The following is a 57,671-nucleotide window of genomic DNA, read 5'->3' as shown; positions in this document are numbered from 1 at the left end:
GGGTACTTCCCCTGATCACAGCTGTGGGATAGACATAAAAAAAGGCGCTGTTGCCAGCGCCTCGTCTCTTTGATGTTAGGGTAGATCTGCAAATACTATTGCAGGAATACGTCTGCTTCTTCAAGGAAGTTGGGTTCGAGAGCCCGCATTTCACCGACCGCGTCAGCGAGAGCAACGGGTACAACTTGCGTTCCCCGTAAGGCGACCATGTATCCGAAGTGATGCTTCAGCGCTAACCAACCGGCGTGAACACCGCAGCGTGTTCCCAGTACACGGTCATAGGCACTGGGTGAGCCACCACGTTGCAGGTGCCCCAGTGTTACATGTCGAGTTTCGAAGCCAGTCCGTTCTTCGATCATCTTGGCAACGGTTTCGCCGATGCCTCCCAGCTTCACGTGGCCGAAATCATCAACTTCACCATCTTGAGTCATTACGCCCTCTTTCTCACTGAAATGAGCGCCTTCACTGACAATCACGATGCCATACTTTTTGCCATTTTTACGGCGTTTTTTCAAGACTTCGACCATCCGGTCCATATCGATTTCGATTTCCGGGACCAGCGTGTAATCGGCGGCTGTTGCCAGGCCAGAGAACAAAGCAATCCAACCAGCATGTCGACCCATTGTTTCCACAACCATGACACGGCGGTGTGATTCTGCTGTCGTACGCAAACGGTCAACAGCTTCCATGACAATATTGATAGAAGTATCAAAACCAAACGTCACGTCTGTTGAACTGAGGTCGTTATCAATGGTTTTGGGACAGCCAATGACGGGCAGCTTGTGATCATTCCAGAGTTTGTTGGCAACGCCCAATGTATCATCGCCGCCGATGGCAATCAGACAATCGAGTCCCAGTTCCTTAATCGTGGCGATGACCTTAGGAACGTCCACTTCCTCATTCTTATAAGGATTTGTACGCGAAGATCCTAGAATCGTTCCCCCTTTGAAAATGATGTCGTCTGTGTTCTCGGAATCCAGCTTGATATAGTTTCCTTCGATGGCACCGCGCCAGCCTTCGAGCAAACCAAATACTTCGCCACCTGCATTGCAGATCACGCGTACTGCACCACGGATCACCGGATTCAGACCGGGACAATCACCACCACCTGTTAAAATACCGACTTTCATTATTCTTCCTGTACCTGTTTCGTAAAAGTAAAGCCTCTAGCGTTGAACCGAGACTTGAAAATGTACCATACAACAAATTGAAGTGAGCGAACCTTCGCCTCAGAAACCGATTCGTTTTGCCGACAAGGGACTCTGTCCAGAAGTGCGAGCGCACGATCTGATGAGTCTGTTACAATACAAAACGATCGATTTTCACATCGTTATAATCGTTCGGTGTTTTATTACCAGGTACGTTCGATAAATGTGGTATCGACTTTACCTTCGATAAATGCCGAGTGATTAAAGATTTTTTTCGCCAGGGGAATTGTGGTTTTAATCCCTTCGATGACGAATTCATCCAGACAACGTCTCATACACGCCAGCGACTCTTCACGAGTAGGGCGATGCACGATGAGTTTGCCAATCAGGGAATCATAGTAAGGGCCCACTGTGTAGCCCTCGTAAATATGCGAATCAAAGCGAACACCCGGTCCGGCAGGGACGCGCAACTTTGTAATTTTTCCAGGTGATCCACGAAAATCGTTTTCGGGGTCTTCCGCATTGATCCGTAATTCAATCGCGGAACCGTTGCAGGGAATATTCTTCTGTTTGAAGTCCAGTTTTTCCCCGGCGGCAACCTTGATTTGCTGTTGGATCAAATCGATGCCAGTCACCAATTCACTTACCGGGTGCTCAACCTGAATTCGCGCGTTGACTTCGATAAAATAGAACTGATTATCAGGGCCTACCAGGAACTCAACTGTTCCCGCGTTGGTATACCCGGAAGTTTTAATTAAGCGGCAGGCGGCCTTGCAGATATCTTCACGGACGGAGTGGGGTAAATTCGGAGCGGGGCTCTCTTCGACCAACTTTTGATGTCGCCGCTGCAGACTGCAATCGCGTTCCCAAAGATGAACCACATTTCCATGGTTATCGGCTAGAATCTGGACTTCGACGTGCCTGGGATTTTCAATGTATTTTTCGATGTAAACACCGGAGTTTTTGAAAGCCGCTTCTGCTTCCGCCGCCGCTGATTTCAGACCGGCTTTCAGTGAGATATCATTACGGGCAACCCGCATCCCTTTGCCGCCACCGCCGGCAGTTGCTTTGATCAGAACCGGATAACCAATTTCCTTCGCCACCCTTAATCCTTCTGCCTCATCGGTCACCAGACCTTCGGTTCCCGGTGATAAATGCACATTGGCTGCTTTGGCAATTTCGCGAGCGGAGACCTTGTCTCCCAGCTTTGCCATCGCTTCGTGTGGCGGGCCAATGAATTCAATATTGCAGCTACGGCAAACTTCCGCAAAGTGCGCGTTTTCTGCCAGGAAACCGTAACCGGGATGAATGGCCTGGACGTTACCGATTTCTGCGGCGCTGATAATACGATTGATCATCAGATAGCTATCCGTTGCGGCTGGTGGTCCGATACAAATGGCTTCATCGGCTAATGAGAGATAGTGTGCGCCCCGATCTGCCTCACTGAAAACCGCAACGGTTTCGATTCCCATTTCACGACAGGCACGAATCACCCGCAGTGCGATCTCTCCTCGGTTGGCTACCAGTATTCTTTGAAACATGTGTTTTTGACTTGGTAAAAGGACCTACATCTGAAATTCTGATCGCAGCCGTTTCACGTATAAGATTGCGAACATTCAACAAAAAGGCATTAGCCTTGCGTGATTCTGAACAGCGGCTGGCCAAATTCGACCGCTTCGCCATCCTTCACCAAAATCTCGGAAATCGTCCCGTTTATCTCAGCAGGAATCTGATTAAAGACTTTCATCGCTTCCACAGTACAGACAATCGTATCGGCGCCGACTTTTGAACCAACACTCACAAATGGGGGATCGTCAGGGCTGGGAGCAGCATAGAATGTGCCAACCGTTGGGCTCTTGATCACAGGACCTGATTCCACTGCCGGAGCCGCCGCTTGCTGAGGAGCTGCGGGGGGCGCTGGTGCTACAGGATGCTGAGCAGGATGAGGCATTGTCGAGGGAACCATCGAAACGGTCTCCTGTGGACCACGCCTTAATTTCCAGGTCTCATCACCACGCTTCAGATTGACTTCCGTCAGCCCGTGCTTCTCCATCATTTCAAACAGCGTTTGAAGTTTTTCCAAATCGAACGGTTCACCTTTCGGCACCTCGTTTTTTGCCATTGACCTACCTTATTTCATATTCTCAAGCTGCATTCGCATTGCTTGCTATTCTGAGGGAATATCAACGTAAACTATCGTCAGCAACGCATTTTTGTTTCAAACTCAAAGTACCTGATTCTGTCTGGAAAGGGATCGCACACAAATTGCGCGCACGCTCTACCCTGCCCGACTTGCTAAGGTAGAGATTCTAAGCCAAATCACCTTTGAAAACCAAGCGAAACAGGGGAGTTTCTCTAATAAAATCATGCACAACGCGCGTTGGGCTCATGGTAATCGGAATATCACTTAAGCCTAACCCTGTAAACCTTTAACGATTTTATGGCCCCACTTAGTCAAAAAATACCCCTCACAAAATACCGATAAACATTTGGATAGAACGGTAATAATTTCTACTTAGAATCATAACTTGTTAGATTCAAAGTCCTTGGGAACATTTGTGAGAACTTCATGTCCGGTACGAGTGACTAACACATCATCTTCAATACGAACTCCACCCCATCCTGGCAGATAGATGCCGGGTTCGACCGTCACGATCATGCCCGGCTTTAGTTCAGTGGAAATATTGCCTCCCAACCGCGGCCCTTCATGGATATCAAGGCCGATCCCATGCCCCAGACTATGCGTGAAGTGTTTTCCGAAACCTGCTTTCTGGATCACGTCGCGTGCGGTCTGATCGACTTCCGAACACAACACTCCCGGACGAATTGCCTTGATGGCAGCCACCTGAGCCTTCAGAACAGTCTGGTAGACCTTTTCGAATTTGGCAGGAGTACGACCATGAACAATCATGCGAGTTAAATCGCTTCGGTAACCATTCTGTGTCATGGCCCCCCAGTCAACCAGCAGAAAGGGGGCTTCCCCGATCCGTTTCTCAGTGGGCATGGCGTGGGGCAGCGCCGCGCGCGCTCCGACGGCGACAATCGGATCAAAGGCAGCCTGGCGTGCCCCGAAACGGCGCATAGCATGCTCCAATTCATGAGCTGCCTGCAGTTCGGTCATCTCTTCCGTCAATATGGCACGGAGCACTTCATAGCCCCGCTGTGCCTGCGAAACGGCTTCGCGGATTTCCTGAATTTCGGAAGCGTCTTTGATCATCCGCAGTTCTTCTATGAGTCCGGAAACGGGGATCCACTGGACTGCAGGCGTGAGACTGCTTAACGCATCGAGTAAGTCGCAGGTTACGACGTGGCTTTCAAATCCCAATTTGGGAAGATGCGATTTTTTGAGTACTTTTTCGAGAGCCACTGTCATCGACTCGGTCGCTTTACGGATGTAAACATCCAGTCCAGGGCATTCTTCTTCAAGTTGTGTGCTATAGCGACCATCGCTGATTAAAACAGTCAGACCTTTACCGATGAGCAAATAACTCGAATCACCGCTGAAGCCAGTCAGATAGGTCACATTCGTTTCGCTGGTTACCAGCAGCGCCTCTGCGCCGATCCGCTTTAGTTGTGAAATCAATTTCTTTTGCCGGGCAGCGAGATAATCCTTACTCATTTTGTTCCTTAGATCGGAGAGTTCTGTCAGTCATACTTGCTGTTACTAATCTGATTGTTGGCAAACACACTTTCCATTCGCCACATCGATCAAATCGGTTATAAACGTTATTCCACTTAAAACGATCGATGCCGAATCTTAAACCTTTTATCAGAAATTTGCGAAGAAAAAAAACCGAAGTTTCTGTTTCTTCCGTCAAGGTGCTATGATTTTGGCAGTCTGCCGCATTTACTTAAGTACTGTCTCTGCTCAATTTTTTCTGAATATTGAATTTTCATGGAACAGAAACCGACCGAACTGATCTTCAAGATTCAGGATATGGATTGTGTCGAAGAAGTCTCGATTCTAAAACGGGAGCTTTCCCCGCTGGTAGGCGGCGAGGAGCACTTGTTTTTCGACGTTCTCAACAGGCGTATGACAGTCAATCCCCAAACCGATGAAGTCTCAGCCGAAGTCATCATCGATGCCATCAGCCAGACAGGCATGCGCGCGGAAATCTGGGATGACAAGAAAAAACAAGATACAACCGCCTCATTCTGGTCCCGACAGGGAAGAACGCTGCTGACGAGCCTGAGTGGTTTCATAATGGGAACAGCATTTCTGACGCACGTCTATTTAACAGGCAGCTTTAGTGCTGCTCTGGGTGCAGAAGAAGCGACGAATGGTTTTATGCCGCTTCCCGTGCGTGTGCAGTACCTGATCGCAATCGTAGCGGGCATCTGGTTTGTGCTTCCCAAATGCTGGTATGCTTTGAAGCGTATGCGTCCTGATATGAACCTGCTGATGTGCATCGCCGTGATCGGCGCACTCTGTATCGATGAGTGGTTCGAAGCAGCAGCCGTCGCATTCCTGTTTGCTTTCTCACAACTGCTGGAAGCCTGGAGTGTCGGCCGCGCCCGCAAGGCCGTTGCCGCACTGATGGATCTGACACATCCGATTGCCCGAATTCGTGATGAAAGCGGAGACGAAACAGTTGTCGCACCAGAGGAAGTCATCATTGGAGCCACTTTTATTATTCGCCCGGGGGAAAAGATTCCACTGGATGGCCGCATCATCAAAGGCCAAAGCGAAGTCAATCAGGCACCGATTACTGGAGAATCGATACCAGTTCTCAAACAGGAAGACGATGAAATTTTCGCCGGTACAATTAACGGTGATGGGCTGCTGGAAGCGAACTGTACCAAGTTAGCCGAAAATACAATCCTCGCACAGATCATTCGCATGGTCGGCGAGGCACAAACCCGACGTGCCCCATCTGAATTGTGGGTCGAAAAATTCGCCAAAATTTATACGCCAATCGTGATGGCTGTCGCGATATTAATTCTGTTGACACTGCCAACTTTGTTACAGATTTCCTGGCATGATTCACTGTATCGCGCGCTGGTGCTGCTCGTCATCGCCTGCCCTTGTGCTCTGGTAATTTCAACACCGGTCAGCATCGTGGCAGCTTTAGCAGCGGCCGCCCGGAATGGGGTTTTGATTAAGGGGGGCGTATTTATTGAAATCCCTTCAAAACTGAAAGCACTGGCGTTAGACAAAACAGGTACACTGACTCGTGGCAAACCTGTTGTCACTAAAATCATTCCTCTGAATGACCATACGGAATCAGAACTCCTGGAACGGGCGGCAGCACTGGAAGCACACAGTAATCATCCCCTGGCGGTCGCCATTCTGGATGCGGCGAAGGAACGTCAGATTGATTATCAACCAGCAGACTCGTATCAAATTATTCAAGGAAAAGGCGCCACCGCGCTGATCAGAGGGCGGGAGTTCTGGCTGGGTTCGCACCGCTATCTGGAAGAACGCAAAGAAGAAACCGCCGAAGTCCATGAACAACTGGAAGCACTCTCCAACGCCGGGCAAACCGTGGTCGTGATTGGCAATGAAACTCACGTTTGCGGGTTTATTGCACTGGCAGACCGCGTGCGTGAAACAGCGGCAGAAGTCATTCGAGAACTACACTCAGCCGGCATTGAACAACTGGTAATGCTGACGGGCGACAATGCGGGCACCGCGCAGGCTGTGGCTGAGGAAGTTGGCATGGACCGGGTTCATTCCGAATTACTGCCGGAGGATAAAGTTTCTGTCATTGAATCACTGGTAGACGAATACGAGTTTGTCGCGATGGTCGGGGACGGCGTGAATGATGCGCCAGCCATGAGTCGTTCCAGCCTGGGGATTGCCATGGGGGCTGCCGGCAGTGATGTAGCCATTGAATCGGCTGACATCGCTTTAATGACCGATGATCTGATGAAACTCCCGTGGCTGATCAGGCACTCACATCGCACACTGAAAATCATCCGCCAGAACATCATCTTTGCCTTAAGCATCAAAGTCTTATTTATGGTACTGATGGTATTGAACCATGCATCTTTGTGGGCAGCGATTGCGGCCGACATGGGAGCTTCTCTGCTGGTGATTTTCAATGGTCTGCGTCTACTGCAGGCACAAACGATTGCCCGATTGAAAGGCGTCTGATCGCTCCGTTTGTCAGCGAGTGTACTCGCTACGGTTTGCAAAGACGGCTTCCGGAATTTCCTGCCCTGTAATTGCTTTGAAAATCTGATTCAACTGCTTGCGATAGATTTCGTCGACACACACAACTTCGCATCCCCTGCTCTTTGCTTCCCGGATCAAATCGGTTTCTTCAGGTAATTGGCTGAGATCCATCACCGTCATTCTCTCCCGAAGATAGGCCGGGTTGAAATCGCCCTTGCCATGTCCTAGTTTGAGATCAGGGTCCGTCTGAATCACCACATCGCTCAACGTATCATACAAATTGGCAAACGGAACGTATCGAATATCAAACTTACGCGCAATGCCCTGCGCGGCCCGGTCATTACCTGAAGCCACACTGACGACGGCCCCCTGTTGTGACAGACTATAAACGATGGCTTTCGTCAGACCACTTTGACCGAGGACCAGAATATTTTTGCGTTGGAAGATATTGTCCGTTCTCGTCGTGTTTCCTTCGAATTTTGCTTCCAGACTTTTGATAGCGCTCCGCCGCACGGTATCGTACGCGTGCCATCCATCTGATTGCTTTAACTGCAAATCACCATAGCCGGTCTGTTCGGATGACTCTTCCAAGTGTTCAGCCAATGGTAAAATAAATTCCCCCAGTCGTGGGCTCACCACCAACGAGCGAATTTTCAAAATCCCCAACATTTTATGTACCTGTTTGAAGTCGTTGATGACCAGCGGCAGACAAGTGTAGTCCAGCCCCAACTGTTCAGAAGCATTATTAAAAATCTCTATTGTGCGCCGCTCAGCAACTCCCAATCCGGCAACCCCGATAAAACGAGTTTTGGCAGAGATGCTTCGGTGGTGGTACACTTCATCCAATTCTGCCAGCGTGGGTTGCCCTTCAAAGGCTTCCATCCCTTTTTCCAGAGCGGCATAAATCCAGGGAGAGCCATATTTAATGCCGAGCAGTGAAAACGTAATGCCGGCTGCCCCCAGTCCCAGGCCGACCACCGGGATCTCGCGTTTTTGGCTAATCGCCGCCAAAAGTGGCCAAGCGGTTTGCAAGGTGGGAGTCGGCCAGGTGAATTTGATGATGTCGGCTTTTGCTTCGGCCATTTCATCGAAAATATCATCCACCTGCGAGAGTGGTTTCTTTAGACTCGTATAACTGATGACGCGTTTGGTTTTGCCAAATCGCGGGATCTGCTTTGCTGTTTCCAAATCAAATTCGATGTACGCCGGCTCTGCAATAATCGCCTGCTTCAATAGCTGAATCCGCTCGGAGTCTGTCCCTTTAAACTGGCCCCCCTCCTCGGGGCGTCGGCAGGAAACCAGAATCGGTGTCTCAAATCCGGAAATCAAATCTTCAATATCCGGGGTTTTGATCAATCGATCCAGACAGAGTTCTACCAGGTCCGATTGAGAGGCCGCGTTCAGAATGTCAACCTTGGCAAAATTACGAGACTCGGGAGTCACGGAGATACAAATCATGAGGCCACACAATCAATTGGAAAGGGAAGAAAACCAGCAAAGCCCATTAATTATGGCAGATTTATCGCGTATTAAAAGTGGCAATGCCCATCTTCGCTTAATTTCTTTCGCTGTTAATTTCGCTACGACATCATAAATGAAAAACACCCCCGCTATAAAATAGAGGAGGTGTTTGGAGAAGGTTCATTTGAGGTAAATTCACAACAGCATTTCTGCTTCAGCAGTCAGGTTGGTTTACCTTTTTCTGATTGATGTCGCAGGAGCCAAAGGAGGTTGAGCATTGGCAGAGTGAACCGGTGGTTGAGTGGTTGGCACGCAATTACCTGAAGCACAGGCACCACAATTGCATTCGACAGTCCACTTATAGCCACATTTTTCACAGGTATAATTGTGTTTTTTCAGAACACGAACCGTTTTAATTTTTCCACATTTCAATTCGCAGCATTTTTGCCAGGGGAAACGCACGGGAGGAATACAGATATCCTTACATTCAATATTGTAGCAATGCTTTTTGACTTTTAATGTTTCCATGTGCAATCGACAGGACTTACAGCCCTGTGAACAGTAATTGCTGTTTCGACATGCACCGTTGGCTTTATCACAACAGGGAGCACCAGGATTGGCAAAGTTCTGATTGCCTCCCATGATGGTGGCTGTGACTGCCAGTAAAACAATTCCAAAATATTTCATATGACAAACTCCTGAGAGATTCTTTTTTATGGATCCTATAATTAAGTCGAATTCAGCCTACTGTTAGAAGTCGACCATGAACCGTGTACCAAAGATGTCTGACTTACCACCGGTATAGCCGTCGATCGGACCGCGGTCATCAATTTCAGCATGGATATAGTTAAACTGCATACGGGCATGCGAATTCCACCACCAGACCAATCCCAGCGTCCAGTTACGTTCGTCACCGCCCGTAACATTACCGTTACTTAAGTTGAGGTAGGAGTAACGTGCAGCAACCTGCCAGGCTCCCCAACCGCTAGCGGTATCTCCATCGCAGGTATTCACCATGAAGAAGTTTTCCAGAGGTTTGACACGAGCAATCGTTCCCGATTTCCGATCGATGGGTTGATATTCGCCTGTCAGGAAGTAACCCGCCTGCACATAGGCACCTTCAAAGGTCAGGTCGGAACCAGTACTACCCCGACCGACATTCGTGACCTGGTATTCACTGACAACTGAAAAGGATCCCACGTTTAACATGGCTTCAAATCCAAGAGTATTAAACCAGGTTGCACCAGCAATTCGACCAGTATCCAACCAACGGGTACCTCCCGAACGTGCTTCCGGACGTGTGCGAAAACGAGCTTCGTTATTGTTAGTAGCAGAAGCGGTGACGTCCCCATCAGGATTCGCCCACATGTCGGCAATACCCAGATGCAGATAACCTCGACCACCTGAGGTTTCATCGTACCAGGGAGTTCCTGCCAAACGCCCGTTGACGCTCATTTGACCTGCATCACCTACGTAATTTCCATCTCCGGCAATGTTTTCCAGATTAAAGATACCGTAACGCCAGTTCCAGGTTTCATCTTCTGAAACACCATAGGCACAGATACCCAGACGTCGTGCATCTTCATTGAATGCTTCAATCACCAATGGACGTTCCATGAATGTGTTGTAACGACTACTGTTAAGGTGATCCATCCCCAAAGGACGTTTCTGATTACCAACCAAGAGTGTCTGAAACACGGGAAGATCTTTCCATCCCATATAAACATCTTTGAAGGCAGGATTACCGGGATTTCCGAAGTCATACTCAAATTTGTAGATCATGTTATCTTTAATGTCACCGGAAACACCAATCCGCAGACGGCGAAACTCAAACCGGTTTTCCGGATCCATAGGGTTGGCAGGATTATTGAAGGCAGCTATGCCGGGAGTGCTATCAGAAAAATTCCAACTATCCAGGTGAATTCGACCAAAGACTTTCAAAGTAGTTGCTTTGGAAGCATCTTTGGCTTGCTTTGCCTGTTCGGAATCACTGAACTTTTTCCAGTCTTCTTCGAGAGAAGAAAGACGGTTTGCCAGATTTTCATTCCCAGCAGCAAAGTTATTGATCAACAGTTGCTCGGAATCATCCAGACCACCACCCACATTTTTCAAATGAGGAGGCAGGGCGGGTGCTGGTGGAGGAGTTTGTACCTGCTCCTCTTGTTTTTGCTGCTTTGGCTGCTCCAGTTCCTGGATTCGCTTTTCGGCTGTTTCTAACCGTTCCAGCAGACGTTCCAGTTGATCAGAATTGATTTTTGTGTCTTCAGCAAAGACACTTGGTGAGGGTACAATGGCCCCCGTGAGGAGTAAAACTCCCGTCAATTTAATGATTGTGCGCATCTTCATCCCTGATGATCATCGCCCGGATTCCGTTTCGGGCAAGGTTGTACTGATTTCACTATTTGATGTGCGACTGCACAGAAATAGTCCGATCCTTAAACAGACTTATCGGCGATTCTTTTTTTAAGAAGATATTAAGAAACGATGAAGACGCCCGGCATTCAGTGTCCCATTACGCACACGCCAAACAGAACCCCCAATCAGGACAGCTTAACACGATAAACCTCACTCTCATCTGAACTTATCACTACCTGCTGAGTGATTTTCCTGAGGAGGCCCTGCACGAAACACTTCCCTTTTCGTGAGTCAATGCACCGTATTTCAAGGGTTTTACCGTGCTTCCCTATCAAGAAACGCGCCTGATTTGAGCAGAAGTTCAGAAACTTGACTGAGAAGGACCGAGAAGGCTCTTGCCTTGATCTCATATAAAAGCTAAATTCAATCGCAATTTGTTTGCTATTACAATACATGAGTGCCGATGGTGAGAGTATTCCGGCTATCTCACGTGATAAATTTGGATCTCAGGCGACTGTTTAACTCAATGAAACCTCTTTCACATTTTAAGAATGACGTTAAATTAACGCTGTTCCTGCTGATGATCCCTCTGATTCTGTTTCTGGTCGCACCCGGATTTTTCATTACGCGCACAACCATGGCCGCAGAGCAGACTCAGCCGCATGCGGAAGCTGAAAAAGCTGCCGCCCCAGCAATAGATGCTGCCGAGGCATCTCCACAGAAAACGGACAAAACGTGGGCGTATACACTACTGGGCATCTATTGCAGCGTGATCGTCTTTTCTTCCCTACTGGGAGGATGGTTACCTTCATTGGTTCGATTAACCCACACGCGTATGGAAACATTAATCAGTTTTGTGGGTGGTCTTATGCTGGGCATTGGCGTGTTCCATCTGCTGCCGCACGCAATCGCGGAAATGGGATCCGTCGATCGTGCCGTCTGGTGGATGATGGCAGGGATCATGACGCTCTTCTTTTTGCTGCGAACGTTCCACTTTCACCAACATGGAACCGTGGAACTTGAAGCGGAAGAAAAGCACGAACACGATGATGATCATGACTGTGATCATCATCATGCACACGCCCCTGTGCACTCGCATAACCATTCACATGAACTGAGCTGGATTGGAATTACTTTTGGGCTGGCACTCCATACGCTGATTGATGGTCTGGCATTGGGTGCCAGTATCATCGCCGAACAACATCATGAAGTCTTTCTGTCGCTGTTCGGGCTGGGAACGTTTCTGGCAATTACACTACACAAACCTTTGGATGCGGTTTCGATCACCTCTCTAATGGCCGCGGGAGGCTGGTCTGCTGGCTGGCGAAATGCCGTGAATATTGGTTTCGCCATGATGTGCCCGCTCGGTGCGCTCCTGTTTTTCCTGGGAGTTCAGCAGTTTTCCGGTAGCCAACACGTCATCATCGGATGTGCCCTCGCGTTTTCTGCCGGGGTCTTTATCTGTATCTCTCTCGGTGATTTACTGCCGGAAATGGAATTTCATTCTCATAACCGGTTCCGACTCTCTTTTGTATTGCTGCTGGGAATCGCACTGGCTTATGGGATTGGTTTTATTGAACCGGGTCATGTGCATGATCATGGCAGTCATTCAGAACATTCACACGATCACGAGCATTAAATTAACACCCGCCGCTCAAGTTCCCTCGCACTCGTTGCAGATTCCTTTCAAGAGAATTTCCGTGACTGTGCCAACCTGAGCCCATTGTTTATTTTTGGGCGTCTTGAACTCGACATCGTGCAGACAGGAAACGCTGCCACATTCAGTGCAGACAAAATGGGGGTGTTCTGCATCTTCTGGTTCATCCGGGTTTCGCAGCTCAAACCGCCACGCATGGTCCCCCAGTTCAGTCCGTTTGACAAGCCCCGCTTCGGCAAGATCGATCAGATTGCGATACACGGTTGCCTTATCAAATCCCATCGGAGTCAAGTCCTCTGCGATTTCGGCATGGGTGAGAGGTGAAGTCGCCTGGCGCAAAAATTGAATCACGGTGATCCGAGCTGAAGTGCTGCGTAAACCACTATTGCGCACTAGTGTGCGAATTTCGTCAATCTCTTCTGCTTGGGACTGATTTTTCATTATGTTATATCCGGGCACCCCACAGTGCCATTGAGTAAATAAACCACTTCGCTCGAAGCATATTAACGATTATATACCAGGATTACGAGATACTGGAAATTATTTGTCGTTTCCCTCCAGTTGCTGCGTTACCAGTTTATCAGGTAAATATCCTCTCCAGCAGGGAATCCAGCACCGAATCGTACGTCGATAAGCGTCATAATCTCCTTCAAATCGCTGCAGGAGGTCCTGTTCCTCAATGGGCCGCACGTAATAATTCCAGAGAAAAAAACCAACAATGATATAAGCCAATATCAGCCAGGAACCGAAAAACAGCCAGACAGCGGCGCCTTGTGTTAAACCGGCGATGGCCATGGGATTCCGCACAAAACGATAAGGACCGACAATCATGAGATGGCGTGCCGTATCAAAAGGAAGGGGAGTTCCCCGTCCGTAGATTCCCATCATTGTGCCGCTGGTCAGCCCCAGACTCCCCCCCAATACAAAGAATAGTATGCCCCACATCCGTTGACCTGAAACATGAAATCGGTCCCAGCTGAGCATTGATTCCAACCACATCAGCCCACCGGGAATCACCAGCAGAAACAGAGTCCAGAAGACGATCGTCTGCAAAAAGATTTTCAACAGAATCCACCAGAGAGGAGACTCTTGAGCGGCTGGGATAAACAACATTTTCATTAGGACCGATTTCCTCAAACTTCAATGTGCTTACCACTGAGTATAACAAAACAGATTAAAAACATCGCGCTCATACAACACAACATAATCAATGTGCCCAGCCAGCTACCATGTGTCGAAAGACTGAGGGCAAGAGAGTAGAGTCTGGCATAACTAATCCCACCGGTCAAAAAATAAATCACAGGCAGAGCCCAGACTCGTTTTTTTACCGAATCCATACGCGGCAACCAGTGAGCCCGCAATAAAGATTAGGAAATCGGGTAGCCAAAATGAAATCAATACGCGTTCTGAAAGTGCGTCTGACAGAAATAATGAGCGGCTCTCAGGCCTTTGAAGCAACAGACACTACCAGAAAATGCCTCCGACTCCCTAACCAAGCAAATACAGAATGACCCCGTTTTTCGAGCATAATGTTGATTTCATATTGCCAATCGTACCGGAAACCGACACGATTTTAGAATAGAGATTTGAATTCTCTGACTGTATTATGATAGTTTGAATGGTTCCCAGTGACAGAAACAGACAACAGATAGAAGAATATCCCACCAGAACGAAGGCCTAGAATAGTATGAAACGACTGCTCCTTACCGCCGCTCTTGTTTTCAACATCTTCCTGATTTGCAGTCAAACGAGCCAGGCACAACGTCCAAAACCCAACTATGACGAAGCAAAAATCCCGAAGTTCAGTTTGCCTGATCCGCTAGTGACTGCGGACGGAAAAAAAGTAGATTCTCCGGAGCTCTGGTGGAAAGTCAGACGGCCCGAAATTTTGCGTCTATTCGAAAGTGAAGTCTACGGAAAAAGCCCTGCTCCACCCAAAGACCTTCTGTTTGAAGTCACCTCACAAAAAAATGATGCACTGAATGGCAAGGCAATCCGCAAAGAGGTTTCCGTTTATTTTTCCGGTAAAAAAGAAGAACCACGGATGGACCTGTTAATCTATCTGCCCGCCAAAGCAACGAAGCAGGTGCCCGTCTTCATGGCTCTGAATTTTTATGGTAACCACACCATTGCCAATGATCCGGAAATCACGCTCTCGACAAAATGGATGCGAGCCAACAAAGACAAAGGGATTGTAGATCACCGCGCTACCGAAAAATCACGAGGGGCCTCAGCTTCGCGGTGGGCCATTGATCAGATCCTCGATCGCGGCTACGGGCTGGTGGCCATTTACTGTGGCGATATTGATCCAGATTTTGATGATGGCTTTCAGAATGGGGTTCATCCTTTATTTAATAAACCGGGACAGACCAAGCCAGCGGCTGACGAATGGGGCACGATTGCCGCCTGGTCCTGGGGATTAAGCCGCGCGATGGATTACCTGGAAACTGATAATCAGATCGACCACAAACAGGTCGCCGTGATGGGACACTCGCGTCTTGGAAAAACTTCACTCTGGGCTGGTGCGCAGGATCCGCGGTTTGCGCTGGTGATTTCCAATGACTCTGGGTGTGGGGGAGCAGCTCTCAGTCGACGCCGTATCGGCGAAACACTGAATGTCATCAACAATGCGTTTCCACACTGGTTCTGTGATAATTTCAATAAATACATCGATAAAGAAGATGAGTTGCCCGTCGATCAGCACATGTTGATCTCTCTGATCGCCCCACGGCCCGTGTATGTTGCCAGTGCCGAGGATGATCGATGGGCAGATCCCAAGGGAGAATTCTTATCGGTAAAGTACGCGGAGCCAGTCTACAAACTATTGGGAACATCAGGATTCGGCGCCAAAGAGATGCCGAAAGTCAATCAGCCGATCCAGCAGCAGATGGGATATCATATTCGGACCGGAAAACATGATGTTACCGATTTTGACTGGCAGCAATACCTCGATTTTGCAGATCAACACTTTAAAGGCAGCTAATTTTCTGAGATGTTCTCCCGAAGCGATAATCTGATCACCCGTTTGAATCAATATCCTTCAGACAGGTGCCTTACAGAGTTCGTATCGAGACCGAAAATACCAGATCGACCAGGTTTTCACTTCTGCAAGAGGAGAATTCGGCAACGCCGCTTGCCTCTGCCTGAAAACCCACGATAATATCAGGAACTGTTGCTTTACTATTTTAGATCGATCTGACGACTCCAATATGATGATATACCGTATCCAGCTCCCGTGCTTTTCTGACTTGCGTTCGAACAGACTCTGTCTGATTGTTCTGACATTGGTCTTACTTCCTGCCTCGTTCGCGCGGGCAGATAAAGCTTCCGATGAATTCCAACTGGCTATCGGCCTCTATAAACAAAACCGCTGGGGGCTGGCAACGGAGACATTTCAGAAATACCTGAAAAACTACCCGACGCATGCGAATGTTCCGCTGGCGAATTTTTATCTCGGCCTGACGCTCGTCAATCAACAGAAATATCGGGAAGCCCGAGAGGTTCTGCGGGACTACGCCAAAAAGTATCCCAAAAACAAGAATCTGCCCGATGCGTTGTACCGCATCGCAGAATGCAGTTATCTGTTGGATGATCTGGAAGCGGCGGAAAAGGAATTCACTGAATTTCTCAAACTGTATCCCAACCATACATTGGAAGAATGGGCCTATCCCTATTTCGGCGATGTGATGCTGCGACGTGGCAAAGCTGAACTGGCAGTAAAAAGTTTTCAGAGATCTCTGGAGCGGCATCCCAAAGGGGCGATGTCCGAAGACGCCCAGTTCGGTCTCGCTTCAGCATATCTGCGGAACAAACAGCCTGACGAAGCAGAAAAACGATTCAAGGAAATCGCTGGCAAAAAGAATCATTCCCGCTCCAGCGACGCGCAGATGTCTTTAGCGACATCTCTATTTGATCGTGGACAATTTCAGGAAGCAGCAAAGGCGTTTCTGGAATTGCCAGCGAAGTTTCCGGAGAGTCCGCTGGGGATCACTGCCCGACTGAATGCCGGATATGCCTTTTACGATTTACGCGAATACACGAAAGCAATCGAACAGTTTGAGATCGTTGCGAAAGATCCAAAGCAGGCCGCGAATGCTCTGTATTGGAAAGCGGTCAGCCTGAAAGGAGCCAATCAACTCTCGGATGCGATTGCCGCGTTCGAACTGGCGCTCAAAGCAAATCCCACCCCCAAACAAAAAGAATTAACTAACTACCAGCTGGCCGATGCATTGCTGCGTTCCGGGAAACCGGTCGCTGCGAAAACATTATTTCTTGCCCTGGTCAAGCAATCTCCCGACAGCGATCTCGCCGACGACTGTCTGCATTTTGCCGTTGAAGCTGCGATGCTGACAGATCAACTGGCAGAAGCCGAACAACTGGCGGCACAGTTTGAAAAGGCGTATCCACAAAGCGGCCTGCGATTACACCAGGAACTTCTGAAAGGCCGTATCCGTGATGCCAAAGGCAAACCAGAAGATTTGAAAGCAGCGCTGAATCATTTCCAGACGGTGTTAGATCAAACCAAACTGGAGAACACCCGGCTACTTGCTCGGCTTTATCTGGCACGCACGTATCAGAAATTAAAAGAGTATGACAAATCGATCGAAGCCTTGGAGTCGTATTTAAAAGATCCCAAGACGGACAAAACGTCGAGCGAATATGCTGACGCATTGAGTCTGCAGAGCAACAGCTTCAATTCGCTCCAGAAGTACGCTGAAGCAGAAGCACTTTCGAAAGAATATCTGAAGCAGTTTCCCAATGAAGTCAGATATAATCAAATCCTGGCGAACCTGATCATCATCACGGACAAAAATGAGAAACCCAAAGAGGTCGATCAGTATCTCGATCAATTGCAGTCGCGAAAGCCGAGCGCCGATCTGTTAATTCAGACGTATCGCCAGTTAGCCGAACGAAACTACGAGAATAAACAGTGGGAACGGTCCAAAATATCCTTCGCGGAAATCGTCAAAATCGGTGCGGATTCACCGGAATATCCGGCTGGCCTCTCCGGTCTGGCGTGGAGTGAATTTCAACTGAGTGAAAATCAGCAGGCGGCTGCACACTTCGAGCAGTTTGTCAAAGAATTTCCGAAAAGCCCGTTAGCCGCAGAGGCTGCTTATATGCAGGGACGCAGTCTGGAAAACAATAAACAACTGGAAGCAGCGGTTGCCATTTATCAAAATACGTTATCGCAATTTGCTCCTTCACGCTACGCCATGCTTGCCGGCTTACAGGCAGCACGAACCTTGTTTCAATTAAAAAAAATCGATGAAGTTAATAAAGCCTACGAAACACTGCTGGAGAATTTTCCAAAGGCAGACAATCTGGACAAAATCCTGGATGAATGGGCGTTGATTAATTACGAAGCAGAGCAGTTTGAACAGTCAGATACGATTTTTCGACGTCTGGTGAATGAAACCCCGGAAAGTGATCTGGCCGACAACGCCCGGTTGAGCCTGGCGGAAAGTGATTTAATTGCCGGTAAATTGGAAGCGGCAGCGAAAGCGTTTGATGAGTTGCAGGCTTCACCCAAGTCCGATGAAAAAGTACAACAGGTCTCCCTGTATCGGTTGATCGAAATCAATCTGGATCTACAAAAGTGGGATCAGGTTGAAAAATTTTCGAAAGCATTACTCAAGCGTTTTCCCAAGAACGAATATGCCGCGTTTGCTCAGTTTCATCAGGCAGAGGCAGCCTTGTATCAAAATCAGGTTGATGCCGCACAAACGGAATTATTGAAACTGGTTGATGACAAGAAAACAGAGGAACTCGGCCAGGAAACCTGGTACCCGCGCGTCTGGGTGCTTCTGGCAGAAACGTATTTCCGTCAGAAAAAATATGATGAGGTCCAACAAACAGTCGATCGGTTCCGTAGCTGGGATTCGAAAAGCCCCTTTCTGTATCAGGCAAACGAAGTGCTCGGACGTAGCTTGAAAAATCAAGCGAAATTTGCCGATGCCCGCAAAGTCTTTCAGCAGATTATCGACTCCGAAAACGGCAGACGCACCGAAACCGCAGCCAAGTGCCAGTTTCTGCTGGCGGAAACTCTGATGATTCAGGAAAAGTTCAAAGAAGCACTGCTGGCGTATTTGCAGGTTGATATCCAGTATAAGTTCCCTGAATGGCAGGCACCGGCACTGTTCCAGGCGGGGATGTGCCACGAAGCGCTGAACGAATGGGCCCAGGCTTTAAAAACGTATCAGGACTTCCTGAAGCGTTTCCCTGAACATGAACTCGTTTCTCGCGCAAAAGAACGCGTAAAAGCAGTTCAGGCCCAGATCAGTAAGAATTAAGAGTCCCCTACCCACCCTTGAAGACTTTGGACACATCCGCTTCCGTCTGGGAATTCTGATTCCAGACTCGACGGGAAAACCAATCTGACGTAAACTAGACCTCATCCTGTAACAGGATCATGATTTTGTCTCAGGCTTTATCAGTTCCAACAGCGCGGCATTAGACCTGAATCAGGCCAGCATCAGAAACCGATGGCCATCTCCGTTCATTATAGAGTGACTTTCATTGCTCATGATCAATTTTATCAGCAGTCAAAAACAGCCCTCCGCTGACCATTCCGATCAGAAAAAACGTGCGTACTTCGCTTACGGACGGTTTTCTCAATTACTGCTGCAGATCATCATGATTCCTGCGATCTCGTTACTACTGCTTGCCGGTTCTACGGAAGCACAAGAGCGATTGCCCAAAGTCGTTAAATCGGTCAATGGAAGTCTGGTTGGGGTCACTGATCCCAATGGACCGCTGCCGGAAGATGGCCAACCGGTCAAACGCAGCTCAGTGATTCCATCCACGCCGGAAGAAATCATTCAGGAAATGGGCTATTTTCTTCTGCCGTTTGTGATTGCCTCGATTATCTCCATGTGGTTTATCATCGAGCGACTGGTGATCCTCAGATCGGGACGTGTGATCCCTCGACATTTCGTGAGTCGATTCCTGAAACTACTCAAAGATAGCAAACTCAATGCGCGGTCAGCGCTGAAACTCTGCGAAGAAAATCCGAGTCCGATTGCGTCGGTCTTCGCACACGGTGTTCGCAAATGGGGTAAACCAAGTGTTGAAGTCGAACAGGCCATCATTGATGGTGGCGAGCGACAACTCTCGCAACTTCGTAAACACCTGCGTGTGATCAACGGAGTCGCCACCGTGGCTCCCCTGATGGGACTTTTGGGAACCGTCATCGGCATGATTCAGGCATTCAATGAAATTGCTAACAGCAGTGCGATGGGCAAAGCTGAAGAGCTGGCGGTCGGCATTGCGATGGCGTTATTAACAACCGCCTTCGGTCTGGGAATCGCGATTCCCTCGCTGATCATGTACATGTACCTGGCAGGTCGTGTGGATGGACTCGTCATGGAAATGGATCAAAACGCACAGGACTTAGTGCATCTCATTTCGGCAGAAGGCCTGGCGGCTACTGCAGCCAGCCGCAAAACGGCGACGGCCTCAACACCTAAAACCAAAACGGATAAAACGACGAGTAAGACGTAAGAATTCCAATCGTTTCAACTGCGTGGTTATTTCCCATTCCCGTTCTGAGCCCCATCTGCGCTCGACTCCACACTCATCACGGCAATCTTCCGTTTCTCAAACTTCTGGAGATATCAGAAGACGGCCAAAATAATGAGATCACACCGTTCTAAGTTGTTCCGGGACGGAGCCCTATTTACAATAAACAAAAGGTCTCTGTCATGGGATTGGCTGTCAGAGCGTGATATCTCATGATGGATTGGTATTTTCATCTTAAAGGACATAGAGACCCACCATGGCTGAATCGAAAGAATTCCAGGCAGTCCCTCAGGAAGAAGATTTGTCTCAAATCGAACGTGATCTGAAATTCTATCCTTCCACAACCACTGATCCCCAGATTTTAACCGTTGATCAGGTCGAACAATTCAATCAGGACGGTTATCTGCGGAATCTTCGCATTTTCGATGACCGGGAAGTGCTGGAGAATCGGGAGTACGTTGACCGCCTGCTGGAAACGGTGATCGCAGCCGGCGGAGACAGCTATTCCATCAGCACCGCTCATATGAAATACGGCACAGCCTACGACCTGCTGACGCATCCCAAAATTGTAGCGTATGTAAAAGATCTGCTGGGAGAAAATGTAATCGCCTGGGGGTCGCATTTCTTTTGCAAAATGCCCCACGATGGTAAGTCGGTCGCATGGCATCAGGATGCCAGCTATTGGCCTTTGTCCCCCTCCAAGGCGGTCACAGTCTGGCTGGCCATTGACGATGCCGACCCGGAAAATGCCAACATGCGATTTATTGCCGGCAGCCACAATTATGGTCACATGACCTATCGCCCGAGCGGCTCACATGAAGACAACGTGCTCAACCAGACCATTGAAAATGCAGAACAATATGGTTCGCCCGTTGACGATTCGCTGAAAGCGGGGGAAATTTCCATCCATTCCGATTTGTTACTGCACGGTTCAGAGGCAAACGAGTCAGACCGCAGACGCTGCGGATTGACGCTCCGCTATTGTGCTGCCGACGTCCGCGCCGGCATGGACTGGAACGCCAAAGGGGTGATTGTGTCCGGTTCTGATCCATCCGGACACTGGCTCAACCCCGCCCGTCCTGAAAATGATTAAACATTGATCCCACAGCCTGGAATCGACCACCGATGCAGAAATACTACGCGGAAATTTTTGGCACCTTCATCCTGCTGTTTTCAGGCGCGGGTGCCATCGTTACGAATCAGGTCTCTGAAGGAACAGTCACCCATGTCGGCATTGCACTTGTCTTTGGGATGGTCGTCACTTCGGTGATTTATGCGATTGGCGAAATCTCCGGCGCTCACATCAACCCAGCGGTCACGATCGCTTTCTGGGTCGCTCGGCGTTTTCCGGGAAAAGAAGTCATTCCTTATATTATCTGTCAGGTAATTGGTGCGATGGCAGCGTGCCTGCTGTTAAAGCTGACTTTTCCTGGTTTGGATAATTATGGGATGACGCTTCCCGCTGGCAGTGAAATGCAGTCTCTGATCCTAGAAGGGGTTTTGACCTGGATGCTGATGTTTGTGGTCTTGTGCGTGAGTACGGGCGCCAAAGAAACCGGGATTCTGGCGGGAGTCGCCATCGGCTCGGTGATCGCGCTGGAAGCCATGTTTGCCGGGCCGATCTGCGGTGCGTCCATGAACCCGGCCCGTTCATTAGCCCCGGCGCTAGTCAGTGGAAACCTGAACTCGCTCTGGCTCTATTTCGTCGGCCCCATTGCCGGTGCGATTCTGGCGGTGCCTTCACTTTGGCTGGTCCGCAATAATAACAATCAGACTGCTGTGGAACAAACTCCAGACGCATTGGAAAGTTAAATTCAACTTACGAATCAGAAAACAGACGTGACGCCTTCACAATAAACCGGAAATCGATCGTATTGCACATCGCAACGACAGAGAGGAACAGACCATGATTCACTGGCAACAGATCTTTGTTTGGGGAGTGGCTTTTTCAGGGTTCGCAGGTTCCATGGTCTACGCAGCGGCGCCTGCCCCCTCGGGGGATGCGTCCATTGTCTCGCCGCAATCGAAAGTGGAAGAACTCTGGGTCGATAAAGGCTTCACTGAAGGCGCCTGTGTTGACGTGGATGGCATCATCTATTTCAGTGATATCAATTTCGAAGGTGGTCTTGGTAAGATTATGGCCTTTGATCCTGCGACGGGAAAAACCACCGTTTTCAGTGCCGACAGCGGACAAAGTAACGGCCTGATGATCGATCAGAAAGGTAACATGCTGGCGGCCTGCGGCGCAAATAATGGAAAACAATGTCTGGCTCGAATCACAAAGCAGGGAAAAGTGAAATGCCTCGTTGACAATTATGAGGGTAAGAAATTCAATGCCCCCAATGACTTGGTGGTACACCCCAAAGGCTGGGTCTATTTCACCGATCCCCGTTATGTCGGCACCGAACCTCTGGAACTCGATCATATGAGCGTCTTTCGCTATGACCCTAAAACCAAAACGGTCCACCGTGCTACAACGGATATCACCAAACCCAACGGGACTGTCGTTTCGCCTGATGGAAAAATACTCTATGTTGCGGAAACGGACAATGGTGCCACCGGCCTTGAAACAGAACCACCCCAAAACCTCAAAAAGCGAATGACTCTGAATGCGTTTCCGATTAAAAAAGACGGATCACTGGGCAAGAAAACAGTACTGGCTGACTTCGGTGGAAAAGAGACCGGCATTGACGGCATGACCGTTGACCAGCAAGGCAACATCTACGCCGCCTTCCGGGCCGAGAGCCGGTTTGGAATCGTCGTCTTTTCTCCCGAAGGAAAAGAACTGGCTTACATCCCGACTCCGACACTGCCGACCAATTGTACGTTCGGAATCGGCGACGATGCATCCACTCTGTATCTCACCGCAGGCAGTGGCCTGTATCGGATTCCCTGCAAGATCCCCGGGTTCCATCCGTCTCTGTCAATCAAGAAGTAGAAATATCAGCGGACGTTGTTCAAGCGAATCAAACGGGCCAGTGCGACCCCCTGGTGGGTGACTTCGGTCATTACTTGCCACTCATTGGATTGCTGCGGTTTCAGAAGCTCAGGTAAGTAGGGGTTTCGCTGAAAGTACAACACATATTCAGAGACAGGCTTCTCGGACTCGAAGGGGACTAATTGAATTCCCTTCTGTTTCAGTTCCGGAGTTTCCTGCAGCATTTGCAGATAGGCCGGATGGAGTAGGGGTGCAAGCTGAACCATACTGTTTTCAGGAACGTCCTGAACAACCTGCTGCAACATCTCGGCGGTTATCGAGTCGCCCCAGTAGGTCAGTTCCATGCCCGCGGCATTCGCTCCTTTCAGCCCTCCGGTCAGTAAGCTGTAGTAGCTGAGCCAGCAGGGAGCATAAGCCAAGGTGGCATAGACTTGAGACAACAACAGCAGTGCTGCCGCTGTCGTGGCGAGTCGGTTCGGAACGCGTTGGTGTATCCAGTCGAGAACTGGGGCGGCTCCCTGCCCGATGAGAACCGCTGCCAGAGGAAAGACCATTAAAAACAGACGTACGCCATCATAGACGGTAATTCCGGGTAACGAAAACAACACCAGTGGCCACAACAGGGAGAGCAGTAACAGCGCCTCGCCACTGGGGCGACGTTGACTCTGTTTCAAAGAACGCACGATGTTTGAGGAACCAACGCAGCCAAGGACCAACAGCCCAACGGGAATTGTCGTCAGCAGCATGACCCAGGGATAATGCCAGGGGAGATCGTGGTCGGCGTATTTGCTTCCGAAGTATTCCACATAGAGGGCAGCCCGCCCTGTAGTTCGGCCGAGATATTCACTGAGGTGTCCCACGGGATCAAACCAGAGCCACGGCCAACCTGTAAAGAATACCAGTACGCCAACACCGCCCCAGCAGACTAACGGGAGAATTGCTTTCTGGCGCCATCTCCACAGCGCCCAGATGATAACGGGAATCGGGATCAATACCGCCTGGATCTTAGTCAGCAGAGCCAGCCCCAATATTAGCCCGGTTAAACAGGCTCGTTTCGGTGTAGGAGCTGATTCCCCATCCCAGAAGTGCACTACCGCCAGAACTGTGGTCACGTAAAACAGCGCGGTCACGGTTTCGAGAGCCGCCAGATGAGCATGGCCAAACAGACGTGGCATTGCAATCAGGGAAGCGGCTGCGATGAGAGCGGCTGTGTGCCCTGATCGCCGGGAGGTAAACCAGCCTACCACGAACACCAGACAGGCAAAACAAAACGCAGAAGCGTAGCGTCCATAGGTGACAACAAACGGACGCCCATCACTGCCTGCCAAGCCAGCGATGGTCTCGTGGGCGATGCCGATCAGCAGACGTCCCAGGGGAGGATGATCGGGCAGATAGCTTGGGTGTTCAAAAATTTCCCGTAGACTTTCAGGGGCAATGATTCCCAGGCCATAAACTTGGATCGCGCGAACGAGAAAGACGCCTTGCCCGACATTGAATGGCTCGTCCACGGTCATACCAGGCCCCGGGCCTGTGAAGCTCAGATCCTGTGCACAATCGAGTTGCGCAGCGACAAGCACAAACGCGAGGCACGCCAGCAGCAGATACCACAGAACCGTAGCTGGGCGATGTTTGATTTCAGATTCGGAAGGATGTGTGAGTTGAGTCATACCCGTCATTATGCAGAAAGTTCGCGCGTAAAAAAACCCGACCAAGAGTTTTACCTCTTGGCCGGGTTTAGTCGTTCACGCAAACCAGCAAATCCCTTTGCGATTGTTCTGGTTGGTCCAGCGGGCCGTTCTCTCGAGACCGTCCATAATATCGAGAACTATTACGTCCCTGGCATTCTCACCACGAGGCATTCCTGCCCGTCATTAGGCGATTTGCTTTTTACGTCCAACCAAGGTCCGAATCCGTTCGGCCAGTAATGCAGCGTCAAATGGTTTCCGAAAAGTTTCGTTGAACAAAGTTCTGTCGAATCCGCTGGCGTTATCTTCATCGCTGAGCAGAGCAATCAGAACAGAGTCTGTATAGTCTTTGTTACGTCGCAGGTTTTGTGCGATCATCAGAGCTTCATTACGCCCCATAGCAAAATCAACAATTACACAATCGGGGTGTAATGATTCCGCCTGGATACCAGCTTCAAAACCACTAACGGCGTATTCAATTTTGAAGTCTTCTGTAGCCATCAGGTCATCAAGGCTTGCTCGAACCTGAGTGTCAGCCCCAACGAGCAGCAATTTGCCCATGGCTTCATCTTCAAGTTCGCCTAATGGCATACCGTGTTCTTTAAGAAATCGAATAAGGTGCTCACGTGGGATTCGTCGGTCCTGAGAACCGGGAATCCGGTATCCTCTCAGGCGTCCCGAGTCGAACCACTTACTAACCGTGCGGGGTGCAACCTTACAGATCTTTGCTACTTGGCCAGTAGTGAAGATCGTTTTCATTGCGGGCTCTCCAATCACATGCTTGGCAAATCTTTTCGAAGAATGGTTACGTTTCTTCTGCTTTAACCCCCACTACAACTTAGCGGCTATCCTGGCCAGTCAGTTTCAAGTTGTAACCTGTGTAGTCTTGGGTCGGGGTTTGTTTCAGGAGACAGCATCTCCAGAAACTGTTTCAAAATGCCAATCTTTAATTTTAAGGAAATTTGGGATCTGGTACGTAATACTCTTGGGGTCGGACTGAATGACAATCGCAATACCATTCAGATCAGTTCGTCAGACTAGATCCATCTTGTCCTCTCCCCCCTTGCAGACAATTGATTGGGAATCAACGAATCAAACTGATGTTGACAAGCTCAACGTGGTTTTTACGTCTTTCCGGTTTCAACCGTCTGCCCTAATTGCATCGACGAAATTAGCGTGAGGACTTTAAGTTCTTTGACAAGGGAGACTGCCGTAGCGACAGAGAGGCTGGGAATAGCTGACGGGGAAGAATCAACTGTGCGGAATATTATGCTGTAATCCACTATAATTCAGGCACTTAATACACTTCTGGCAAATACTTAAGATATGAACCAAATTTATTGAGTGACTTGAATTTTTCGCGCAGGATTCTGCCTTTTTTCCACCTGGTTCGTTCGAAAGGGGCGGATAACCGTTATGACATCAGCAACCTGTCTCGGGTTCATTGGTTTGGATCTGTCAAATCCATTACGTCAGTTATACCGGTTTGTGTTGGCACCATTTCAATAATTCCCGGCTGGATCACCCTGCTTGAATGTCCGCTGAAATCTGGTTTTTCGCTTGCTCTCTGATCGATGTCTGGTCTAAGATCAGAACACGTTCAGCGATATCTTCAGGCATCTCGGTTGTTCTATTTGATTGAGGAAAGGTTTACGGATCATGACGATCGGTAGATTTCTTTTCACTGAATCCTGCTGTTGACCAGAGTTGATTCTCCTCATTCCAACCATCTGATTATTGAATACCTCAACAATACGGAAAAGTTTCAATTGCTATGGCGCAGTCTCTCCAAGAATATGCTGAATGGTTAGCAAATCGTGATGACCTGATCTGGCCTGCCGCTCCAGAACTGGTCACGCCAAAAGCAACCCCCTATTTAAAGCCTTTAAGGGGAATCGCTGCAGTCACATTCAGCGTCTACGGGACATTGCTTCATATTTCTGATGGTAGTTTGTTATTAGATCACGAGCAGCAACTGCGAATGCAGATTGCCCTCGACAAAACGATTAAAGAATTCAACATGTGGAACAGCATGTCACGCAAGCCAGGGGCTCCCTGGGAATACATGCTGTCCCAATATCGAAACCTGCTGGAAGACCAGCAAATCTCGCAGAAAGTACCGAAAGGAGAAAAACCGGAAATCAACTCGGTCGAACTCTGGAAACAACTGATCGTTCGTCTGCAGAAAAACGAATATACATTCGAAGAATCATTTTATGGGAGCCTGGATGATTTCAGCCTGAAAGTGGCTTACTTCTTCCATGCCTCTCTCCAGGGTCAGCAGCCGATGCCCCAGGCACTGGCCACACTCTGTCAGTTAAGTGCGCGAAGCAAGAAAGTCGCTTTGTTTGCGGATGCACAGCCTTTCACGCTGGTTCACGTATTGCGGGGATTGAGCTCACAGGGTACACTGCCGCCGCTTTCTGAACTCTTCACCCAGGAATGCTTCTGCTTTTCCTATCGCGAAGGGGTCCGCAAACCATCGGCGTCTCTGTACGAGAAACTGATCGAGCGTTTCGAGCAGTTAAATATTTCGCCGCAGGAAATCCTGCATGTCGGAACCCGCATTCATGATGATCTGGCAGTCGCGAAACGTTTTGGCATCAAAACGGTTTTGTTTGCCGGAGATTCGCTTTCGATGCAGGCAAGTAAAGAAGAAGTCAGAGATCCTGATCTAAAACCTGACAGATTGATCACTAATTTAAGCCAATTAGCTGAAATCCTCGATTAACAAATGCTACTAATTTTGCTAAGATCACGGGTTTACCAGCACTATTTAACCTACATTGCCTCGTAGATCGCAGGTAATCACAATATTTGCCCAGTCAAAATCATCTCAGTTTGATGATAGCCCGTGCCAGGGAACAAGGGCTATTCATAATGATGCCCCTTTTGGAGAAAAGAGACCATGCCTCCCAAGTTGCTTTACGGTGGAATTGACTTTGATTTTGAGAACCCTTTGTTCGGAATCGAAGACATCAGGGAAATTAATCCTCAGCGATTTGAGATGGAACAACTCTCGGGGATTGTTCATATCGACAATGAAAAGCACGGTATTGTTGGCTTTAAAGATGTCACTGAAGATGAATTCTGGGTCCGTGGCCATATGCCCGATTTCCCCTTGATGCCGGGCGTAATTCTCTGTGAATGTTCGGCACAGCTGGCTGGTTTTTATGCCCGAAAATTCAAGTTGCTCGGCGGCGACTTCCTGGGCTTTGGCGGGATGAACGATGTTCGTTTTCGCTACCCTGTCTACCCGAATCAACGGCTGGTCATTATGGCACAACTGGCGCGGATTCGTGCCGGCAAGCGGGCTGAGTTCAACTTCCAGGGACTGGTTGAAGGTAAAATGGTCTTCAGCGGCCAGATGATCGGGGTTCCGATCGACAAAAACCAGCAAATCCCCGGAACAGAGTGATCTCGTTCGGTCGTTCCACTCAGAATCTCAAGAAACAATCAGGCTCCTGACTGCAGGAGCCTGGAAATTGTATCAGCGATTCAAAACATCCTGCATGTTCTTTTTGTAGGCTTCCACTCCGGGCTGACCGTAGGGGTTGATGTTGATCAATCGTCCTTCCAGCACCGTCGCCAGCATCATCATCTGCAACGTCTGTCCGATGGTATATTCATCCAGACAAGGCAGAATCAAATCAGCCGTGGGACGATTTGCGTCGGCATAAGCCCGATTTGTCCCTTCGATGGCGGCAGAAAGAATGTCGGGAATGGTTTTCCCCTGCAGTTTGTTTAGTTGATCCTGATTTTCGTTTTCGGGCACGACCGGTACTGCAACCGATTCAGAATCGCCACGTTCAACAATCACATTCGTAATCAGTTTATCGAGGGCCCCTTCCTGGTGCTGTTGTCCCCGGCTGTGCAGGTCTCGGGTATTCACGACCGTCAACGGAGTCGCCCCTTTTTCTTCTTTCCCCAGGCTTTCTGCCAATAGCTGATCGTACCAGAGCCCCAACGCTTCGAGACGTTTGCCCCAGGTAGAAAGAATACGGATCGAGACGTTCTTCTCTTTTTCAAACAGGTGACAGGTCGCCGTGTAATCCAAAACTGGGTTGTCGCCCATTGGTTGAGAGAGAAATCGACGCGTCATGTCGGCTGCCCCTTGCAGCAGTTGCTTTAGATCCAGCCCCATCACGGCAGCGGGAAAGAGTCCGACCGCAGTGAAAACCGAAAAACGTCCGCCGACATTGTCGGGTATCGGAAAGATGCTGGAGTAACCTTTCTCATTGGAAAAGTTGCGCAGTTTGCCTTCCAGCCCCGTGATCGGCACGACCAAAGAACGGCTCTTTTCAGAATCCGCGCCATAATATGCTTCGAGGGCTTCGCGGAATAAACGAAAACCAACCGCCGTTTCCAGAGTTCCCCCTGATTTACTGATGACGGTCAGACTCCAACGCTGTAATACATCGTTGGGATCCTCACAACTCGTTTGCAGTAATCCGCGCAGAGCAGAGACCGAATCGTTGTCAACATTATTGCCTTCGAAATAGAGACGGGGTACCCCCTGTCTCTGCGCGCGGGTGAGTTCATTGTGCCAGGGATGACAGACGGCTTCGAACAACGCCCGCATTCCCATGTAGGAACCACCGATACCCAACACAACGAAACGATCGGACTGCTCACGAAGTTCCTGTGCTTTGGCCTCGATTCTTCCCAGCAGACTTTCGCCTTTTTTTGCATCATATTCGTCTAGCAACTGCTGTGGCAGATTCTGAAAACCTGCGTCAAGCGGCTGTTTGCTGACTGGAATCTGGTCGGTTCCCAACAGTTTGATATCCTGCTGCATCTCTTCGCGGGCTGCAATCAGAGCGGGCTGCAGTGTTTCATACCATTTATTATCAATCAAAAGGCGGGCTGCTGAATCATCATAACGGATGGAATTTGTCATTCGGAGACTCTCTTTCATCAAAGCTCAAATGTCTTACAACGCTTACGCATCTTCTGCAGGTGGTGCGATTCCGAAATCCTCGATTGTTAATAACGCTTTGAAGGGAATATTGCGTTTCTCGAAATTGGCAGCGCCTCCCTGCAAACGATCGACGACTCCAATTGCCTGCACGACCTTACAACCAAATTCTTCAGCACGATCGACGGACAGCAAAGCACTACCGGCTGTGGTAATCACGTCGTCTACAATTACGACTTTGTCGCCTGGCTGTACGGGGCCTTCGACGAATTTGTTGGTGCCATGCCCTTTGGGTTCTTTGCGGACCATGAATCCATTCAAAGATCTTCCCTGCTCGGCAGCAACCGCCAGCACACCGGCGACAATTGGATCGGCGCCAATCGACATACCGCCGATGGCATCAAATTCGACATCAGCAAGCATTTCCAACAGGCCAGCACTCACCAGCCGCAGCCCATGTGAATGCAGTACCACCTGTTTTCCGTCGAGGTAATAACTGCTTTTCTTTCCCGAAGCGAGTGTGAAATCCCCGAATTTTAACGCGCGCTCTCGAAACAACTCGATCAGCTTTTCCCGATCAAACATGAATGCTCTCTTCTCTACCCTGAATGTGTGTTCTGATAATGAAGAACCAACCCTGCAAACGGTTACGGCTGGCTCAGCCACACGTATTCTACAGGCTGGAATTCAACATTCAAACAGCCCCATGGACAAAGAATGGAAAGCGTTCAAGATTCGGCAGAAAATCAGGGGCGAATCACAACTTCTGATCCCACTCCCAGAAGATCATAGACTTCGGCGACATGCTCATTCAGCATTCGCACACAGCCTTTGGACTCTGCTTTGCCGATTGAAGCCGGGTCAATTGTGCCATGAATGCCATAACTGTCGCCGATATCAATCCAGCGTTCGCCTAGCGGATTTGTAGGATCATCATTGGCAATCACTCCGTCTGGACCATAATATGTTGGATCAACCAGCTTATCTTTGACATGGAATTTTCCGGTGGGCGTCGAATGATCTTTGCCGGTTCCAATGGCGTAGCGTTTCACAAAATACCCGTGTGCATGGATGGTCAAAGTGAAATCGCTTAAATCGATAAACGCCGAGAACGGTCCTTTGATGACTTTCAGCTTCTGTCCCGGCCTGATTCTCTTTGGATCAATCTGATTAAGCTTCGACAGGTATTCCCAGGTGATCTTATACTGTGTGGCCACTTTTCTCAGTTGATCGCCGGGCTCGATTTCATAAGGTGTCATGAAATGCGGTTGAGGCGAAAAATAAATCATCCGCGCTGTCTCATCAATGCGCGATTTGATTACCGGATACAGGTCAGGCTGATCCCAGTAGATTTTGGAAAGTTTCTTGTGCGCATCGATAATTTTTCGCTGCTGGATTAACTGATCGATGGCAATCAAGTCTGGAGCCGCATCCTGTGACGGATCTCCGCCGACTTTTTCTTGATAGCTGGCATGTTTGGCTGTCTTAATGACGGGCGCGCTGGCACGTTTGATTCCTTCCGGTGCGTTCAGTTGCCTGGGTGCACTGCCACCGAATGTTGCCTGTTGAGGAGAAGCCGACTTCTGCTCTCTGGCTAAAGGCTGTGCAGAGCCTTTGAATTGTTGGGGTTCCATCGCGTCATGAACAGGAGAATCGATCTCGGGTGCTGTCTCGACAATTTCGCCTGTCAATGTCCGCTTGTAAATCCGAGGAATTTCGATGTCTCTGCTCTGATAGGAGCGCTGATTGTCGTTCCCCTGAGTCAATTCTTCTGCTGGGGGTTCTGACTGGGCGATGATTGTCTCTTGCTCTAAAACTGGCTCTACATATTCTGGAGCCGCCTGATTCTTGCCCGCCTTTGATACCGCTTGACGCGCTGTATCATTTAGGTTGCCCGTTGGCGCGCTGCCCAGTTGGAGCGGAATCCACTCATACTTCCAGGCGGTAGTCCCCAAAACGCCCAAGACCGCTACAATAAAAATACGAAAGGGTGTTATTAATCGGCCCCGTTTACGATATCGCATCTTGTCATCATCCTTGATTCACAATGCACACACAGTTCGGTTAAAATCAGAGAGGCGGAACTATAACAAATTCACCGAATTAAGCCTACGGCGATCCTGATTAATTTCACTTGTGTATCCGGAGACGTAAGTCATATATTAATAATTATTTAAGGCCATCCACACATGGCCCCAGATCGGGAATAATTAGAAAGTTTTGTCAAAACTACACTAGTCATCAGCACGCTTATTGCATAACATTTGCAAAAACAATCACAGAGATCGACTCCCGGGATACCGGGCCTGCATTCTCAGATTTTACAAACGAGGTCAGTATGTCACTGCTGCTGGAAAATGTAAAAAAGTGTTACAAGGAGCCCGATGGTTCCACGCTCCCCATTCTGGATATTGAGCGATTCGAACTGAAAGAAAATGAACAGGTCGTGCTGATTGGCGAGAGCGGTTCGGGAAAATCAACCCTGTTGAATGTCATCGCCGGCATCACAGCGGCTGACAGCGGCAAAGTCACGATTGCCGGCACTGAGATCGCTTCGATGGCAGAAGTCGTCCGCGACCGGTTTCGAGCCGAGCGAATCGGATTTGTGTTCCAGACATTCAACCTGTTACCCGCTTTTTCCGCTTTGGAAAATGTCCTGCTAGGAATGAGTTTTTCCCGCAAAAAGCCGAACCGCGACCGCGCCAAAGAACTGTTAGCGCTGGTGGGCCTGGAACATCGATTGCATCATCTTCCGAAACAGATGTCGGTCGGAGAACAGCAGCGTGTGGCGGTGGCCCGCGCACTGGCGAATCAGCCGAAACTGTTACTAGCCGACGAGCCGACGGCGAACGTGGATCTTGCCAATCAGGAAACGATCCTGCATCTGTTGCGCGATGCCTGTGCTCAGAATCAGATTTCGATGCTGTTAGTCACTCACTCACAGGAAGTGGCCAAGCAGTTTGACCGCGTGGAAACTCTGACCGAGTTCAATAAAGTCCACGCCAAAGTTTAGTTCTGATGATTTTTGGTTGATGTCCTTCATCTTTTATTCTTCAGTAAACGAAGTAAATCTCCACTATGAATACTCTGACTATTGCCTGGAAAAGTATCCGACAACGTCGCTTGGCCTCTCTGTTGACGGCTTTGAGTGTTGCCTTGGGTGTCACACTCATGGTTTCCGTTCTGGTCATCAACAGCGTGATTGACCGCATGTTTAACCAGACAGCCAGTGGTTACGATCTCGTTGTCGGCGCGCAAGGCAGCAAGCTGCAGCTGGTATTGAGTACCGTTTTTCGCGTGGGAGCGCCGATTGAGAATCTGCCTTACCGCTACTACACCGAATTGAAAAAAGACCCGCGTGTCGAAGAAGCGATTCCGTTTGCCATTGGCGATGTGACACAAACAGGTGGCTTTCCAATTGTCGGCACCATTCCGCGTTACTTCGCACTAGAATATGTTCCCGGTCGTCATTTTCGGATCAACAAGGATGGCAAGTTCCTGCCGGGCACCTGGGATGCGGTGATTGGATCTGTGGTCGCAAAACAAAATAACTGGAAGATGGGCGACGAATTTCAACTGATTCACGGCTCTGCAGAAATGGGACACGTGCATGATGAAAAATTCAAAATCGTCGGCATTCTGGCCCCCACAGGAACCCCCAATGATCGGACGGTCTTCGTCAATCTGCGCGGATTTTATCAGGTTTCCGGGCATGAAAAACCACTGGATGAGGCACTGAGGCGGGAAGCTGCATTTTTTGGAGAAAAAATCGACGAAGAAAAGCTCAAAGCACTGATGAAAGAAAATGCGGCTCATGATCACAGCGGCCACGATCATTCCGGTCATGACCATGAAGTTCCCGATGCCCAGAAAGAAGTCACCGCGATTCTAGTGCAGATGAAGGGAGACCGCTTGCGTGGATTTACCACAATCAAGTTCCAGTCTGAATTGCAAGAAGCCAATCAAGCGATGGCCGTCAATCCGATTCAACAAATCAGTTGGCTCATGACAAACATTGTGGGCAATATACGTACCATGCTGGTTGTACTGACCTCTCTGATTATTCTCGTCTCCGGCGTGAGTATTTTTGTCAGCATTTACAATTCGATGTCGGATCGCAAACGCGAAATCGCCATCATGCGTGCTCTGGGCGCAGGCCGCACCGCGGTGTTTACGATCATTCTTTCCGAATCGGTACTGCTCTGTCTCGGCGGTGGTATCCTGGGAATCATCCTTGGTCACGGGCTGGTCTGCATCGCAGCTCCGATTATCGAAGCCCGTAGCGGTCTACTGATTAATCCGTTCGCCTTCAGTTCCGTGGAGTTGATTCTGCTGCCGATTCTGGTTGTGTTAGCATCTCTGGTCGGATTCATCCCGGCAATGACCGCCTACCGCACCGACGTTGCCAGCACTTTGAGTGACTGACTATTATCACTCATCAAAACTTTTAACCTGATGTTCAAGGTGCGCAGTTCATGCGCGCTCTTCATCCAGTATTCACATGTCGCTCACCGGCACTTCATACAGTGCCTCTACAATACTCAGGGTATTTTTTGATATTACCACTTTGAGTACTGTCGTCGCATGCAATTTCAATCAGAGTATATCTCGACGCGTCTGGAGCAAAGCAATCGAGGTCTCTTGACCGCGTGGTCTGTGGTGGCGGCTTTTACGACTTACTTCTGCATGTATGCGTTTCGCAAACCATTTACGGTCGCGCAGTATGAAGACGTTGTTTACTGGGGCATCGGCTACAAAGTAATCCTGTTGTTCGCGCAAGTGAGTGGTTACGCGCTTTCCAAATTTATCGGCATCAAAGTCATTTCTGAAATGACGCCCAATCGACGCGCAATGATGATACTGGGAATGATTGGCATCGCACATCTTGCCTTACTCCCGTATGCGGTCGCCCCTTATTGGCTGAAACCCGTTTTTCTGTTTTGTAATGGTTTACCGCTGGGGATGGTGTTTGGCTGTGTCTTCGCGTTTCTCGAAGGGCGGCGCGTGACCGAAGCGATGGCAGCCGGGCTGTGTGCCAGCTTCATCATGGCATCTGGCACTGTCAAAACGGTTGGTGCCATCTTGATGCAAGACTATGGCGTTACCGAGTTTTGGATGCCGTTTCTCACTGGTGCTTTATTCTGGCTCCCTCTCTTGATCGGGGTTTGGATGTTGCAACAGATTCCGCCACCCGGCGAATTAGATGTGACGGCCCGCTCAAAACGATCTCCCTTTAATGGTGCAGAACGTCGCCAGTTTTTTTCCCGGAATGCGCTGGGGTTGACCGTCTTGATCCTACTCATGGTGTTACTCACGATATTTCGGAGTGTGCGCGATGATTATGCTGCTGAGATCTGGTCCGGTTTTGGTATCGAAAAACCAGAAATCTTTGCCCAATCGGAAATGCTGGTCGCGATTGCTGTCGTAGCACTCAGTTCGGTGGTTGTTTTTATTGGTGCCAACTATCGTGCGTTCAAGATTGGCATGTTGATGGTCGGACTCGGATTCAGCTGCGCCCTGGGTACCACACTATTTTATTGGGGAACGACCAACTGGACGGAAGAGGCGGCATTTCAGTTTATGGTTTTGATTGGTATCAGCCTGTATGTGCCTTATGTGCTGTTCCATACAACCATCTATGAGCGTGTGATCGCCATGCTGCGAGACAAAAGCAATGTCGGCTACCTACTCTACCTGGGAGATTTTGCGGGCTACATGAGCACCGTTGTGTTGATGGCGGTTGTTAATCTCGTCTTTGAAAAGAACCTCGATTTTGTGTCGCTGCTTTTCTGGCTCGCATTGATCATCTCCCCCGTTTCCATTGCCGGAACGGTAGTGGTTGTCTTGTATTTCCGTCAAAAACAGATCGTCAGCGAAGCCCCCTTACCAGAACCATTTGAACTCGAAACAGAACCAAGACTTGGTACGAACACAGGTGTATTATAATGAAAACAACCATTTTACCAGAACAACTCAAAACCTGGGAATCTGCGGGCTATTTGAAACTCCCCGGATTTCTTACACCAACGGAGACCGAGAATCTGCGCGAGTGGGTCGAGGAAATCAGCGAGTGGCCTGCGAGTGACGATCAATGGATGCATCATTTCGAACAGACGCCTTTTGGTGTGCGCCCTGCACGAACGGAATATATTTTAGACTATCACACTGGCATTCGACAATTACTGACCGAGGGCAAGATTATTGAAAACGCCGGTCAATTAATGGGTGAGCCTGCCGTGCTCTACAAAGAGAAGATCAATTACAAATATCCCGGCGGCGGTGGTTACGCTCCTCATCAGGACGCGCCAGCTTATGAGTTCATTAAGAATCATATTACATGTTCGATCGCCATTGATACAGCCACGCCAGAAAACGGCTGTCTGTTTTTTGTACCCGGTCTGCATCAGCAAGGCTTGCTGCATCTGGATGAACATGGCTGTATCGACCCGCATTTCGCTTTGACCTTGAACTGGGAACCGGTTTCGATGCAACCGGGTGACGCCCTGTTCTTCAGCTCGTATGCTCCTCACAAGAGTCCTCCCAATAACACACAGGAACCTCGGCGCACGCTGTATCTGACATACAACGCTGCTGCGGAAGGAGATCTACGCGAGGAATACTACGCTGACAAACGACGTTCGCTCGCTGAAATCGGACAAACCAGCGACGAAAAACTGAAAATCAGTAAAATCGGACATTTTGACGGAAAACCTGCGGAGCAAGCATGAAAGAAAATCTCGATATCTCATTGTGCGACACTTTATCTCTCACGAAAACCCGTAGCGAAAACGTGGATGCGCTCTTTGAGTTAATGCAACGACACGGCCAGAGTTTTTATGATGAAGCGGTGACTCAACTGGAGCATGCCTTGCAGGCCGCCCATTTGGCGCGAGAAAGTCAGGCGTCAATGGAGCAGATTACAGCCGCGCTGCTGCATGACATCGGGCATTTCCTGATGGATGAACACGACGAACAGAATGATTTCCTGGCCGAAGACTGGCACCACGAAACGATCGGTGCACAGCAGTTAGAACCGTTCTTCGGCAAAGCGGTCACCGAACCCATCCTGCTGCACGTGCCCGCGAAACGTTATCTCTGCACAGTCGACGCTGAATATTTCACTGGTCTCTCACAGGCATCTCAACGGAGTTTCAAAGTCCAGGGTGGCTTGATGACCGACGAGGAAGTGGCTGAATTCGAGAGCAGCCCGTTTCATAATACAGCGGTATTGCTAAGGCGCTGGGATGATGGTGCCAAGACCAAAGGTTTGGAAGTCCCCGATCTGAATGCTTATAAACGGGACGTTGAGAGCTGCCTGGAATGCGATTGATTTCCAGGCTCGGTTTGCTGTGACCTGAATTGAAACGGCATGAACGGGATATCCCGTGAACAAAAAGATCAAATCGATGCTGTAGCAGGGTCGACCTGGCCCTTGCTGCATCAGCGTCATAATTGCTTATCTTGATAAGACTTATGATCTAAGGGAAAATTCGACGTTGCTTGGGGAAATTAGAGTCGCCCGTACAATTTGCGATTGAGATTCTTAAGATTGATAAAATTTCAACAAAATGCAAAGCCGAACCGTATATACTATAGATCCAGACGCATGTTGGTCCGTTTTCGGAGAGAAGCCATGATTTGACTTTTCCGAAGCTGAAAATTAAACCGTCATACACCCTGCGTTCACTGATTTCTCTGATATTCTGTAGGAATTCAGGCGTGCTCTGCCCCCTTCAGCATGATATGATGGATATAGGGTTAAGTGGCTCTCTGAGGGAGTGGGATCATATTCGCTATCCGTGAGCGATGAATGCCTCTGACTTATTTGTTTTTTCCTGTTTCTTGTTGAATTTTTGAAAGGCCTTGCACCATGTCGCAAGTTCTTGATGGCTCCAGTCACTCTTTAGAGAATGTTGTGCCTGCGCATGACGAGTTTTCTTACAAACCGGTCCCTCCGACTGCCGTCGTCGGCTTGGCATTGGGGTTGTTCTCGTTCATCGCACTGTTTGGAATCATTGGCTTAGGAATTGCCCTCTGCGGGATTGTTGTTTCCCTGATCAGTTTATTCAGCATCAACCGCTCTGCGGGAGAGTTGGGAGGAAAGACGGTCGCACTGGCAGGAGTTTCCCTCTCGGCATTCTTTCTGATCAGCGGGATTTCCTATCAGTCATTTGTTTACGCGCATGAAGTCCCCGAAGGATATCAGCGACTCAATTTCGCCAGTGATATTGCTTCTAAGGATTTTGTCCAGACAGATGGTGTCACCCAAGTTGCTCCCGAAGTTCTGAAACTGGACAAGCAAAACGTCTTCCTCAAGGGCTACATGTATCCTACCCGTGATACAGAGAACCTGAAGAGTTTTATTCTGGTCAAAGACAATGGCCAGTGCTGCTTTGGCGGGCAGCCTGATGCCAAAGATATGATTCTGGTCGAAATGCAAGGCGATCAGCGTGCTAATTTTTATGCAGGTCTGGTCTCGATCGCGGGTGAGTTTTTAGCCGAAGCACCGACACAGGCCGGTGAATTAAAGCCCGTTTATCAATTGAAGGGAACACACTTTGAGCAGGCACGGACCGCCTATTGATCATTTGAAGCAGCCTCCCCGATTCCATTGAGAAAGTGAATACCGAATTACTATTTTAATCTCTGAATGGCTCAGGTTGATTTCCAGTCTGGGCCATTATCAACTTTGTCAAGAAGTTGGTGCATCCACCCGATCATCAGGAGTTTGATCACGTGCTGGCCCACCTTTATTATCCCACCCGACAATTCATGATTCTCTTGTCCCTCCTGACCGTGAGCAGCCTGCCTGTATTGGGAACCGGCTGTTCTTCGTCAGAACCGACAGAGTACCGGCAGTTCAGCGAAACGATCGACGAACACAGCCAGAAAACCGATCAGGAATCCAAACAGACGGCGGCTACACCACCTACAATCACGAATCAGGCTATCGCCCCTGAGGAAAAATTAACGGAACCAGAACAAATAGCAAACCACGCTTCTCCTGTTCCCACTGAAAACACCACAAACCAGGTCACAACCAAGCCGGGACCGGCAATGCAAGCTCCGGCTATGCAAGCTGAAGAGAAGGCCCAAGTAGAGACAGCAACACTCGTTGCTCGCAAACCGGATCCCAAAGACCGTGCGTTAACCGACCAGGAGAAAAAAGCGCTCGCTGCCAGTGAGCCACGCGAAGTCAAAATCCTGGTAAAAGAACGTTCCTTTCGCAAAACAAAGCCTGAAAATGCGTTACTGATCAACTACGATGACATTGATTTACTCAAAGTCATGAATATGGAACCGGTCACACTCAAAGCACCAGAATTAATGCCTCAATGGCTCAAAGATCTGGATGGCAAGCGGATTCAAATTCGGGGGTTTATGTATCCCCCGTTCCAGCAGACGGGGAATGAATTTTTTCAACTGGCCCGCGACAACCAGATCTGCTGCTTTGGTAAGAACCCGAAAATTTATGACCTGTTTCCCGTTGTCATGCGGGACGGGGTTACGGCTGACTATATACTGAATCGCCCGTTTGATGTTGTGGGTGTGTTCCATATAAAAGCAGAAACCATTGATGGCGAACTAGAGCGAATTTATCTGATTGACGACGCCATCGTGGTTGACAAATAATGACAACATCCGATTCCCAACAAACATAAAACAGTTTTAATCGCTACGAGGTTCGGCAATGAATGGTCTGACAAAACACATTAAAAATCGCCTTTTCCTGGAATTACTCTGTGGAGTACTCTGCGGACTGCTGGTGATGGCACAAGTGACTTCTGCCTCAGCATGCCCATTCTGTTCTGCCCCTTCGCTGACCTTAACCGAGCAGCTATCGCAGTCGGACGTTGCCGTGCTTGCCCAGTGGACGGAAGCAGAAAAAGGAACGCTGGACAAAGCGGGGAAAACCGTTTTTGAAATCAAAGAAATCGTCCGTCAGGCAGACAAAGACAAATTGAAAGTCGGCGATCAAATTACCATCAATCGTCATCGTCCGGGCAAAAAAGGAAATCTGTTTTTGTTGCTGGGCACGAAAGGTACCAGTACCGACTGGGGTGATCCGATTGAAGTCACTGAAACCAGCTTTCACTATATTTCGCAGGCGCCTGCTCCTGAAGAAAAAACATCCAAGCGTCTACGGTACTTCCTGAAGTTTCTGGAATTTCCGGACCAGATGATCTCAAACGACGCTTACGCTGAATTTGCCAATGCACCTTACGAGGATATCACGCCGCTCTCCAAAGAACTGCCACGAGAAAAAATCCGGAAATGGATTGTGGATCCGGAAACTCCGGTAACACGACTGGGCCTGTACGGTCTGTTGCTCGGCCTATGCGGTCAGGAATCTGATGTCGCATTCATGGAAAAGAAAATTAATGAGCCCACGAAAGAGTTTCGACTGGGCATTGATGGTGTGATCTCGGGATATCTGCTGCTGACCGGAGCGGATGGCCTGGATAAAATTGATCAGACGAAGTTCGTTCCCAAAGATGTCGCCTTCAGTGAAACCTACGCAGCCATGCAGGCACTGCGGTTCATGTGGACTTATGGCGACGAACGCATCAGCAAAGACCGTTTGCGTCAGTCAATGAGGCTGCTCTTGGATCGCCCCGAGCTGACTGATCTGGTCGTCGCTGACCTCGCCCGCTGGAATGACTGGAGCGTGTTGAACCGTTTGATGGAGATGTACGGCACAGGAGACTATGACATTCCCTCAATCAAACGGGCCATCGTGCGTTACCTGCTGGTCGCTTCCAAAGGGAAGAACAAAAAAGGTGTCGGCCCTGATGCTGCCACTTCTGAAAAAGCAAAACAGTTGCTCGATAAACTGCGTAAAGAAGATCCGAAAACCGTAAGAAGTGCCGAACGCTTCTTTTTCTTGAAATAAGGCAGAGTGACTCACCCCCAGAGCGTCATAAGGAAATGACGCTCACTAAAATCTAATTCAAATACCCGAAGGATCGGGAATGCGTACTTTGAAACAAAATCTGGTTATTCGCTCCCTTTCAGTCCTGATTTGTGGTCTGCTGGTCGTCCTGCCTGCATCTGGTCTCAGGGCATGCCCGTTCTGTCCCGGGCCTTCTAAACCCTTAACCGAACAGCTCTCACAAGCCGATGTGGCGGTGCTCGCGAAGTGGGTGAAAGCAAAAACAGGAACGCTGGAACAATCTGGCAATACGGTCTTTGAAATCACAGAGATCGTTCATCAGTCTGAGAAAGGAAGATTGAAAGCAGGCACTCAGGTCATCATCAATCGCCATTATCCTGGTAAAGCAGGGACTCCCTTTTTGCTGCTTGGCACCCAGAGAACCCGCGTCGTCTGGGGAGATCCAATCGAAGTCACTCAAGCAAGTTTCCGCTATATTACGCAGGCACCTGATCTGGAGGAGACAACGACCAAACGACTGCAGTATTTTCTGAACTATCTGGAAGACCCCGACCAGATTATCGCCAACGATGCGTTTGCTGAATTCGCAAACGCCCCCTTCGAGGACATCACCCTGCTTGCCAAAGCGCTGCCTCGAGAAAAAATCCGGAATTGGATTGCCAGTTCAAAGACCCCTGTTCCCCGTCTCGGTCTGTATGGCTTATTGCTGGGGCTCTGCGGTCGGGAAGCGGAAATTCAATTCATGGAACAAAAAATCAATGAGCCCACACAAGAACTACGCCTGGGAATTGGCGGATTAATCTCGGGCTACCTGATGTTAACGGGCACAGAAGGCCTGAAGAAAATTGAGCAGAGTAAATTCCGCGCCAGTGGAGTTGCTTTCAGTGAAACGTATGCCGCCATGCAGGCCCTTTCCTTCATCTGGACTTATAACACTCGTCAGATCAGCAAAGATCGGTTGCGACAATCGATGAGGCTGCTGCTGAATCGCCCGGAACTGACCGACCTCGTCGTCGCGAACCTCGCTCGTTGGGAAGACTGGAGCGTGATGGATCGTCTGATGGAAATGTATGGGCAAGAGGATTACAAAAGTCGGTCTGTAAAAAAAGCCATCGTGCGTTATCTGCTGGTTGCAGCTCAAGGTAAAACCAAAAGCGGAGGCGGCCCCGATGCCGATACCGTTGAAAAAGCAAAGCAGATGCTCGATAAATTGCGCAACGATGATCCAAACACAGTGAAAAGTGCTGAACGGTTCTTTTGATGGAACGATGGATTTAAGGGCATTTTGTATTTTCGCCTTGGGAACGTTGTCAGCAGAGGCGCAGTTTCGCTAGAGTAGCAGTACCGGTTTTCTCAAATCTTAAGACTACATCTAAAGAAGAATTCGACCATGCCTCGTACGATTTGTACTGCGAAAATGTGTGAATTTGGGCCGCATTTTGAAATTCTGCAAGCGGGCGGATTCGAAGTGGCCATCGTCCCGAATGAAGTGGATCTGCGAAAAGAACCAGAGCGCATCGTGGAACAGGTGCAGGGCTTCGAGGCGATACTTGCAGGTGCGGAATTATATACTCGGGACGTTCTCCAACAGCTGCCTGATCTGAGAATCATTTCACGTTACGGCGTCGGTTATGATGCCGTCGATTTAGAAGCCTGTGATGAACTGGGGATTGCCGTGACAATTACCCCGGGTGTGAATCATCACTCGGTAGCAGAACAGGCGTTTGCGTTGTTGATGGGCGTCGCCCGTTTAACGCGTTCACAAGATCGTGCTGTCCGCAGCGGGCAATGGGAACGGGCTTTAACGCCGCGCGTCTGGGGTAGCACAATCGGCATTGTCGGGCTGGGACGGATTGGTCAGGCTGTTGCCACCCGCGCAATCGGAATGGGCATGCAGGTGCTGGCTTACGACCCCTTTCCCAATCAGGCCTTTGCTGACGAACATCAGATCAAACTCGTCGATCTGGACACGCTGCTGGCTCAATCCGACTATGTCACATTGCATCTGCCTGTGACTCCCGACACGATCGACATTATCAATCGGGACACACTCGCAAAAATGAAGCCAGGATCCGTTCTGATCAATACCGCCCGAGGTGGGCTAGTGGATGAAGTGGCACTCGTGGAAGCCCTTGAATCGGGTCATTTACGCGCTGCGGGTCTGGATGTCTTCAAAAAAGAACCATTGCCTGTTGAAAGTCCGTTGATCAAACTGGAAAATGTATTATTGAGTTGTCATATCGGTGGCCTGGACCAGGAATCGCATCGCGATGCCTATGCGATGGCGGCTCAGAATATCGTAAAGTTGTATCAGGGAGAGTGGCCCGAAGAGTGTGTTGTGAATTTGAAGAACACAACAGGCTGGAAATGGTCGCGTTAACTCTTCTGATGAAATAAGCAGGTTGACACTCTCTGCAGCAAGAATCTGGACGCATCCATTATGACAGCCCCTCATTCCAGTTTTTTGAAGATCAGCCCGCGAATATCGGTTCTGCCGTTGATCCACGGGAGTGGTGACTTTGCAATTGAAGTCCGGCGGGTGATGCTGAACAATGACTTTGACTGTCTGGCCGTCCCTCTGCCCCCTTCGTTTCAAAGCGATGTCGAACGGGCGATTACATTTCTTCCCAGCATTACCGCAGTCCTGCAGGAAGAGCCCCCGATTACCGGCTCTGCCCCCTGGGAAGAGGATGACGACGATGATGAAGAAAACCAGCGTGTCTTCAGTTATGTCCCCATCGATCCCTGCCAGGGTGTGATTGCGGCCCTCCGCATCGCGATGATGGAACGCATTGACCGTCACTTCATCGACATGGAAACGCAACGCTTTGAGAGTATCTCCACCTCATTGCCCGACCCGTATGCATTAAAAAAAGTACCGCTCGAAAAGTTTTCGGCTGCGGTATTACCGGCGTTGAAAAAATTACCGGAAGGGCAACCTCTGGACCGCTGTGCCATGATGGCCCAGCGCTTGCGTGAGCTGGAGAAAAAGTACAAGTCCATATTGCTGGTTTGCTCACTTTCCGACTGGCCTTGGATTCACGACGCCTACATTGATCAGCTTCCACTGGAAGTCGAAGACGAAGAAGTCAACGACACCACGATTTATAGTCCTGATTCCGAAACACTACTGTTTATGCTGGGCGAACTGCCTTACATTACAGGCCTGTACGAAGAAGCTCGTTCCGCACTGGAGGATGATGAAAATCTGTCTGTCGATGGCATCAAGGAGCTGGCGCTGACTGCCCGGGATCGCTATCTGCTTGAGCTAAAATCACGTGGGCGAAAAATCACACCAAAGCTGTTATCTGTCTATTTTCGATACGTTCGTAACCTGTCACTTATCGAACGCCGCATGACTCCTGATCTGTATACACTGGTGAAAGCAGCTCAACAGGTCGCCGGAGATCAGTTTGCAATTCAAGTGGCAGAAACGGCCCGCGAATATCCGTTCGTGCATTTGCTGCCGTTCGATAAACTCAGTTTAGGAATTGAGCAGGCACAACTTCCCAACGGGACCATGATTGAGTTGAGCAATCGTCTACCCGGCAATCCGATTTCCTGGCGGAGCTGTAAACTAATTCCCAAACCTCCGCAGCCGAAACAAGATGAATGGGAAATGAACTGGGATCCCCATAAACAATGTAGCTGGCCGCCGGAAGATGTCGCCATTGAAAAATTTCGCACGAGTGTCAAAGACCATGCCCTTTCGCTACTGGGGGTCGATCTGGCACGGACCGAGAAATTTACCACAAGTATGAAGGACGGGCTTGACCTGCGGGAAACTTTGAGAAACTGGCATACCGGGGAAATTCACGTCAAAGTTCTCCCCCCCAGTCGGGGGCGGCTGGATAGTGTGATCATGCTGTTTGACTCGCCTGCTGACCCGAGAGACTATCCCTATCGGCTCACCTGGCATGCCGAGCATCAGGACGAATCGACGCTGGCTTTCTTTGCGACCGACTACCGCAAGGAAATGGTGGGGCCAGGCATTGGAATGGCAGCCTATGGGGGCGCGCTGTTTCTATTTCCACCACGCCCTGTGTACGATATCTGGAATGACGTCCAGTTTGATTTCGTTGATACACTTGAAGAGCGACTGCTGGTTGCCGCCTGTCATTATAGTGAAGAGTCTCACATCGCCCTGCTCAGCGAAGCACCGCCCGGTGTTGGCTGGCGACGTCTGGCAAAACGGTATCAGAAGAAACTGATTCACGTTCCACTGGGACGGTTCAGCCAGGAGACAATTCAACAACTGCAAATGTTTCATGTCCTGAACGGGCAGAATATTCGCAGTTTTGCCGCCAATTACATCAGAAAAGCTTGATCTAATATGTCGTCAGCTCCCGCGTTTAATTAGCCTAGACTTATATAATTAGTTTTTTTAACAAATTGCCGCCGGGCCTGTTTTTACCGTGTTCATTGCCCATAACTGCGGTTAGAATACATTTTGTTTTATACTTCTAATCCCACCCACCCTTTACTCCCAGATCAACGGAGAACCAGACTATGTCCGATTCTGTCAATCGCCGCACTTTTCTAGGGCAAACTATGGCAGCCTCTGCTGCCGGCATCGCCGCCCCAGCGATTCTCTCAGCCGCCAATAAAGCACCCAGTAAAAAAGTCACCATTGGAATTATGGGGATGCAACGCGGTCTCGCTCTGGCGAAAACATTCGGTGCATTGGATGGAGTCGAAATCAAATATGTCTGCGATACCGATGAAACTCGTCTCGCAAAAGCTGCCAAAACCGTGGAGAAAGCAACGAAAAAAGCTCCACAGGCCATTGGTGATTTCCGGAAAATTCTTGACGACAAAGACGTCGATGCACTGATCGTCGCTCCTCCCAACCACTGGCATTCACCAGCCACGATTTTAGGTTGTTCGGCAGGTAAAAATGTTTATGTAGAAAAGCCCTGTAGTCATAATCCTAAAGAAGGTGAAATGATGGTGGCAGCCGCCCGCAAAAATAAACGGGCTGTCCAGATGGGAAGCCAGCGACGCAGTAGTGAATCCATCATGGAAGGGATTCAGAAAGTCAAAGAAGGGGTGATCGGTAATGTCTATCTTGCACGTGCCTACTATCAGAGTGCCCGTGGTTCTATCGGAACCGGCAAGCCAGCTTCTGCTCCCGCTGAATTGAATTATGATCTCTGGCAGGGACCTGCTCCCCGTCAAAAATACGCGGATAACCTGATCCATTATAACTGGCACTGGTTCTGGAAATATGGCAATGGCGAACTGGGCAATAACGGTGTGCATTCACTGGATCTGTGCCGCTGGGGTCTGGACGTGGATTACCCGACACGAGTTGTCTCCAGTGGTGGCCGCTATGCCTTTGATGACGATCAGCAAACACCAGACACCCATGTCGTTGCATACGAATTCGATGGCAACAAGCAGATCACCTGGCAGGGAACCAGTTGCAATCGTCACAAGAATGACTTTGTGACGTTCTTTGGTAGCAAAGGAAACTTGATCATCGGCACCTCCGGTGGTTACCGCATCTTGGACGCGAAGGACAAAGAAATCGAAAAAGTGGACGGCAATCAAGGGATGAGCGAGCATGCTCAAAACTTCATTGATGCGATCCGCAACGATGAGCCACTAAATCTGAATGCCGAAATTGAAATAGGCCACAAGAGCACGCTATTGTGCCACATCGGTAATATTGCACATCGTACCGGCCGCACGATGACCTGTGACCCCACAAACGGTCACATTCAGAACGACCAGGCCGCCATGGCTCTTTGGACGCGAGAATACGAACCAGGCTGGGAACCCAAAGTCTGATCTCATCTGACTCTTCTCGGTAACTAATGAATTGAAACGTAAAACAACAAAACCCCTTCGGTCATCTTAGACCGAAGGGGTTTTTTAGATTCAGGCAGCAATTTGTTTTCATACTAAAACAATCGCTCTTGAGAGACTTAGAACTCACCAATGACCTGACCATCCGCCATGGACCCTAAACGGCTCCAGATAGTGGCGTCAATATTTTCGCTAATGAAACGAACAGACCCATCAGCTAGTAATACATGGATCCCCCCTACATGGAAACTGGAAGGAGCAAACCAGCGGAAGATCCCATTGATCGGAAACGTTGCCGCATTGGTTTGTGTATGATGTCCAAATCTCATTCCACGCGAGTCTGCCACATTTAAAATATCATCTAAAGCATTAGGCTGATAACCACGCGCTTCAACAATCGCAACCGTATTTGTTGTTCCATCCAAAATATCACGAATTTTGGTATTCGAATCCTGATAAAAAATACCTCGAATATTTTTCTGACTTGTCGGATTGATCGCCCAGTTTTGACGTTCCTGTGTCCCACCAGAACCAATCACAGCATAGTAATGAATAAAATGCGAGTCTGCACTGGATAAGGTATTCGTCCCCATTGGATTGCTGGGACAGAGCATTAATTTATACGGACGCTTAAATGCATCTATATTCTCAGTGCTTCCGTTATAAGGAAGGCTGAAATTAATTTTATTATATTGCGGCGCTTCATCCATATAGGGCAGCATGAGTGTAATCCAGTTGCCGGCATGACCTCCCCAGTTATTTGTTGAACCATCTAAATGAGTTCGTACTGTAACTTCTGCGGGAGGGAACATCGAAGCAACGTCATGATAATTATGCATCGCCAGCCCGATCTGTTTCAGATTATTCTTACACGTACTGCGGCGGGCTGCTTCACGAGCCTGTTGTACTGCAGGTAGCAGCAAAGCGATCAAAATGGCAATAATTGCAATCACGACCAATAATTCAATCAGCGTGAAACCACGCTTCAATAATGAATTCTTCTTTTCAAAAAGAAGTGCTTTCAATGATGACATAGACAGATCCTTAACTAAATGAAGTAATAAAACGATTTAACAAAGAAATTCAATCAGCTTGATTAACTCAAATAATAACTATTTCTTTGAACTTAGTTTGATTGGAATATCATTCTCGCCAGATTTAATTTCAACAGTGATTCCCGATTTATTGGGATCGGTATATTTCGCGGGTACTTTACAATTGTCTGTCGCACTACCGGAACCGCCATCGGGAGTACTCACATTCACACCCACGACACCAGGACATTGCACACCGACTCGATGGAATCCGATCACGGCGCCATCACGATTTCCAGGTGCTTTCAAAGTAAATTTTCCACCGGCATCAGTTGTTGCCGTTGAAGCGGGGCCCGTTGTATTTTTCGTCGCGTTAGGAACAAAAGAAACAAGAGCACCTGAGACAGGTTGTTCATTTAATGTAACTGTTCCAGTAACAATACCAAGTTCAGGGCCATCACTCCCGCCACCACACGCCGATAAAGTAAGCAATAATAAGAACGAGAAATTGATTAGAATATTTTTACACATTTTCTAAAGACCCTGTCTGTTCTGGAATTTCATTCCCAGAAAATAAGAAGTAATCAACAGTGGATTAAATACCAATGAAGCATGCTGCATCAAAAATAGTGCAACCTGACGAATCAAAAAATAAGAGTTTTTTTTGATGACTCTAAATCATATTATGGGAGCGGAGATAGCACAACTGATACATTGAACGTGCCCCTTAGTTCGAAGAGTAAAACGCGAGTGCCTTCTATCATAACCGAAAATGTACAGTGCTAAGGCTGTTCATAAACAAAGATTAAAAAGGTGCTTCGCAATAAGACAGTAGTATTCACTTCTCATTTTTCGATGATGGTCATTGTCTGGTTTGCAGAAATGCTCTTTAGTATTTGTTCGGTCCCAGAGGGCCAGAGAATTGAGATTTGTTTTATCTCTGAGGTATTTCCTACCCCCAGAAAACATCGTAAATCAGACGAGGAAAGAAAGCTGGTGCCGCCTTTGATTTGTCGCACTTGCATCCCCTGCGCTGTCTCAACTTTGATCCGTGCACCAATAGCATCTCGATTACTCTGCACACCAATCAAATGAAGTCGCAACCAGTTTCCGGACTGCTTTGTTTGATTTGTAAGTAGTACCGCAGGAGAATTACTGTGTGTCGTGACCAAATCGAGATCACCATCATTATCTAGATCACTGGATGCAACTCCACGTCCGACATGAGATGATTTAAAATAATCCCCAGCAGTATCGGCAACATTGATCACCTGTTTTCCATCCCTGTTTTCGAGCAGTAAAGGGCGTTGTTTGTAGGGAGAGTTCCTAGCATGGAGCATGACATGGCCATTTGTGACAAAAATATCTTCATCACTATCACAATCATAATCGAAGAATAAAGTTCCAAAACCAACATAAATTGTGCCTACCGCCGCCACACCGAATTGATTGCTCACATGTTCAAAGTAGTTATTTCCCATATTACGATAAAGGGCGTTGCTCTGTTCTTCATAATTTGTAACCCAGAGATCAGGTAAGCCATCAAGATTTAAATCACCGACATCAACTCCCATACTTCCATCTGCCTCAGCGGTATCGCTCAGTGCAGTCCCGCTTTGCAATCCAATTTCTGTTAATTTGCCTTGATCATCGTTACGGTAGAGAAAATTGGGGGTTGTATCATTGGTCACATAAAGATCAACATCACCATCCAAATCCAGGTCGGCAATGGCCACTCCCAGCCCTTTACCTCCCTCGACCAATTCAGCTTCCAGAGACGCATCTCGAAATGTGCCATCACCATTTCCCAGAAACAAGCGATCTGATATCGCGGAAAATTTGGTAGGGGAGCAGGAGTCACGGCCTTCTGCCTGATAGCACTCAGGATTATTCTCAAGTGACCAATTGAGATAATTCACCAGATACAGATCTGGCACACTGTCACGGTTGATATCACCCCAAGCTGCAGCGGTACTCCAAGCTTGATTCACAAGCTGCGCGTGATGAGATACTTCATCAAATGTTCCATCCCCATTATTAAAGAACAGGAGAATATTCCCATATCCAGTGAACAGCAGGTCCTGAAAGCCATCGTTGTCGTAATCTCCGGGGATGGCAGCATGAGAATAGACTAAATCGGTTTGAAGCCCTGACGGACTGGTTACATTTTCATATTGCTCCCATTGTTCATGCCGAAACAAGGCAGAAGGAAGACCAATTACTTTTGGTTCATTGTCATATTTCCCACCACCAGGAAGGCACAGATCCCAAAGCCCATTATTGTCATAATCAAGTAATGCGACGCCTGTTCCTAGAGTTTCAAGAACCGCATGCTGGCCCGCTTCCTGCCCATTTTTGGGAATAAACTGCTTGACCGTTCTGGGGGTCGTATCAATGAAATCAGGAGGATTCTCACTCCCTACACTGTTTTCATTCTGTGATTCAGCTGCAGGCTGATCAACGAAGGTGGATTCTGGCTGATTTGTACTGCAACCAACGAGGGACAATCCCACGAGCATTCCCGATAGAAGTCTTATGATGACGGTACCTGAATACTTCATTTAGATTTCTGTCTTCAATAGAAAATGGCTCAATGATCAGATGTGCTAAGATTTTGATTTGAGTCTGATAATACTATTTTGGTGTTTTTCAGCCTGTTCCTGATCACCGATACTGGAGTAGTAATCGGCCAGAAAACGATGCGTAGGGAGATGCGAATTATCAAGCTTCAATAGACTAAGAAGCCACTTGACTCCCTCCTCATGTGATTTATATTTCCATGAAATCATGGCGATTTCGTATCTCAATTCCAGATCACCAGGGTTAAGTAACAGTTCGTCGATTGCTTTTTTAAGTCGAAGTAAGGGAGCACTTGATTCGTTCACAAAATCGAAATGTTTTTTTGCCTCAAGAGTCTGACCCGTTTTTTGCAACACTTTCCCCAATGCAAAACGGAGCTTAACGTCTTCGGGCCTTCGCTTTTCTGCACTTCGTAAATATTTGAGTGCGTCTTGATTTTCATCCAACGAAAGCTCAAGTCTTCCTAAGGCCAATAAGAGGTCATACTGATCTGGATTCTTTTCAATTAAACGTGCCAATATGATGCGGGCCTCTTCACCTCGACCTAGTTTAGCCAGGCATTGAGCAATGTATAAGCTTGCTTCCGGATCTTCAGGACACACTTGAAGATATGTTCTTAACAATGATTCCGCTTGCCGAAACTTACCGATTTCAAAGAGTGATTTTGCTAATAATAGCTGAATGTCTTTTCGAGAAGGATCTAATTTCAGCGCTTGACCATAGGCATCGCTTGCATCTTTCCACTGCAGCATCGCCTCACTTAACTGGCCACGTAAGCGGTACGAATCAGGATCTTTCGGGTACTCTGCCTGCCAGGCATCCAGAACTTTACGTGCGTCATTAATTTGTAACTGCGACAGACAACCAGTCACATAAGCTTTACTGATTTCAGGACCATCAGAACCTGGATTGCTGAAAAGTTCCGGCCAAAATGATTTGACTTTCAGCCATTGTCCTGTTTGTGCCAGAGCAATCCATTGTTCCCGTTCAAGCAGTTTGACATCCCAACCTAACTGATGGGCGATTTTGAAATGTGTCTCGACACGATCAAATTGTTCCAGTCGTCTGTAAGTTTTTCCTAAAAGGAAGTGTAGTTCTGCGGAATCTTTTTTTAGATACTGGGCTGTAGTCAACCAGAACAATGCGGCCTTATGATCCCGTTTCTCCAGACAGATATTTCCTCTCCAGACAGCAAGTTCGCCTAAAGTGGGAATTGCCAGGAAAATCAGAACCAGTATCAAAAGCGAAACGATGATTTGTTTGCGTGTAAATCGCCCACGGTGCTTCTCTGTTTTGGTTATTTTGGGAGAAGTCTGGATACGTTTCGAGTTCTCATCCTGTTCTAAATTCAGCATAATTTTAGTAATATGAAAACAATTAACTGAAGGGCAGACTTATATTTAAAGAATATGCATTGGAAGAGGCATTAGCAACCCCGAACATGTGTCATACAAGATTTGGAAATGGAAGCAGTATTTTCTCTCATATTTTAAACTATTTGAATGAGAAACCAGTGACCGTCAGTTGCTTCAGCGGCAACCGAATTGTCACAATTATACCAATTATGCACTCCTGTAATAACACTCATTTTAGAATGACGCCCCATGCGAACTTTACTGCTGCTGATCTGTATCTGTGTTGCGCCGCAATTGGTCTCTGCTGCTGATATTGAACGGATCTGGCTGACTCATAAATCGAACCAACCAGACAAAATCGTGGTGAACTGGCTCACCGAACAGCCCGGTGATTCTGTCGTGTGTTATGGAGTTTCGCCCGAGACGATGGAAACCATTCGGCTGGAAGAAGCAACCACGCTGCATCATGTCGAAATCCCTCTCGCGCATCAAGATACGACTTACCACTACTTGGTAAAAACAGGAAACCAGCAGTCTGCCGTGAATACGTTTAAAGCGTATCCAACTGAGACGCTACGGGTGGCAATTGTCGCTGACTGGCAGTCGAAACCCGACTTATCAAATCTGCTCAAAGAAGACGTGCACCTGTTGTTGACTGCGGGAGATAACATCAGCAATCTCTGGCAGGTCTGTGGAGGTGGACAGCACGCATGCATCAAGCCATACGTCAAATTGATTGACGCTTACCCGAAATTATTTCAATCGACGCCATTCATGCCGATCCTGGGAAATCATGACCGCGAGGTTCATCCCCGTGGAAAAACACGCCCCGCGCATGCGGTCTATGATGTGGAAGCGACTGCGTTTCGGCGGTTTTTCGAACTGCCCGATGAGGAATGGAAATGGCACTTTGATATCCCGAAGTTTGATCTTCGTTTCATCGGCCTCGATTTCAACCACATTTCAGACTTCGGCACAACGTGGCAAACCTGTCATCCGTTCGATCGGAATTCCGATCAATACCGCTGGTATGAGTCAATCATGACCAAAGCTCCGGGAAAGATTGTTACTCTTTACAACGAGCGGAATGCGAATATCCGTAGCCAGCTGCAGGGAGGCTGGCACCAGCTGTTTCGCAGGGGGACCATTTGTGTGACCGGATTCGGCTATTTTACTGAGCGGGCCGAACTGGATGGATTGACTTATTACAACACATCCCTCAGTGGAACGGGTACACAGTACGCAGATCCGCACTCGCGGTTTCTGGCAGGGAAAGACAGCTATCTACTGCTGACCTGCGAACAAGGTTCAGGAACGATGACCGTTGAATTGAAGAGTTTGAACAATGAAGTTCTGGACCGCCAGACTTTTCCCAAACCAACCCGTGGGAAACTCAATTAGTAACCACACGGACTACCCTGCTTTTCAGTTTCAATGTACCTGGCGTGGACGAAATTCGCCGACGTTCTGCGAACTTTTTTCCTGTTCCAGTTCCGGAATATGATCGGGAACGGAGAAGTAGGTGTCCTGTCGTGGAGCCGGTCCACGGTTCAGCTTATGCCATTGGCCGGGCTTTAGCGCATGCGGAAGCATTTCACATCCGGAAGCCAAAAAAGACATGCTGGGAATGATCGCGATGATGAGTACTTTTGAGAGAACTTTCATTGAGAGAATCCCGTTTCATTTTCTAGAGTTTTATCAGCAGGCGCACGCAAACAAGGCGAACAGACTGCTCGTCTTTGAGAATCGTGAGTACAAAATAGGAATGATTGAGTTGAGAAGTGAGAGATGAGGGTCGGATTCTAGCCAGACCGGGGTTGCCTGCCAAGCCCATTTTGACCTGCAAAATCTGCCGCTACAGGCCTCATGTGAGTGATTTTTGGTTGCGGAATTCCTGTAACTGCCGTTTTAACTGGACAATTAACTCCGTTGTCGCTGCAGTTTCCGGCATGAAGCGGCTGCTGGCGTAGATTTGATACCATTCAGAAACACGTTGGCTTTGAATCCGCCGGGAAAACTGCGTCAACGTCTCGCCGGGCTTGCGTATGAGCTGATGTTTGCCCATCAGACGGTCCATCTGAGCCAGCAGCAGATGCAGTTCCTGAATATGGAGCGGCGATTCCCGAAACGCGGCGCGCTCCTGAAGTCGTCTGCGACAGACGCGAATGCCCCAACGAAAACCAAACCAGAGGGCCACACCACAGACTAGCAATGCCAGCGGGAGCTGTGCCTCTGAAAACGCCATAATCCACTGACCTTGCTGCAGAGCTGCTTTCAGGCGGGAAAATTGCCCGATAAACGACTCCCAATACTGTCTGGCAGAACCGGGGGTGCGATAGTCGGGTTGTCCCGAGGAGGGGGTGGACTCAACCGTAACCCAGCCTTGCTGATCATCCCAGGCTTCGACCCAGGCGTGCGCGTGCCTGTTGCGGGCAATCCAGAATTGATCATAGTGATTTCTTTCACGGACAACATACCCTGTGACATAACGACAGGGAACTCCTGCCAGCCTTAATAACAAAGCTGATCCTGAAGCGAAATATTCACAATGCGCATTTGGCTTCTCGAGTAAAAAATAGGTGAGCGGATCTTCGCCGGCCGGAACAGAGATCCCTAATTCATACTGATAATTATTCGGAAAATAGGTTTGAATCCGAGCAATTTTCTCAGCAGACGTTTTACAGCCGGCAAAGATCTGATCTGCCAGTTGTATTATTTCGGGAGAAATGTCATACGGAAGTTGCAAAAGGCGTTCCAGGGACTGTATTGATTCCAGTCGGTGAGGCAGCTGGTTACGAGGAAAATACAACAAGTAAGGATAACCGTGTTCCAGAGACCGTGATGTCAGTACATCCTGATTATCGAATTGCATATTGTTAGCAACAGCATATACCAAAGGTGTATTTAAAGGTGCAAAAATATGCTGAGGGATATCAGACCAGATTTGATACTCAATCCAGTGGGAAGATTTTGCCTGCTCTAACTGGAACCAGGTTCCTTCTTGCAGGATGTCGGTTGTGACCCCCGCAGGTGGGACTCCGATGGTCGGTGCATTATGAGCACCGACTTCTGAATGCCATTCCGAGTTAAAGAACTGCACAAAAGCACGACCACGTAAGTACCCCGGTTCATCAGTCGATTTGACGCGTAGGCGGACTTGCTCCGAACCGGCATCAAACTGTTTAGACAGACTGCCCAGTCTTGAAATTGATGAAAAACCAGCGCGAGAAGCAATTCCAGAAGTGCGCGGTTCAATCAGGCGATAGTAGAGTTGATCCAGCTCACGCTCATAACGATCTAAACCGGTCGCCATCAACCAGCCCAACAACCAGATCACAGCAAAGATGTTCGCACGAATGAAATAGATCGACCAATTTTTTTTCTGATTCCTGCTCTGCTTACGAACCGCATGCCCCAGCTGGCAAAAGACTCCCGTCAACAGGACGTAAGTGAAAACCAGGACCTGATAAAACACTCCTCGCAGACCATGGACCAGAATATCCCCCGTCAGCAGGAACACGACGACTCCGAACAAAGGAAACGAGATCGGCAGACACGGCACAAAGTGTTGATCGAACATCTGGCGAAGTTGGATGGTCATCACAAACTGCGCAGCCGCATATGCTAAAGGCGTTCGAATTGCCATTTGATCCAGAGGAAATTCATGCTGCGAGATCATGTATTTGATGAGAAACAGAATGGCCAGCACACTGGTTGCCCAGAAGACCTGGCGCCGTGAAAATGGAAAACGCAAAATCGGGAAATAGGATAATGCGGCCAGAATCACAATACTTGAAGAGAAAAATAGGGTTTCCGACAACATACCAAAGGCGGCGGCCTCCAGGCTGAGCATCGTGAATGCGATCGTACGCTGCGCATTCATATCGATTCCACCTTCCCTTTGGCAATTTCATCGGGCGTGAAATGCCAGGCCTGCCCGAATTCATCCGAATTAAAAGGCAACGTTGTTTCCCCATCATGAATGATGATCATTTTCAGGCTGGAGCCTGAGTCCAAGACAGCCCGTGCCATTTTTTCGCGCTGCTCGTCCCAGTCTAGAAAAATACAGACGGCTGTCGAGACATTCGATAGTTCTTCAAAGACAGCCGGGCCGATCGTCTCGAACGGATCATCGGGACAACGATCGACACAAGACAGAATTTCCAGCACATTATCGAAGTGTGCCGTATGACGTCCCGCGCGAAACACATATAATTCCGGGCCGGCAGCGAACAGATCAATCAGATACTCTCCGCGGGACAAGGCATCTGCGATGGAAGCTGTCAGGCTGATCCCCGCTTCCAGAGCATTCATAGACTGCGTGTGATCTGCGGTGGATCGATAACGTTGACTGATCCCTTTCTGTATGCGGATCATCCAGTCATCATTTGGCATATAAGTATCGAGTATCATAGCAATCCGGCAATAATATTCTTCCTGATATTCGCGCACAACTGGCTTTCCCAGCCGGGCCCAGGAACGAAAATCAAGTCGTCGCGCCGGTTCACCGGGAACGTATTCCCGGTTCCCGATATATTCAGGAGATTCTCCAATATTGGAAGTCAACGCGATGCCCCCGGGCTGAAATTTACTGCCAACCGGTAAATCAACACTCGTCAATTGATGAAAGGCGGGCAGTACCAACAGCGATTTTCCCGGCAGGGCTGCGCTACCCGAACGGTTGAGATGAAACGGGAACAACGTATGCACGCCCAGTTTGGGAAGCGCGTAAAAACCTCTTTGAGGCGCGTCGATCGTTACGCTCACATCGACAGATTCTCCGCGCGGCAGACATTCCAGTGTGTCGTCCCGGTCGGTTTGTGAGAGTGGTTTTTCCAGCCAGCGAAAGGAAACCGCCATATCGTAAATCGGTAACCACCCCTTATTCGTCACGGTAAAATGACCAATGGCTGGTTGGCCGGCTGTAGTCTGAGCTGGAAAATCTCCTTGCAGATCACAGCGGGGTCGAAATATCCAAGAGACAATTCCATCGATAAGAATGAGCGCCAGCAGCGCACTAAACAAATTATAGATCGGAACGGAAACGGAAATTGTACCGACACCGGACAGAAAAAACGCGAACAACAGGATTTTCCCCGGATAGGTCATTCGGTAGTACCAGTAATGCTTGTGCATGCGCACTAACAGCAGGCGATTCGTAAACGAATCTTTTTTTCGGATCGTCGGTGAATAAGGATCGTACTCCGAAACATGCATTACTAATTCAATACTTCTTGCTTATTGAGTTGAAATGAAACTCACACTTATTATTTTTGGAACTCCCGATTACGTCCTCTGAAAACGTAAGCTCCTTATGTGCGGTTAATTGGGTACCTTCACTTTATGAACAATATCAGATACCACATCCATTTTGGTGATACTGCTGTATTTTGCTTTCGAGGTTAAGATCAAACGGTGCGCTAAGACGTAGTCTGCCATATGTTGCACATCGTCAGGCAACACATAATTCCGGCCTTTCAAAAATGCCATTGCCTGAGCCGCACGGAACAGCATCAGCGAACCGCGGGGACTGACGCCCAGTTTGAGCCGGGGATCGTTCCGTGTGGCATTTACCAGATCGATCATATAACGGGCCACGCTGTGTTCGACGTGTACGGTTTTAACCTGATCCTGCATCTGCACGACTTCTTCATGGTTAAGCACCCGTTCCAAATGGTCCACGGGGTGCTCGGTCGATTGAGCAAACAATATTTCGATTTCATGTTCTGTGTCCGGGTAACCCAGCTTCAAGTGAATCAGGAAACGATCCAGTTGTGCTTCTGGTAAGGGATAGGTGCCATGAAAGTCGACGGGATTCTGAGTTGCCAATACAAAGAACGGGGAAGGGAGTATATAACGGACTCCTTCAATGGTGGCCTGCGATTCACTCATGGCTTCCAGCAGAGCCGATTGCGTACGAGGCGAAGCGCGGTTGATTTCATCAGCCAGCAAGATATTGCAAAAAATGGGGCCTTCCCGGAAATTAAAAGTACCATCAACGGGATTATAGATAGAAGACCCCAGTATATCCGTCGGCAGCAGATCGGGAGTGAACTGCACGCGGTTAAAGGGAACATCCAGCGAGCGGGCGAGCGCTTTGGCCAGCGTGGTCTTACCGGTACCCGGGACGTCTTCCATCAACACGGACCCATTGGAAAGCAAAGCCACGATCATCATGTCGATGCTTTCTGACTTC

At 48.8% G+C, this 57,671-nt stretch carries 45 protein-coding genes and 1 pseudogene (1 of these 46 only partly in view); 23 read left to right on the top strand and 23 right to left on the bottom strand.

Annotation, left to right across the window (positions count from 1 at the left end; all coding sequences use genetic code 11):
- Window positions 1–95 precede the first annotated feature (95 nt).
- The 4 genes from AAC022_RS04995 to AAC022_RS04980 form a co-directional block, all read right to left on the bottom strand.
- On the bottom strand, window positions 96–1,130 hold the full coding sequence (locus AAC022_RS04995; protein WP_339728581.1) for an ATP-dependent 6-phosphofructokinase: 1,035 nt from the start codon (window positions 1,128–1,130) through the stop codon (window positions 96–98).
- Between the two features lie 221 nt (window positions 1,131–1,351).
- On the bottom strand, window positions 1,352–2,689 hold the full coding sequence (accC, locus tag AAC022_RS04990; protein WP_339728580.1) for an acetyl-CoA carboxylase biotin carboxylase subunit: 1,338 nt from the start codon (window positions 2,687–2,689) through the stop codon (window positions 1,352–1,354).
- 89 nt (window positions 2,690–2,778) lie between these two features.
- The gene (gene accB, locus AAC022_RS04985) at window positions 2,779–3,270 is read right to left on the bottom strand and encodes an acetyl-CoA carboxylase biotin carboxyl carrier protein (RefSeq protein ID WP_339728578.1); all 492 of its coding nucleotides are present in this window, start codon (window positions 3,268–3,270) and stop codon (window positions 2,779–2,781) included.
- Between the two features lie 399 nt (window positions 3,271–3,669).
- Window positions 3,670–4,767, bottom strand: coding sequence for a Xaa-Pro peptidase family protein (locus tag AAC022_RS04980; RefSeq protein WP_339728576.1), 1,098 nt, complete (start codon window positions 4,765–4,767; stop codon window positions 3,670–3,672).
- 276 nt (window positions 4,768–5,043) lie between these two features.
- On the opposite strand from AAC022_RS04980, the gene AAC022_RS04975 reads away from it, so the two are divergent.
- The gene (locus AAC022_RS04975; protein WP_339728574.1) at window positions 5,044–7,245 is read left to right on the top strand and encodes a heavy metal translocating P-type ATPase; all 2,202 of its coding nucleotides are present in this window, start codon (window positions 5,044–5,046) and stop codon (window positions 7,243–7,245) included.
- Window positions 7,246–7,257: 12 nt separating this feature from the next.
- Here the strand turns inward: AAC022_RS04975 and AAC022_RS04970 are convergent, their stop codons facing one another.
- The 3 genes from AAC022_RS04970 to AAC022_RS04960 all read right to left on the bottom strand — a co-directional run bounded on the left by AAC022_RS04970 (window position 7,258) and on the right by AAC022_RS04960 (window position 11,067).
- On the bottom strand, window positions 7,258–8,724 hold the full coding sequence (locus tag AAC022_RS04970; protein ID WP_339728572.1) for a type I 3-dehydroquinate dehydratase: 1,467 nt from the start codon (window positions 8,722–8,724) through the stop codon (window positions 7,258–7,260).
- A 234-nt stretch (window positions 8,725–8,958) separates the two neighbouring features.
- The gene (locus tag AAC022_RS04965; RefSeq protein WP_339728570.1) at window positions 8,959–9,414 is read right to left on the bottom strand and encodes a hypothetical protein; all 456 of its coding nucleotides are present in this window, start codon (window positions 9,412–9,414) and stop codon (window positions 8,959–8,961) included.
- A 63-nt stretch (window positions 9,415–9,477) separates the two neighbouring features.
- Complete coding sequence (locus AAC022_RS04960) at window positions 9,478–11,067, bottom strand: porin (RefSeq protein ID WP_339728569.1); 1,590 nt, start codon at window positions 11,065–11,067, stop codon at window positions 9,478–9,480.
- 541 nt (window positions 11,068–11,608) lie between these two features.
- Between AAC022_RS04960 and AAC022_RS04955 the strand changes: the two genes are divergently transcribed.
- Complete coding sequence (locus AAC022_RS04955) at window positions 11,609–12,721, top strand: ZIP family metal transporter (RefSeq protein ID WP_339728568.1); 1,113 nt, start codon at window positions 11,609–11,611, stop codon at window positions 12,719–12,721.
- Window positions 12,722–12,736: 15 nt separating this feature from the next.
- On the opposite strand, the gene AAC022_RS04950 is transcribed toward AAC022_RS04955, so the two are convergent.
- Window positions 12,737–13,180, bottom strand: coding sequence for a transcriptional repressor (locus tag AAC022_RS04950; RefSeq protein ID WP_339728566.1), 444 nt, complete (start codon window positions 13,178–13,180; stop codon window positions 12,737–12,739).
- 99 nt (window positions 13,181–13,279) lie between these two features.
- Entirely contained in the window at window positions 13,280–13,858 is a 579-nt protein-coding gene (locus AAC022_RS04945; RefSeq protein WP_339728564.1) for an isoprenylcysteine carboxylmethyltransferase family protein, read from the bottom strand.
- A 568-nt stretch (window positions 13,859–14,426) separates the two neighbouring features.
- Between AAC022_RS04945 and AAC022_RS04940 the strand changes: the two genes are divergently transcribed.
- The 6 genes from AAC022_RS04940 (at window position 14,427) to AAC022_RS04915 (ending at window position 23,198) form a co-directional block, all read left to right on the top strand.
- Window positions 14,427–15,722, top strand: coding sequence for an acetylxylan esterase (locus tag AAC022_RS04940; RefSeq protein ID WP_339728562.1), 1,296 nt, complete (start codon window positions 14,427–14,429; stop codon window positions 15,720–15,722).
- Between the two features lie 226 nt (window positions 15,723–15,948).
- Window positions 15,949–19,032, top strand: coding sequence for a tetratricopeptide repeat protein (locus AAC022_RS04935; RefSeq protein ID WP_339728560.1), 3,084 nt, complete (start codon window positions 15,949–15,951; stop codon window positions 19,030–19,032).
- Window positions 19,033–19,264: 232 nt separating this feature from the next.
- Window positions 19,265–20,242, top strand: coding sequence for a MotA/TolQ/ExbB proton channel family protein (locus tag AAC022_RS04930; RefSeq protein ID WP_339728558.1), 978 nt, complete (start codon window positions 19,265–19,267; stop codon window positions 20,240–20,242).
- 274 nt (window positions 20,243–20,516) lie between these two features.
- On the top strand, window positions 20,517–21,353 hold the full coding sequence (locus AAC022_RS04925) for a phytanoyl-CoA dioxygenase family protein (protein WP_339728556.1): 837 nt from the start codon (window positions 20,517–20,519) through the stop codon (window positions 21,351–21,353).
- Window positions 21,354–21,385: 32 nt separating this feature from the next.
- On the top strand, window positions 21,386–22,072 hold the full coding sequence (locus tag AAC022_RS04920) for an MIP family channel protein (protein ID WP_339728554.1): 687 nt from the start codon (window positions 21,386–21,388) through the stop codon (window positions 22,070–22,072).
- A gap of 94 nt (window positions 22,073–22,166) precedes the next feature.
- Complete coding sequence (locus AAC022_RS04915; protein WP_339728552.1) at window positions 22,167–23,198, top strand: SMP-30/gluconolactonase/LRE family protein; 1,032 nt, start codon at window positions 22,167–22,169, stop codon at window positions 23,196–23,198.
- 5 nt (window positions 23,199–23,203) lie between these two features.
- Here AAC022_RS04915 and AAC022_RS04910 read toward each other — a convergent pair whose 3' ends face one another.
- The 3 genes and pseudogenes from AAC022_RS04910 to AAC022_RS04900 form a co-directional block, all read right to left on the bottom strand.
- Entirely contained in the window at window positions 23,204–24,865 is a 1,662-nt protein-coding gene (locus AAC022_RS04910; RefSeq protein ID WP_339728550.1) for a phospholipid carrier-dependent glycosyltransferase, read from the bottom strand.
- A gap of 204 nt (window positions 24,866–25,069) precedes the next feature.
- Window positions 25,070–25,474 (bottom strand): response regulator, encoded by a 405-nt coding sequence (locus AAC022_RS04905; RefSeq protein WP_002646820.1) that lies wholly within the window; start codon window positions 25,472–25,474, stop codon window positions 25,070–25,072.
- Window positions 25,475–25,489: 15 nt separating this feature from the next.
- Window positions 25,490–25,642 (bottom strand): annotated as a pseudogene (locus tag AAC022_RS04900) (helix-turn-helix domain-containing protein); the annotation flags it as partial.
- A gap of 1,015 nt (window positions 25,643–26,657) precedes the next feature.
- Between AAC022_RS04900 and AAC022_RS04895 the strand changes: the two are divergent.
- Together AAC022_RS04895 and AAC022_RS04890 are read left to right on the top strand one after the other, a co-directional pair.
- A complete protein-coding gene (locus AAC022_RS04895; protein WP_339728548.1) occupies window positions 26,658–27,614 on the top strand; it encodes an HAD family hydrolase in 957 nt (318 codons plus the stop codon).
- Window positions 27,615–27,791: 177 nt separating this feature from the next.
- Window positions 27,792–28,301 (top strand): beta-hydroxyacyl-ACP dehydratase, encoded by a 510-nt coding sequence (locus AAC022_RS04890; protein WP_339728546.1) that lies wholly within the window; start codon window positions 27,792–27,794, stop codon window positions 28,299–28,301.
- A gap of 72 nt (window positions 28,302–28,373) precedes the next feature.
- On the opposite strand, the gene AAC022_RS04885 is transcribed toward AAC022_RS04890, so the two are convergent.
- The 3 genes from AAC022_RS04885 to AAC022_RS04875 form a co-directional block, all read right to left on the bottom strand.
- The gene (locus AAC022_RS04885) at window positions 28,374–29,783 is read right to left on the bottom strand and encodes a glucose-6-phosphate isomerase (protein WP_339728544.1); all 1,410 of its coding nucleotides are present in this window, start codon (window positions 29,781–29,783) and stop codon (window positions 28,374–28,376) included.
- 42 nt (window positions 29,784–29,825) lie between these two features.
- Entirely contained in the window at window positions 29,826–30,386 is a 561-nt protein-coding gene (gene pyrE, locus AAC022_RS04880; protein ID WP_339728542.1) for an orotate phosphoribosyltransferase, read from the bottom strand.
- Between the two features lie 161 nt (window positions 30,387–30,547).
- The gene (locus AAC022_RS04875; RefSeq protein ID WP_339728541.1) at window positions 30,548–31,825 is read right to left on the bottom strand and encodes a L,D-transpeptidase family protein; all 1,278 of its coding nucleotides are present in this window, start codon (window positions 31,823–31,825) and stop codon (window positions 30,548–30,550) included.
- Between the two features lie 314 nt (window positions 31,826–32,139).
- Here AAC022_RS04875 and AAC022_RS04870 point away from each other — a divergent pair, with 314 nt between their 5' ends.
- The 12 genes from AAC022_RS04870 to AAC022_RS04815 all read left to right on the top strand — a co-directional run bounded on the left by AAC022_RS04870 (window position 32,140) and on the right by AAC022_RS04815 (window position 46,488).
- Window positions 32,140–32,814 (top strand): ABC transporter ATP-binding protein, encoded by a 675-nt coding sequence (locus AAC022_RS04870; protein WP_339728539.1) that lies wholly within the window; start codon window positions 32,140–32,142, stop codon window positions 32,812–32,814.
- A 65-nt stretch (window positions 32,815–32,879) separates the two neighbouring features.
- Window positions 32,880–34,226: an FtsX-like permease family protein gene (locus AAC022_RS04865; protein WP_339728537.1), complete on the top strand. Its 1,347-nt coding sequence runs from the start codon at window positions 32,880–32,882 to the stop codon at window positions 34,224–34,226.
- A gap of 159 nt (window positions 34,227–34,385) precedes the next feature.
- Window positions 34,386–35,747, top strand: coding sequence for a DUF5690 family protein (locus tag AAC022_RS04860; protein ID WP_339728536.1), 1,362 nt, complete (start codon window positions 34,386–34,388; stop codon window positions 35,745–35,747).
- Window positions 35,747–36,529 (top strand): phytanoyl-CoA dioxygenase family protein, encoded by a 783-nt coding sequence (locus AAC022_RS04855; RefSeq protein ID WP_339728534.1) that lies wholly within the window; start codon window positions 35,747–35,749, stop codon window positions 36,527–36,529. Before AAC022_RS04860 ends, AAC022_RS04855 begins: the two co-directional genes overlap by 1 nt.
- The gene (locus AAC022_RS04850; RefSeq protein ID WP_339728533.1) at window positions 36,526–37,131 is read left to right on the top strand and encodes an HD domain-containing protein; all 606 of its coding nucleotides are present in this window, start codon (window positions 36,526–36,528) and stop codon (window positions 37,129–37,131) included. Before AAC022_RS04855 ends, AAC022_RS04850 begins: the two co-directional genes overlap by 4 nt.
- A 540-nt stretch (window positions 37,132–37,671) precedes the next feature.
- A complete protein-coding gene (locus AAC022_RS04845) occupies window positions 37,672–38,385 on the top strand; it encodes a DUF3299 domain-containing protein (protein WP_339728531.1) in 714 nt (237 codons plus the stop codon).
- Window positions 38,386–38,537: 152 nt separating this feature from the next.
- Entirely contained in the window at window positions 38,538–39,434 is an 897-nt protein-coding gene (locus AAC022_RS04840; RefSeq protein ID WP_339728529.1) for a hypothetical protein, read from the top strand.
- 58 nt (window positions 39,435–39,492) lie between these two features.
- Window positions 39,493–40,695: a hypothetical protein gene (locus AAC022_RS04835; protein ID WP_339728527.1), complete on the top strand. Its 1,203-nt coding sequence runs from the start codon at window positions 39,493–39,495 to the stop codon at window positions 40,693–40,695.
- A 79-nt stretch (window positions 40,696–40,774) separates the two neighbouring features.
- Complete coding sequence (locus tag AAC022_RS04830; protein WP_339728525.1) at window positions 40,775–41,956, top strand: hypothetical protein; 1,182 nt, start codon at window positions 40,775–40,777, stop codon at window positions 41,954–41,956.
- A 129-nt stretch (window positions 41,957–42,085) separates the two neighbouring features.
- Window positions 42,086–43,075, top strand: coding sequence for a phosphoglycerate dehydrogenase (locus tag AAC022_RS04825; RefSeq protein WP_339728523.1), 990 nt, complete (start codon window positions 42,086–42,088; stop codon window positions 43,073–43,075).
- A gap of 60 nt (window positions 43,076–43,135) precedes the next feature.
- Window positions 43,136–45,022, top strand: a complete 1,887-nt coding sequence (locus AAC022_RS04820) for a hypothetical protein (protein ID WP_339728521.1) — start codon at window positions 43,136–43,138, stop codon at window positions 45,020–45,022.
- 182 nt (window positions 45,023–45,204) lie between these two features.
- Window positions 45,205–46,488, top strand: coding sequence for a Gfo/Idh/MocA family oxidoreductase (locus tag AAC022_RS04815; RefSeq protein WP_339728519.1), 1,284 nt, complete (start codon window positions 45,205–45,207; stop codon window positions 46,486–46,488).
- A gap of 137 nt (window positions 46,489–46,625) precedes the next feature.
- Here the strand turns inward: AAC022_RS04815 and AAC022_RS04810 are convergent, their stop codons facing one another.
- From AAC022_RS04810 to AAC022_RS04795, 4 genes are all read right to left on the bottom strand, one after another.
- Window positions 46,626–47,540, bottom strand: coding sequence for a DUF1559 domain-containing protein (locus AAC022_RS04810; protein WP_339728518.1), 915 nt, complete (start codon window positions 47,538–47,540; stop codon window positions 46,626–46,628).
- A 78-nt stretch (window positions 47,541–47,618) separates the two neighbouring features.
- Window positions 47,619–48,071: a hypothetical protein gene (locus AAC022_RS04805; RefSeq protein ID WP_339728516.1), complete on the bottom strand. Its 453-nt coding sequence runs from the start codon at window positions 48,069–48,071 to the stop codon at window positions 47,619–47,621.
- A gap of 314 nt (window positions 48,072–48,385) precedes the next feature.
- Window positions 48,386–50,101 carry a CRTAC1 family protein gene (locus AAC022_RS04800; RefSeq protein WP_339728515.1) on the bottom strand — a complete coding sequence of 572 codons (1,716 nt, stop codon included), beginning with the start codon at window positions 50,099–50,101 and terminating at the stop codon, window positions 48,386–48,388.
- Between the two features lie 45 nt (window positions 50,102–50,146).
- Window positions 50,147–51,253, bottom strand: a complete 1,107-nt coding sequence (locus AAC022_RS04795) for a tetratricopeptide repeat protein (RefSeq protein WP_339728514.1) — start codon at window positions 51,251–51,253, stop codon at window positions 50,147–50,149.
- Window positions 51,254–51,724: 471 nt separating this feature from the next.
- Between AAC022_RS04795 and AAC022_RS04790 the strand changes: the two genes are divergently transcribed.
- The gene (locus tag AAC022_RS04790) at window positions 51,725–52,876 is read left to right on the top strand and encodes a metallophosphoesterase (RefSeq protein ID WP_339728512.1); all 1,152 of its coding nucleotides are present in this window, start codon (window positions 51,725–51,727) and stop codon (window positions 52,874–52,876) included.
- Window positions 52,877–52,906: 30 nt separating this feature from the next.
- On the opposite strand, the gene AAC022_RS04785 is transcribed toward AAC022_RS04790, so the two are convergent.
- The 4 genes from AAC022_RS04785 to AAC022_RS04770 form a co-directional block, all read right to left on the bottom strand.
- Entirely contained in the window at window positions 52,907–53,140 is a 234-nt protein-coding gene (locus tag AAC022_RS04785; RefSeq protein ID WP_339728511.1) for a hypothetical protein, read from the bottom strand.
- A 199-nt stretch (window positions 53,141–53,339) separates the two neighbouring features.
- On the bottom strand, window positions 53,340–55,358 hold the full coding sequence (locus AAC022_RS04780; protein ID WP_339728509.1) for a transglutaminase domain-containing protein: 2,019 nt from the start codon (window positions 55,356–55,358) through the stop codon (window positions 53,340–53,342).
- Entirely contained in the window at window positions 55,355–56,692 is a 1,338-nt protein-coding gene (locus tag AAC022_RS04775) for a DUF58 domain-containing protein (protein WP_339728508.1), read from the bottom strand. The genes AAC022_RS04780 and AAC022_RS04775 overlap by 4 nt, the downstream gene beginning before the upstream one ends.
- A 105-nt stretch (window positions 56,693–56,797) precedes the next feature.
- On the bottom strand, window positions 56,798–57,671 hold the 3' portion of the coding sequence (locus AAC022_RS04770) for a MoxR family ATPase (protein ID WP_339728506.1). Its footprint extends 89 nt past the window's final position; the window shows 874 of its 963 coding nt (coding positions 90–963); its start codon lies beyond the right edge, outside the window — the gene reads right to left on this strand; it ends in the stop codon at window positions 56,798–56,800.

The organism is uncultured Gimesia sp., assembly GCF_963976445.1.
Classification (GTDB): domain Bacteria; phylum Planctomycetota; class Planctomycetia; order Planctomycetales; family Planctomycetaceae; genus Gimesia.
This window is presented reverse-complemented; position numbering and strand designations above follow the sequence as displayed.

Excerpts from the sequence above, each read along its gene's own strand:
- AAC022_RS04875 (WP_339728541.1), bottom strand. The coding sequence starts at position 31,825 with ATGCGATATCGTAAACGGGGCCGATTAATAACACCCTTTCGTATTTTT.
- AAC022_RS04970 (WP_339728572.1), bottom strand. The coding sequence starts at position 8,724 with ATGATTTGTATCTCCGTGACTCCCGAGTCTCGTAATTTTGCCAAGGTT.
- AAC022_RS04860 (WP_339728536.1), top strand. The coding sequence starts at position 34,386 with ATGCAATTTCAATCAGAGTATATCTCGACGCGTCTGGAGCAAAGCAAT.
- AAC022_RS04895 (WP_339728548.1), top strand. The coding sequence starts at position 26,658 with ATGGCGCAGTCTCTCCAAGAATATGCTGAATGGTTAGCAAATCGTGAT.
- AAC022_RS04955 (WP_339728568.1), top strand. The coding sequence starts at position 11,609 with ATGAAACCTCTTTCACATTTTAAGAATGACGTTAAATTAACGCTGTTC.
- AAC022_RS04935 (WP_339728560.1), top strand. The coding sequence starts at position 15,949 with ATGATGATATACCGTATCCAGCTCCCGTGCTTTTCTGACTTGCGTTCG.
- AAC022_RS04960 (WP_339728569.1), bottom strand. The coding sequence starts at position 11,067 with ATGCGCACAATCATTAAATTGACGGGAGTTTTACTCCTCACGGGGGCC.
- AAC022_RS04800 (WP_339728515.1), bottom strand. The coding sequence starts at position 50,101 with ATGAAGTATTCAGGTACCGTCATCATAAGACTTCTATCGGGAATGCTC.
- AAC022_RS04780 (WP_339728509.1), bottom strand. The coding sequence starts at position 55,358 with ATGAATGCGCAGCGTACGATCGCATTCACGATGCTCAGCCTGGAGGCC.
- AAC022_RS04835 (WP_339728527.1), top strand. The coding sequence starts at position 39,493 with ATGAATGGTCTGACAAAACACATTAAAAATCGCCTTTTCCTGGAATTA.
- AAC022_RS04855 (WP_339728534.1), top strand. The coding sequence starts at position 35,747 with ATGAAAACAACCATTTTACCAGAACAACTCAAAACCTGGGAATCTGCG.
- AAC022_RS04925 (WP_339728556.1), top strand. The coding sequence starts at position 20,517 with ATGGCTGAATCGAAAGAATTCCAGGCAGTCCCTCAGGAAGAAGATTTG.
- AAC022_RS04845 (WP_339728531.1), top strand. The coding sequence starts at position 37,672 with ATGTCGCAAGTTCTTGATGGCTCCAGTCACTCTTTAGAGAATGTTGTG.
- AAC022_RS04920 (WP_339728554.1), top strand. The coding sequence starts at position 21,386 with ATGCAGAAATACTACGCGGAAATTTTTGGCACCTTCATCCTGCTGTTT.
- AAC022_RS04870 (WP_339728539.1), top strand. The coding sequence starts at position 32,140 with ATGTCACTGCTGCTGGAAAATGTAAAAAAGTGTTACAAGGAGCCCGAT.
- AAC022_RS04945 (WP_339728564.1), bottom strand. The coding sequence starts at position 13,858 with ATGAAAATGTTGTTTATCCCAGCCGCTCAAGAGTCTCCTCTCTGGTGG.
- AAC022_RS04995 (WP_339728581.1), bottom strand. The coding sequence starts at position 1,130 with ATGAAAGTCGGTATTTTAACAGGTGGTGGTGATTGTCCCGGTCTGAAT.
- AAC022_RS04790 (WP_339728512.1), top strand. The coding sequence starts at position 51,725 with ATGCGAACTTTACTGCTGCTGATCTGTATCTGTGTTGCGCCGCAATTG.
- AAC022_RS04825 (WP_339728523.1), top strand. The coding sequence starts at position 42,086 with ATGCCTCGTACGATTTGTACTGCGAAAATGTGTGAATTTGGGCCGCAT.
- AAC022_RS04850 (WP_339728533.1), top strand. The coding sequence starts at position 36,526 with ATGAAAGAAAATCTCGATATCTCATTGTGCGACACTTTATCTCTCACG.
- AAC022_RS04890 (WP_339728546.1), top strand. The coding sequence starts at position 27,792 with ATGCCTCCCAAGTTGCTTTACGGTGGAATTGACTTTGATTTTGAGAAC.
- AAC022_RS04820 (WP_339728521.1), top strand. The coding sequence starts at position 43,136 with ATGACAGCCCCTCATTCCAGTTTTTTGAAGATCAGCCCGCGAATATCG.
- AAC022_RS04915 (WP_339728552.1), top strand. The coding sequence starts at position 22,167 with ATGATTCACTGGCAACAGATCTTTGTTTGGGGAGTGGCTTTTTCAGGG.
- AAC022_RS04940 (WP_339728562.1), top strand. The coding sequence starts at position 14,427 with ATGAAACGACTGCTCCTTACCGCCGCTCTTGTTTTCAACATCTTCCTG.
- AAC022_RS04805 (WP_339728516.1), bottom strand. The coding sequence starts at position 48,071 with ATGTGTAAAAATATTCTAATCAATTTCTCGTTCTTATTATTGCTTACT.
- AAC022_RS04975 (WP_339728574.1), top strand. The coding sequence starts at position 5,044 with ATGGAACAGAAACCGACCGAACTGATCTTCAAGATTCAGGATATGGAT.
- AAC022_RS04885 (WP_339728544.1), bottom strand. The coding sequence starts at position 29,783 with ATGACAAATTCCATCCGTTATGATGATTCAGCAGCCCGCCTTTTGATT.
- AAC022_RS04775 (WP_339728508.1), bottom strand. The coding sequence starts at position 56,692 with ATGCATGTTTCGGAGTACGATCCTTATTCACCGACGATCCGAAAAAAA.
- accB (WP_339728578.1), bottom strand. The coding sequence starts at position 3,270 with ATGGCAAAAAACGAGGTGCCGAAAGGTGAACCGTTCGATTTGGAAAAA.
- AAC022_RS04905 (WP_002646820.1), bottom strand. The coding sequence starts at position 25,474 with ATGCCATTAGGCGAACTTGAAGATGAAGCCATGGGCAAATTGCTGCTC.
- AAC022_RS04910 (WP_339728550.1), bottom strand. The coding sequence starts at position 24,865 with ATGACTCAACTCACACATCCTTCCGAATCTGAAATCAAACATCGCCCA.
- AAC022_RS04830 (WP_339728525.1), top strand. The coding sequence starts at position 40,775 with ATGCGTACTTTGAAACAAAATCTGGTTATTCGCTCCCTTTCAGTCCTG.
- AAC022_RS04810 (WP_339728518.1), bottom strand. The coding sequence starts at position 47,540 with ATGTCATCATTGAAAGCACTTCTTTTTGAAAAGAAGAATTCATTATTG.
- AAC022_RS04980 (WP_339728576.1), bottom strand. The coding sequence starts at position 4,767 with ATGAGTAAGGATTATCTCGCTGCCCGGCAAAAGAAATTGATTTCACAA.
- AAC022_RS04930 (WP_339728558.1), top strand. The coding sequence starts at position 19,265 with ATGATCAATTTTATCAGCAGTCAAAAACAGCCCTCCGCTGACCATTCC.
- AAC022_RS04950 (WP_339728566.1), bottom strand. The coding sequence starts at position 13,180 with ATGAAAAATCAGTCCCAAGCAGAAGAGATTGACGAAATTCGCACACTA.
- AAC022_RS04815 (WP_339728519.1), top strand. The coding sequence starts at position 45,205 with ATGTCCGATTCTGTCAATCGCCGCACTTTTCTAGGGCAAACTATGGCA.
- AAC022_RS04785 (WP_339728511.1), bottom strand. The coding sequence starts at position 53,140 with ATGAAAGTTCTCTCAAAAGTACTCATCATCGCGATCATTCCCAGCATG.
- accC (WP_339728580.1), bottom strand. The coding sequence starts at position 2,689 with ATGTTTCAAAGAATACTGGTAGCCAACCGAGGAGAGATCGCACTGCGG.
- AAC022_RS04865 (WP_339728537.1), top strand. The coding sequence starts at position 32,880 with ATGAATACTCTGACTATTGCCTGGAAAAGTATCCGACAACGTCGCTTG.
- pyrE (WP_339728542.1), bottom strand. The coding sequence starts at position 30,386 with ATGTTTGATCGGGAAAAGCTGATCGAGTTGTTTCGAGAGCGCGCGTTA.
- AAC022_RS04965 (WP_339728570.1), bottom strand. The coding sequence starts at position 9,414 with ATGAAATATTTTGGAATTGTTTTACTGGCAGTCACAGCCACCATCATG.